This is a genomic window from Kitasatospora sp. NPDC090308, assembly GCF_044769485.1.
GTDB lineage: Bacteria > Actinomycetota > Actinomycetes > Streptomycetales > Streptomycetaceae > Kitasatospora > Kitasatospora fiedleri.
Window position 1 is genome coordinate 1 of the sequence record NZ_JBIVXY010000027.1, and the last position, 56,983, is coordinate 56,983.

The 56,983-nt window shown below is 75.9% G+C and carries 47 protein-coding genes (1 of these 47 cut by a window edge); 30 read left to right on the forward strand and 17 right to left on the reverse strand.

Features of this window, described 5'->3' with window-relative positions; translation table 11 throughout:
- Positions 1-96 precede the first annotated feature (96 nt).
- On the reverse strand, positions 97-2,139 hold the full coding sequence (locus ACIQVD_RS33140; protein WP_402292605.1) for an acetoacetate--CoA ligase: 2,043 nt from the start codon (positions 2,137-2,139) through the stop codon (positions 97-99).
- Between the two features lie 155 nt (positions 2,140-2,294).
- Here ACIQVD_RS33140 and ACIQVD_RS33145 point away from each other — a divergent pair, with 155 nt between their 5' ends.
- Complete coding sequence (locus ACIQVD_RS33145) at positions 2,295-3,899, forward strand: phytoene desaturase family protein (RefSeq protein WP_402292606.1); 1,605 nt, start codon at positions 2,295-2,297, stop codon at positions 3,897-3,899.
- A 45-nt stretch (positions 3,900-3,944) separates the two neighbouring features.
- Here ACIQVD_RS33145 and ACIQVD_RS33150 read toward each other — a convergent pair whose 3' ends face one another.
- Positions 3,945-4,496, reverse strand: a complete 552-nt coding sequence (locus ACIQVD_RS33150) for an NUDIX domain-containing protein (RefSeq protein WP_111556742.1) — start codon at positions 4,494-4,496, stop codon at positions 3,945-3,947.
- A gap of 281 nt (positions 4,497-4,777) precedes the next feature.
- Between ACIQVD_RS33150 and ACIQVD_RS33155 the strand changes: the two genes are divergently transcribed.
- The 7 genes from ACIQVD_RS33155 (at position 4,778) to ACIQVD_RS33185 (ending at position 13,691) form a co-directional block, all read left to right on the forward strand.
- Positions 4,778-5,089, forward strand: coding sequence for a hypothetical protein (locus tag ACIQVD_RS33155; protein ID WP_402292607.1), 312 nt, complete (start codon positions 4,778-4,780; stop codon positions 5,087-5,089).
- A 305-nt stretch (positions 5,090-5,394) separates the two neighbouring features.
- Positions 5,395-6,366, forward strand: a complete 972-nt coding sequence (locus ACIQVD_RS33160) for a UbiA family prenyltransferase (protein ID WP_400693651.1) — start codon at positions 5,395-5,397, stop codon at positions 6,364-6,366.
- Complete coding sequence (locus ACIQVD_RS33165; protein WP_402292608.1) at positions 6,363-8,036, forward strand: class I adenylate-forming enzyme family protein; 1,674 nt, start codon at positions 6,363-6,365, stop codon at positions 8,034-8,036. The genes ACIQVD_RS33160 and ACIQVD_RS33165 overlap by 4 nt, the downstream gene beginning before the upstream one ends.
- Positions 8,037-8,084: 48 nt before the next feature.
- On the forward strand, positions 8,085-9,521 hold the full coding sequence (locus ACIQVD_RS33170) for a protoporphyrinogen/coproporphyrinogen oxidase (RefSeq protein WP_402292609.1): 1,437 nt from the start codon (positions 8,085-8,087) through the stop codon (positions 9,519-9,521).
- Positions 9,521-10,366, forward strand: coding sequence for a class I SAM-dependent methyltransferase (locus ACIQVD_RS33175; RefSeq protein ID WP_402292610.1), 846 nt, complete (start codon positions 9,521-9,523; stop codon positions 10,364-10,366). Before ACIQVD_RS33170 ends, ACIQVD_RS33175 begins: the two co-directional genes overlap by 1 nt.
- Entirely contained in the window at positions 10,363-11,958 is a 1,596-nt protein-coding gene (locus ACIQVD_RS33180) for a CoA transferase (RefSeq protein WP_402292611.1), read from the forward strand. The genes ACIQVD_RS33175 and ACIQVD_RS33180 overlap by 4 nt, the downstream gene beginning before the upstream one ends.
- Positions 11,959-12,050: 92 nt before the next feature.
- Positions 12,051-13,691 carry a class I adenylate-forming enzyme family protein gene (locus ACIQVD_RS33185; RefSeq protein WP_402292612.1) on the forward strand — a complete coding sequence of 547 codons (1,641 nt, stop codon included), beginning with the start codon at positions 12,051-12,053 and terminating at the stop codon, positions 13,689-13,691.
- A 72-nt stretch (positions 13,692-13,763) separates the two neighbouring features.
- Here ACIQVD_RS33185 and ACIQVD_RS33190 read toward each other — a convergent pair whose 3' ends face one another.
- The gene (locus ACIQVD_RS33190) at positions 13,764-14,975 is read right to left on the reverse strand and encodes a DegT/DnrJ/EryC1/StrS family aminotransferase (RefSeq protein WP_402292613.1); all 1,212 of its coding nucleotides are present in this window, start codon (positions 14,973-14,975) and stop codon (positions 13,764-13,766) included.
- Positions 14,976-14,982: 7 nt separating this feature from the next.
- Entirely contained in the window at positions 14,983-16,152 is a 1,170-nt protein-coding gene (locus tag ACIQVD_RS33195; protein ID WP_400693668.1) for a DegT/DnrJ/EryC1/StrS family aminotransferase, read from the reverse strand.
- 267 nt (positions 16,153-16,419) lie between these two features.
- Between ACIQVD_RS33195 and ACIQVD_RS33200 the strand changes: the two genes are divergently transcribed.
- From ACIQVD_RS33200 to ACIQVD_RS33225, 6 genes are all read left to right on the forward strand, one after another.
- Entirely contained in the window at positions 16,420-17,472 is a 1,053-nt protein-coding gene (locus ACIQVD_RS33200) for a hypothetical protein (protein ID WP_400693671.1), read from the forward strand.
- Positions 17,473-17,543: 71 nt separating this feature from the next.
- Positions 17,544-18,566 carry a sugar phosphate isomerase/epimerase family protein gene (locus tag ACIQVD_RS33205; RefSeq protein ID WP_402292614.1) on the forward strand — a complete coding sequence of 341 codons (1,023 nt, stop codon included), beginning with the start codon at positions 17,544-17,546 and terminating at the stop codon, positions 18,564-18,566.
- Positions 18,556-19,905, forward strand: a complete 1,350-nt coding sequence (locus ACIQVD_RS33210) for a M20/M25/M40 family metallo-hydrolase (protein ID WP_402292615.1) — start codon at positions 18,556-18,558, stop codon at positions 19,903-19,905. Before ACIQVD_RS33205 ends, ACIQVD_RS33210 begins: the two co-directional genes overlap by 11 nt.
- A 101-nt stretch (positions 19,906-20,006) precedes the next feature.
- Entirely contained in the window at positions 20,007-21,182 is a 1,176-nt protein-coding gene (locus tag ACIQVD_RS33215; protein ID WP_400693680.1) for an Ldh family oxidoreductase, read from the forward strand.
- The gene (locus ACIQVD_RS33220) at positions 21,179-22,153 is read left to right on the forward strand and encodes a Gfo/Idh/MocA family protein (protein WP_402292616.1); all 975 of its coding nucleotides are present in this window, start codon (positions 21,179-21,181) and stop codon (positions 22,151-22,153) included. Before ACIQVD_RS33215 ends, ACIQVD_RS33220 begins: the two co-directional genes overlap by 4 nt.
- Positions 22,150-22,596 (forward strand): DUF6917 domain-containing protein, encoded by a 447-nt coding sequence (locus tag ACIQVD_RS33225; protein WP_100835382.1) that lies wholly within the window; start codon positions 22,150-22,152, stop codon positions 22,594-22,596. Before ACIQVD_RS33220 ends, ACIQVD_RS33225 begins: the two co-directional genes overlap by 4 nt.
- A gap of 203 nt (positions 22,597-22,799) precedes the next feature.
- Here ACIQVD_RS33225 and ACIQVD_RS33230 read toward each other — a convergent pair whose 3' ends face one another.
- Complete coding sequence (locus tag ACIQVD_RS33230; RefSeq protein ID WP_400693686.1) at positions 22,800-23,339, reverse strand: EF-hand domain-containing protein; 540 nt, start codon at positions 23,337-23,339, stop codon at positions 22,800-22,802.
- Between the two features lie 337 nt (positions 23,340-23,676).
- On the opposite strand from ACIQVD_RS33230, the gene ACIQVD_RS33235 reads away from it, so the two are divergent.
- The 6 genes from ACIQVD_RS33235 (at position 23,677) to ACIQVD_RS33260 (ending at position 31,060) form a co-directional block, all read left to right on the forward strand.
- Positions 23,677-24,162 carry a carboxymuconolactone decarboxylase family protein gene (locus ACIQVD_RS33235; RefSeq protein WP_400693687.1) on the forward strand — a complete coding sequence of 162 codons (486 nt, stop codon included), beginning with the start codon at positions 23,677-23,679 and terminating at the stop codon, positions 24,160-24,162.
- Positions 24,163-24,304: 142 nt separating this feature from the next.
- Complete coding sequence (mmuM, locus tag ACIQVD_RS33240) at positions 24,305-25,276, forward strand: homocysteine S-methyltransferase (RefSeq protein WP_400693690.1); 972 nt, start codon at positions 24,305-24,307, stop codon at positions 25,274-25,276.
- Between the two features lie 165 nt (positions 25,277-25,441).
- Positions 25,442-26,620, forward strand: a complete 1,179-nt coding sequence (locus ACIQVD_RS33245) for a serpin family protein (RefSeq protein WP_402292617.1) — start codon at positions 25,442-25,444, stop codon at positions 26,618-26,620.
- A gap of 269 nt (positions 26,621-26,889) precedes the next feature.
- Entirely contained in the window at positions 26,890-27,657 is a 768-nt protein-coding gene (locus ACIQVD_RS33250) for an IclR family transcriptional regulator (RefSeq protein ID WP_100835387.1), read from the forward strand.
- A 197-nt stretch (positions 27,658-27,854) separates the two neighbouring features.
- Positions 27,855-29,384 carry a glycerol kinase GlpK gene (gene glpK, locus ACIQVD_RS33255; protein WP_400693698.1) on the forward strand — a complete coding sequence of 510 codons (1,530 nt, stop codon included), beginning with the start codon at positions 27,855-27,857 and terminating at the stop codon, positions 29,382-29,384.
- A 92-nt stretch (positions 29,385-29,476) separates the two neighbouring features.
- Positions 29,477-31,060 (forward strand): glycerol-3-phosphate dehydrogenase/oxidase, encoded by a 1,584-nt coding sequence (locus ACIQVD_RS33260; protein ID WP_400693700.1) that lies wholly within the window; start codon positions 29,477-29,479, stop codon positions 31,058-31,060.
- A 120-nt stretch (positions 31,061-31,180) separates the two neighbouring features.
- Here the strand turns inward: ACIQVD_RS33260 and ACIQVD_RS33265 are convergent, their stop codons facing one another.
- Together ACIQVD_RS33265 and ACIQVD_RS33270 are read right to left on the reverse strand one after the other, a co-directional pair.
- A complete protein-coding gene (locus tag ACIQVD_RS33265; RefSeq protein WP_400693703.1) occupies positions 31,181-32,617 on the reverse strand; it encodes a gluconate:H+ symporter in 1,437 nt (478 codons plus the stop codon).
- Between the two features lie 87 nt (positions 32,618-32,704).
- Positions 32,705-33,229, reverse strand: a complete 525-nt coding sequence (locus tag ACIQVD_RS33270; protein ID WP_402292618.1) for a gluconokinase — start codon at positions 33,227-33,229, stop codon at positions 32,705-32,707.
- Between the two features lie 154 nt (positions 33,230-33,383).
- Here ACIQVD_RS33270 and ACIQVD_RS33275 point away from each other — a divergent pair, with 154 nt between their 5' ends.
- On the forward strand, positions 33,384-34,082 hold the full coding sequence (locus tag ACIQVD_RS33275) for a FadR/GntR family transcriptional regulator (protein ID WP_400693709.1): 699 nt from the start codon (positions 33,384-33,386) through the stop codon (positions 34,080-34,082).
- Positions 34,083-34,285: 203 nt separating this feature from the next.
- Positions 34,286-34,585: a hypothetical protein gene (locus ACIQVD_RS33280; RefSeq protein ID WP_402292619.1), complete on the forward strand. Its 300-nt coding sequence runs from the start codon at positions 34,286-34,288 to the stop codon at positions 34,583-34,585.
- A 7-nt stretch (positions 34,586-34,592) separates the two neighbouring features.
- Here the strand turns inward: ACIQVD_RS33280 and ACIQVD_RS33285 are convergent, their stop codons facing one another.
- A complete protein-coding gene (locus ACIQVD_RS33285) occupies positions 34,593-35,372 on the reverse strand; it encodes an AraC family transcriptional regulator (protein WP_402292620.1) in 780 nt (259 codons plus the stop codon).
- 54 nt (positions 35,373-35,426) lie between these two features.
- Between ACIQVD_RS33285 and ACIQVD_RS33290 the strand changes: the two genes are divergently transcribed.
- Positions 35,427-36,659 carry an MFS transporter gene (locus ACIQVD_RS33290; protein ID WP_402292621.1) on the forward strand — a complete coding sequence of 411 codons (1,233 nt, stop codon included), beginning with the start codon at positions 35,427-35,429 and terminating at the stop codon, positions 36,657-36,659.
- 75 nt (positions 36,660-36,734) lie between these two features.
- Here ACIQVD_RS33290 and ACIQVD_RS33295 read toward each other — a convergent pair whose 3' ends face one another.
- Positions 36,735-37,829, reverse strand: coding sequence for an NADH:flavin oxidoreductase/NADH oxidase (locus ACIQVD_RS33295; RefSeq protein ID WP_402292622.1), 1,095 nt, complete (start codon positions 37,827-37,829; stop codon positions 36,735-36,737).
- A gap of 108 nt (positions 37,830-37,937) precedes the next feature.
- On the opposite strand from ACIQVD_RS33295, the gene ACIQVD_RS33300 reads away from it, so the two are divergent.
- From ACIQVD_RS33300 to ACIQVD_RS33310, 3 genes are all read left to right on the forward strand, one after another.
- Positions 37,938-38,282: an ArsR/SmtB family transcription factor gene (locus ACIQVD_RS33300; protein ID WP_402292623.1), complete on the forward strand. Its 345-nt coding sequence runs from the start codon at positions 37,938-37,940 to the stop codon at positions 38,280-38,282.
- 281 nt (positions 38,283-38,563) lie between these two features.
- Complete coding sequence (locus tag ACIQVD_RS33305) at positions 38,564-40,273, forward strand: glycosyltransferase family 2 protein (protein WP_400693726.1); 1,710 nt, start codon at positions 38,564-38,566, stop codon at positions 40,271-40,273.
- Between the two features lie 15 nt (positions 40,274-40,288).
- Entirely contained in the window at positions 40,289-43,141 is a 2,853-nt protein-coding gene (locus tag ACIQVD_RS33310) for an SGNH hydrolase domain-containing protein (RefSeq protein ID WP_402292624.1), read from the forward strand.
- A 119-nt stretch (positions 43,142-43,260) separates the two neighbouring features.
- Here ACIQVD_RS33310 and ACIQVD_RS33315 read toward each other — a convergent pair whose 3' ends face one another.
- The 3 genes from ACIQVD_RS33315 to ACIQVD_RS33325 all read right to left on the reverse strand — a co-directional run bounded on the left by ACIQVD_RS33315 (position 43,261) and on the right by ACIQVD_RS33325 (position 50,429).
- Positions 43,261-47,826, reverse strand: a complete 4,566-nt coding sequence (locus ACIQVD_RS33315; RefSeq protein ID WP_400693732.1) for a hypothetical protein — start codon at positions 47,824-47,826, stop codon at positions 43,261-43,263.
- 82 nt (positions 47,827-47,908) lie between these two features.
- Positions 47,909-48,790, reverse strand: a complete 882-nt coding sequence (locus ACIQVD_RS33320; protein WP_400693735.1) for a hypothetical protein — start codon at positions 48,788-48,790, stop codon at positions 47,909-47,911.
- Between the two features lie 76 nt (positions 48,791-48,866).
- A complete protein-coding gene (locus ACIQVD_RS33325) occupies positions 48,867-50,429 on the reverse strand; it encodes a hypothetical protein (protein ID WP_402292625.1) in 1,563 nt (520 codons plus the stop codon).
- 153 nt (positions 50,430-50,582) lie between these two features.
- On the opposite strand from ACIQVD_RS33325, the gene ACIQVD_RS33330 reads away from it, so the two are divergent.
- Entirely contained in the window at positions 50,583-51,182 is a 600-nt protein-coding gene (locus ACIQVD_RS33330; protein WP_402292626.1) for a hypothetical protein, read from the forward strand.
- A 280-nt stretch (positions 51,183-51,462) separates the two neighbouring features.
- Here ACIQVD_RS33330 and ACIQVD_RS33335 read toward each other — a convergent pair whose 3' ends face one another.
- From ACIQVD_RS33335 to ACIQVD_RS33350, 4 genes are all read right to left on the reverse strand, one after another.
- On the reverse strand, positions 51,463-51,678 hold the full coding sequence (locus ACIQVD_RS33335) for a hypothetical protein (RefSeq protein WP_402292627.1): 216 nt from the start codon (positions 51,676-51,678) through the stop codon (positions 51,463-51,465).
- A gap of 9 nt (positions 51,679-51,687) precedes the next feature.
- Positions 51,688-52,149, reverse strand: coding sequence for a hypothetical protein (locus ACIQVD_RS33340; protein ID WP_402292628.1), 462 nt, complete (start codon positions 52,147-52,149; stop codon positions 51,688-51,690).
- Positions 52,146-53,210, reverse strand: coding sequence for a DUF2804 domain-containing protein (locus ACIQVD_RS33345; RefSeq protein WP_402292629.1), 1,065 nt, complete (start codon positions 53,208-53,210; stop codon positions 52,146-52,148). The genes ACIQVD_RS33340 and ACIQVD_RS33345 overlap by 4 nt, the downstream gene beginning before the upstream one ends.
- 104 nt (positions 53,211-53,314) lie before the next feature.
- The gene (locus ACIQVD_RS33350; protein ID WP_400693750.1) at positions 53,315-54,778 is read right to left on the reverse strand and encodes an MFS transporter; all 1,464 of its coding nucleotides are present in this window, start codon (positions 54,776-54,778) and stop codon (positions 53,315-53,317) included.
- A 111-nt stretch (positions 54,779-54,889) separates the two neighbouring features.
- Here ACIQVD_RS33350 and ACIQVD_RS33355 point away from each other — a divergent pair, with 111 nt between their 5' ends.
- The 3 genes from ACIQVD_RS33355 to ACIQVD_RS33365 all read left to right on the forward strand — a co-directional run bounded on the left by ACIQVD_RS33355 (position 54,890) and on the right by ACIQVD_RS33365 (position 56,785).
- Positions 54,890-55,351: a MarR family winged helix-turn-helix transcriptional regulator gene (locus ACIQVD_RS33355; RefSeq protein WP_400693753.1), complete on the forward strand. Its 462-nt coding sequence runs from the start codon at positions 54,890-54,892 to the stop codon at positions 55,349-55,351.
- A 247-nt stretch (positions 55,352-55,598) separates the two neighbouring features.
- Positions 55,599-56,363: a LamB/YcsF family protein gene (locus tag ACIQVD_RS33360; RefSeq protein WP_402292630.1), complete on the forward strand. Its 765-nt coding sequence runs from the start codon at positions 55,599-55,601 to the stop codon at positions 56,361-56,363.
- A complete protein-coding gene (locus tag ACIQVD_RS33365) occupies positions 56,360-56,785 on the forward strand; it encodes a hypothetical protein (protein ID WP_402292632.1) in 426 nt (141 codons plus the stop codon). Before ACIQVD_RS33360 ends, ACIQVD_RS33365 begins: the two co-directional genes overlap by 4 nt.
- Positions 56,786-56,803: 18 nt before the next feature.
- Here the strand turns inward: ACIQVD_RS33365 and ACIQVD_RS33370 are convergent, their stop codons facing one another.
- A protein-coding gene (locus ACIQVD_RS33370) for an EamA family transporter (RefSeq protein WP_402292631.1) crosses the window boundary here: on the reverse strand, positions 56,804-56,983 show its final stretch. 657 nt of this gene lie beyond the right edge of the window; 180 of the gene's 837 nt are visible here — the last part of the coding sequence; its start codon lies off the right edge, out of view — the gene reads right to left on this strand; the stop codon is at positions 56,804-56,806.

Below are 56,983 nucleotides of genomic sequence, written 5' to 3' on the forward strand. Positions count from 1 at the left end.
CGCCTGGCTCCACACCTACAATCACCACCGCGGACACACCGCACTCGCAGGCCAACCACCCGCCAGCCGCGTTCCCAACCTCACAGGACAGAACAGCTAGGGCTGCTTGCGGGTGGTGGCGAGCTGTTCGAAGAAGCGCAGGTGGTCGAGGTTGTCGACGGAGCCGGGGTTGACGGCCCGGGTGAGGGGGGTGCCGCCGAGCAGGCGTTTGACGGGGACTTCGAGGCGCTTGCCGGTGAGGGTGTGCGGGAGGCCCCGGACGGTGATCACCTCGTCGGGGACGTGGCGCGGGGAGAGTTGGGTGCGCAGTGAGGTGCGGATGCGGGTGGTGAGGTCCTCGTCGAGGACGGCGCCGGGGGTGAGGACGACGAACAGCGGCATCCAGTAGCCGCCGTCGGGTTCTTCGAGGCCGATGACCAGGGATTCGGCGATCTCGGGGAGTCGTTCGACGACCTCGTAGATGTCGGCGGAGCCCATCCGGACTCCCTGGCGGTTGAGGGTGGAGTCGGAGCGGCCGTGGATGACGACGGTGCCGCGGGAGGTGGCGGTGATCCAGTCGCCGTGGCGCCAGGTGCCGGGGTAGGTGTCGAAGTAGCTGTCGTGGTAGCGGCGGCCGTCGGGGTCGTTCCAGAAGCCGGTGGGCATGGACGGGAGCGGCTTGGTGACGACGAGTTCGCCGACGGTGTCGGTGTGCGGGTGGCCGTCCTGGTCCCAGGACTCGACGGCGGCGCCGAGGCAGGGGGCCTGGATCTCGCCGAGGTGGACGGGGAGGGTGGGGACGCCGCCGACGAAGCAGGAGCAGACGTCGGTGCCGCCGCTGACGGAGGCGAGCCAGAGGTCGGACTTGACCTCGTCGTAGATCCACTGGAAGCCGTCGGGCGGGAGCGGGGAGCCGGTGGTGCCGAGGCAGCGGACGGCGGAGAGGTCGAGGTCGCGGCCGGGGTGCAGGTCGGCCTTGCGGCTGGCGATGACGTAGGCGGCGGAGGTGCCGAGGACGGTGGCGCGGGTGCGGGCGGCGACCGACCAGAGGGCGCCGGTGTCGGGGTGCCCGGGGCTGCCGTCGTAGGTGACGATCGTGGTTCCGGTGAGCAGGCCGGCGAGGAGGAAGTTCCACATCATCCAGCCGGTGGAGGTGTACCAGAGGAAGCGGTCGTCGGGGCCGAGGTCGAGGTGGAGGGCGGCCTGCTTGAGGTGTTCGACCAGGATGCCGCCCTGGCTCTGCACGATGGCCTTGGGGAGGCCGGTGGTGCCGGAGGAGTAGAGCACCCAGAGCGGGTGGTCGAAGGGGACGGGTTCGAAGACGGGTTCGGTGTCCGCGGCGACCAGGTCGTCGTAGTGGAGGGTGCCTTCGGGGGCGGGGGTGTCCAGGAGCGGGACGTGGATGACGGTGTTCAGGGTGGGGAGTTCGCGGCGGAGTTCGGCGACGACCCGGGTGCGGTCGTGGTCCTTGCCGCCGTAGTGGTAGCCGTCGACGGCGAACAGGACGGTGGGCTCGATCTGCTGGAGGCGGTCGAGGACGCTGCGGGCGCCGAAGTCGGGGGCGCAGCTGGTCCAGGTGGCGCCGACGGCGGCGGTGGCGAGGAGGGCGACGGCGGCCTGCGGGACGTTGGGCAGGTAGGCGCTGACCCGGTCGCCGGGGCGGACGCCGTTCGCGCGCAGGGCGGCGGCCAGCGAGCCGACCTGGCGGCGGAGTTCGGACCAGGTGGTGGCGACGGGTTCGGCGGTGCGCTCGTCCAGGTGGAGGATCGCGGGGCGGTCGGCGTTGGCCGGGTCCTCGGCGGCGCGCAGGGCGTGTTCGGCGTAGTTGAGGGTGGCGCCGGGGAACCACTTCGCGCCGGGCATGGTGGCGGGTTCGGCGAGGACGGCGGTGGGCGGGGTGTGGAAGCGGACGTCGAAGTACTCGGTGACGGCCGTCCAGAAGCGGGTGAGGTCCTCGGTGGACCAGCGGTGGAGGTCGGCGTAGCGGCTGGCGGCCTCGGCGTCGGTGGTGACCGGTGCGAGGGGGGCGGCGGGGGCGCCGTGGTGGTCGGCGGCCCAGCGCTGGAAGGCGACCAGGCGGCTGGCGGCGGCGCGGGCGGGGTCGGGGCGCCAGAGCGGCTCGGGGTGGTGCTGGTCCTGGGGGGTCGGAGGGGTGCTCACGTGGTGGTCTCCAGGCCGGGGCGGGGACGGCGGGGCTGGTGGCGGCCGTCCGTGCGGTGCTGACGCTGCCGACCCTGCCACGTGATCGTCCGGCGGTCCAGGGTCGCGCGGTCGGGGTGCTGGTGGGGGCGGGCGGGAGGTGGTAGACCGGCGGGATGACGGTGGCGTACGACGTGGTGATCGTGGGCGGCGGGCACAACGGGCTGGTGGCGGCCGGGTACCTGGGGCGGGCCGGGTTGCGGGTGCTGGTGCTGGAGCGGCTGGGGCACGTCGGCGGGGCGGCGGTGTCGGAGCGGGCGTTCGCGGGGGTGGACGCGCGGCTGTCGCGGTACTCGTACCTGGTGAGCCTGCTGCCGCGGCGGATCCTGGCCGAGCTGGGGGTGCGGGTGGAGTTGCGGCGGCGGCGGATCTCCTCGTACACGCCGTGGGAGCGGGACGGGCGGGTCGGGGGGTTGCTGGTGGACGGCGGGGACGAGCGGCGGACGGCCGAGTCGTTCCGTGAACTGACCGGTGAGGAGCGGGAGTTCGCTGCGTGGCGGGAGTTCTACGGGATGACCGGGCGGGTGGCGGAGCGGGTGTTCCCGTCGCTGACGGAGCCGCTGCCGTCGCGGGCGGAGCTGCGGGCGCGGGTGGACGATCCGGTGGCGTGGGCGGAGTTGTTCGAGCGGCCGTTGGGCGAGGCGCTGGAGCGGCGGTTCGCGGACGACGTGGTGCGGGGGGTGGTGCTGACGGACGCGCTGATCGGGACGTTCACGCACGCGCACGATCCCTCGCTGCGGCAGAACCGGTGCTTCCTGTACCACGTGGTGGGGGGCGGGACGGGTGACTGGGACGTGCCGGTGGGCGGGATGGGGGCGGTGACCGGGGCGCTCGCGGGGGCGGCGCTGGCGGGCGGGGCGGAGTTGCGGACCGGGTGCGAGGTGGTGGCGGTGGACCCGGGGGGCGCGGCGGGGCCGGCCGAGGTCGGGTACCTGGACGCGGACGGGGTGGAGCGGCGGGTGGGGGCGCGCTGGGTGCTGTGCAACGCGGCGCCGGCGGAGCTGGCGCGGCTGGTGGGCGAGCGGGCCGGGGAGCCGGCGCCGGAGGGGGCGCAGCTGAAGGTGAACATGCTGCTGAGCCGGCTGCCCCGGCTGCGGGACGGGGCGGTGGACGTGCGTGACGCGTTCGGGGGGACGTTCCACGTCGCGGAGTCCTACCGGGAGCTGGAGGGGGCGTACCGGGAGGCGGCGGCGGGGCGGCTGCCCTCCCCCGCGCCGTCGGAGATCTACTGCCACTCGCTGGCGGACCGGTCGATCCTGGGGCCGGGGGTGCCGGCGGGGGCGCAGACCCTGACGCTGTTCGGGCTGCAGGTGCCGGCGCGGTTGTTCGCCGCGGACCCGGAGGGGGTGCGGCGGGCGGCGCTGGCGGGGGTGCTGGCGGCGTTGGACGGGGTGCTGGCGGAGCCGTTGGCGGACTGCCTGGCGGTGGACGGGGAGGGGCGGCCGTGCCTGGAGGTGCGCGGGCCGCTGGACCTGGCGGCGGACCTGCGGCTGCCGGGCGGGAACATCTTCCACCGGGACCTGGCGTTCCCGTTCCGCACGGAGGACGGGGACGGGGACGGCGGTTCCGGGGGTTCCGGGGGTTCCGGCGGGGACGTGGGCCGGTGGGGGGTGGGGACCGGGCATCCGCGGGTGCTGGTGTGCGGGGCCGGGGCGGTGCGGGGCGGCGGGGTGAGCGGGATTCCGGGGCACAACGCGGCGATGGCGGTGCTGGGGCGCTGACCGGAGCCGGAGCCGGAGCTGGGGCGGTGGCGGGGCCGGCCGGGTTCAGCGGGGGGCGTACTCGCCGTCGAACCAGGAGCGGGCCACCCGGGTGTGGAACGGGAAGGCCAGCGGGGTCTCGACGGTGGCGAGCTCCCAGCCCTCGGTCTCGTCGGTGGGGACGGAGGGCGGCAGGTCGGCCAGGTCGCGGGCCGGGAAGAGGGCGAACAGGCAGAGGAAGCCGCCCCGGGCGTCGGAGTCGGTGGCGACCAGCAGGGCCTCGGCCGGGTCGGCCAGGATGCCGGTCTCCTCGCGCAGTTCGCGGGCGGCGGCCTGCTGCCAGCTCTCGCCGTAGTCGACGTAGCCGCCGGGCAGGGCGAGCAGGCCGTAGCCGGGTTCGATGGTGCGGCGGATGACGGTCAGCCGGGTCTCGCCGTCGGGGAGGTGCACCGGGAGCAGGGCGACCGTGACCGGGAGCGGGTTGCGGTAGCTGATCTCGCCGCAGCCGGGGCAGGTGCGCGGCCAGGCGGTGGTGCCGGCCGGGTAGGGCGTCCCGCACCAGTGGCAGTGGGTGTTGGGGCCGAAGACGGCGGGGCGGGCGGACGGCTGGGTCGTCATGGGGGCGATGGTAGTCCGGCCGGGTGCCGGGCGGGGCGGAGTCGGCGCGGGTCGGTGGCGGGTCGGTGGCGGGCCGGTGGGGGGCCGGTGGGGGGGCGGCTCGGGGCGGTGCGCGCAGGGCGCGGGGCGGGGGCGTGCGGGGGTGCGGTCGGCGCGGGGCGGGCGGGGGTGCGGTCCGGCCGGGCGGGTGAATCCGGTGGGCGCGGTTGGATTCGGAGTGTGTGCGCACGATAGCGATGGGGTGTTCCGTGATGGGCACGGGAGTTGACCGTTCATGAAGGATGATTGTGCGAGCGATTCTGATTTCCCTGCTGGCGGCGGGCTCGGTGTTCGGACTGGCGGCGCCGGCCCCGGCGGCGGTGCGCGCGGCGAGCGGTGACGTGGTGGTGTTCTCGACCGAGGCGCAGCCGCTGGACGTCTACCACGACCCGGCCGGCTGCCAGCAGCTCCCCACGTTGGCGCACGTGTTGACGAACCGGACCGACCGTCCGGTGAAGGTGTACGGCAACCCGTTCTGTCTGGGCCCGTCGGTGGCGGTGCAGCCGGGCTACGGCACGCACGTGCCGGGTGGGGCGGGGAGCTTCTCCGTCTGAGCGGACCGCGCGGGCGGTGCAGACGGTCCGGGCGGTCCGGGCCGTTCGAGCGGGGGCGGAAATGCGGTCGGATGATCGCACGGGCGGTCGGGGAAATAGCCGATCGCCCGCTTTTTCTCTGATCACAGAAATGCGTCCGAACGGTCGCACTATGTCATGATGGCGACCGCCGACTCCTGGCCCGTCGCGGCGAATTGGCGCACCGTCAGCGCGCGCACCGCCAGCGCGGTCGGCCCGTTGTCTCCGGCCCCCCGCGGCAGTTCGCGTCCCGGGTTGCGGCCGCCGTCGAGAGGACTGCGTTTCCCGTGGAGCACGTCGCACTTCCCGCTGCCCCCGAGGCGGCCCCGATCCCCTGGCGGGCGTACGCCCGGCTGGCCAAGCTCGACATCTGGGACTACTACCTGAGCGTCCCGCTGGTGGCCGCGATGGTGCTGGCCGCCGGGTCCGGGGCGGGGGCCGGGACGACCGTGCCGGTGCTGGTGCTGTTCCTGGCGGGCGAGGTCGCGATGAGCGCGGCCATGTGCACCTTCGACGACGTCACCGGGTACCGGGACGGCAGCGACGCGGTGAACTACGGGCCGGACGCGCCCGCCCGGCGGCTGGCCCGCAAGCCGCTGGTGGCGGGCACCTTGACGGAGCGTCAGGCGATCCGCTTCGGGTGGGCGGCGGTCGCGGTCTGCGTGCTGTGCTGGGCGGCGGCCGTCGCGGCGGCGCCCGCCCGGCCCTGGTGGGCGGTGGCCGGGACGGCGGCGCTGGCGGTGTTCGGCTTCCAGTACACCTGGTGGCTGCGGATCAGCTACAACGGCTTCCAGGAGTTCTTCCTGGCCGCGCTGGGCTGGTTCTTCGTGCTGCCGCTGTACGGGCTGCTGACCGGGCGGTCCGACGGCTTCGCGGTGGTGCAGGCGCTGGTGTTCGGGCTGGGGCCGCTGCTGTTCGGCGTGTACTCCAACACCAACGACATCCCCGGCGACCGGGCGGTGGGGCGCCGGACCGCCGCCGTGCTGCTCCCGCCGCGCGGCAACGCGGCGTTCGTGGCCGGGTGTTCGGCGCTGGAGGCGGTGCTGCTGGTGGGCTCGGCGGTGACCGGGTTCGCGCCGTGGTGGTTCCCGCTGGTGATGGCGCCGGTGATCGCGCTGCGGGTCCGGCAGTGGGTGCTCGGGTTCGTCCGGGGCGAGATCCTGCTCGCCCGCCGGCTGGGCATCCGCCTGCACCGGGTGTGCTGCGCGCTGCTGGTCGGCACCGACCTGGCCCTCGCGGTGTTCGGCGGTGGGCTGTGAGCGGCGGAACGGCGAGTGGCGCGGCGGGACGCGGCGGGACCGGGCGCGGCGGGACGGGGACGCTGTTCGGGCGGCTGCCGCTGGACCTGGGGCCGCTGTTCGACACGCTGGCCGACCAACGGCCCTCGGTGGACGTCCGGTTGGGCCGTCCGCTGGACCTGGCGCCGGAGCGGGGCACCGTGTACGACACCGCCCAGGTGGCCGAGCTGGTGCGGGAGACCGCGGCCTGGCTGGTGGCGGCCGGGGCCGGGCCCGGGTCGTCGGTGGCGGTCGTCAAGCGCAACCACTGGGACTACGTGCTGCTGGCCTGCGCGGCGGCCCGGATCGGGGCGGTGCCCGCGCTGCTGTCGGACCGGGTGCCGCCGGACGCCCTGGGCGCGCTGCTGCGGCGGCTGCGGCCGGACGTGCTGGTCACCCAGCGGGACGTGCTGGGCGGGGCGCGGGCGGCCGGGGTGGAGCTGACCGGCCTGGCCGGGCGGACGGTCTGCCTGGACGGGCCGTCGCCGGGCGCGCTGGCGGTGGACGAGCTGCGCGGCGGGCCGGTGCCGGGGGTGCGCACCCGCGGGGAGGACGAGCCGCTGGCGGTGATCCACACCTCGGGCACCACCGGCGTCCCCAAGCTGGTGGTGCACTCGACCCGGACGCTGATCCGGCGGCTGTCGGCGTTCGAGGCGCGGCCCTGGCCGGTGCTGTCGGTGCGCCGCACGGACACCGTGGCCAGCGCCGTCTCGTTCGCCCACGGGCGGGCGCTGACCTGGACGGTCAGCGCGTTCTGGCGGGCGCCGAGGACCGTCGCGCTGCTGCCGGACGCGGACCCGTCGGCCGCCGCCGCGCTGCTGCGCAGCCACCCGCCGACCGTCCTGGAGGCGCTGCCGTCGAGCTACGTGCGCTGGCAGCCGCTGACGGCCGGGGCGGGCAACCCGTTCCGGGACGTGCGGCTGTTCATCTCGACCTTCGACGCGATGCACCCGCCGACGGTGCGGGCGTTCCTGGACGCCACCCGGCGGCGGCGGCCGGTGTGGATGCAGGGGTGGGGGCAGAGCGAGACCGGGCCGCTGAGCTTCCGGTTCCTGACCCGGGGGGCGCTGGCCGGACCCGCCGGGCGGCACCCGACCACCCGCGACCTGGGGCGGCCGGTGCCCGGGTGGGTGGGGGTGAAGGTCGTCGACCCCGCGCGGCCCGGGCGGGCGGTGCGGCCCGGCGAGACCGGGATGCTGTACGCCCGCACCGGGGCGCTCTGCCTGGGCTACCTGGGCGAGCCGGAGCGCTGGGGGCGCAAGCTCGACGGCCGCTGGTTCAACACCGGGGACCTCGGCACCCGGACCCGCGACGGCCGGGTCTTCGTGCTGGACCGGGAGGTCGACATGGTGCCCGGGCTGAGCTGCGTCGAGATCGAGGACGTGCTGCACGAGCGGCTGCCGGACGTCGAGGAGGCCGTCCTGCTGTCGGTGGCCGACGGCCGCCCGCAGCCGGTGCTGGTCACCGCGGACGGCGGGCTCGACCCGGCGCGCTGGCGGGACGCCGTGCGCGACCTGCCGCCGCTGGCCGAACCGCTGGTGGTCGGCTGGGACGCGGTGCCGCGGACGGCCACCGGGAAGGTGCGGCGGCACGAGCTGCGGGCCCGGGTGCTGGCCGGCAGCGCCGGGATCGGGACCGGGCAGTGGACGTGAACCGTACTGGCGAGAGCGGGAGTTGAGACGGTGAGGGAGCGGATCGCAGTGGACGGGGACGACGGCGGGGCCGAGGTGGAGGTCGACGTCGCGGTGGTCGGGGCGGGGATCGCCGGGCTGGCCGCGGCGCACCACCTGGTGGCGGCCGGACGGTCGGTGCGGGTCTTCGAGGGGGCGGACCGGGTGGGCGGGCGGATGGCCTCCGACCGGGTGGACGGGTGGCTGCTGGACGAGGGCGCGGAGACCATCGCGGGGGCCGGGTACGAGGCGACCTGGGAGCTGATCCGGGCGGTCGGCCTGCCGGAGTCCGAGGTGCCCGTGATCGGGCCCGGGTTCGCGCTGTGGCGGCACGGCCGGGCGCACGCCCACCTCGGGCACCCGAAGGGGCTGCTGACCGGCGCCGGGCTGTCCTGGCGGGGACGCTGGGCGTGGCTGCGCTTCACCGCCGAACTCGCCACCGCCTGGCGCGGGTTCGACCCCGACCGGCCGGAGACCGCGCCCAGCGGGGACGCGACGCTCAGCGAGTTCTGCGCCGGTTCGCCCGGACGGGAGGAACTGCTGGCGGCGATGCTGCAACCGCTCTCCGGCCACTGCTTCGGCTGGCGGCCGGAGAGCTCGGCCGTCGCCCCGATGGTGGCCACCCTGCTCTCGGTGGGCGGCGCCGGGGCCCGCTGGATGACCTACCGGGACGGGATGGACACGCTGGCCCGCCGCCTGGCCGAGCGGCTGCCGGTGGAGCTGGGGCGCCGGGTGGTCGCCGTCCGGGAGCGGGCGGCGGGCGAGCCCGGCGGCGTGCTGCTGGAGTTCGCGGACGGGGCCCGGGTCCGCGCCCGGCAGGCGGTGCTGGCGGTGCCCGCGCCGCTGGCCCTGGAACTGCGCGGGGCGGACCTCCCGGACCGGGAGCGGGCGTACCTGGCGGCGAGCACGTACACGCCGATGCTCAAGGTGGCCTGTCTGTTGGACCGGCCGCTGCCGAGCCCGACCGGGGCGCCGAGCTATGCGCTGTCGGTGCCGGAGACGGAGAGCCGGGTGTGCACCGGGCTGATCCTCGACCACCTGAAGGCGGACGGGCGGGCGCCCGCGGGCAAGGGGCTGGTCAGCGTGTTCGCCTCGCCGTGGCTCTCCCCCGCGCTGCTGGACGAGCCGGACGAGCGGGTGGTGGAGACGCTCTGCGCGGAGGCCGAGCGCTTCCTGCCCGGCCTGCGGGCGGCCACCGTCCGGACGCTGGTGCACCGCTTCCCGCTCGGGCTGCCGCAGGGCGCGCCGGCGGCGGTCCGGGAGCGGGCCGCGTTCCTGGACCGGCCGACCCGGGCGGTCGAGTACGCCGGGGACTGGGTGATGCTGCGGCCGAGCAGTGAGGGCGCGGTGCGGTCGGGGCGGCTGGCGGCGCAGCGGGTGCTGGCGCACGCGGGCTCCGGTGCGGGTGGCACGGCGGGCGCGGGTTCCGGTGCGGGCGCGGGTGTCGCCGCGGTGGGGCGGGTGTGATGGGCGGGGCGGTGGCGGAGGCCGGGTCGGTGGCGGAGGCCGGGGCCGGGCTCGGGGATGCGGTCGGGGGGTCGTACCTGTTCGACAACGGGAGCGTGCACGCGGCCGGGCAGCACCGGTGCCTGGCGGCGTGGCTCGATCCGATCAGTGTCGGCGCGCTGCGGGCGGGCGGGGTCGGGCCGGGGATGCGCTGCCTGGACGTGGGCACGGGGGCGGGGAGCGTCGCGGTCTGGCTGGCCGGGCAGGTGGCGCCCGGGGGCTCGGTGCTGGCGACGGACCTGGTGCCGCTGCCGGTGCCCGCCCGGCCCGGGCTGACGGTGCGGCGGCACGACGTGGTGCGGGACCCGCTGCCGGAGGGCGCGTTCGACCTGGTGCACGTCCGGCTGGTGCTCTCCCACCTGCCGGAGCGGGAGGCGGTGCTGGCGAAGCTGTTCGCCGCGCTGCGGCCCGGCGGGGTGCTGCACCTGCTGGAGTTCGACGCCGAGTACGCGCCGGTGCTCACCGTCCCCGACGAGCGGGACCGGGAGCTGTACGAGCGGTACCAGCAGGCGAAGTTGCGGGCCTTCCGGGCGCGCGGTTCGCACCAGGGCTGGGGCCGGGAGTGCGCCGGCGCGCTGGTGCGGGCCGGGTTCACCGGGGTGGAGGCGGAGGCCCGGATCGGCATGCTCGCGCCCGGGACACCGCAGTTGGAGATGCAGCTGCACAACACCTGGCACCTGCGCGGGGCGCTGCTGCGGGAGGGGCTGGCCGAGGACGAACTCGCCCGGCTGCGCGGGATGTTCGGCGACCCGCGGTTCCTGGCCTGCTCGAACGTGGTGTACGCGGTGCACGGACGGCGGCCGTGAGCGGACCGGTGCTCGGCACCCGGCCGCGGCTGGCCCGGGAGGTGGCGGCGGGGCTGCTGCGCGCCTCCGGGGTGCGGGTCGCGGAGGGCGACCTGCCGGACGGCGAACTGCTGGAGGTCGGCGGCGAGGTGGCCTGCCGGATCTCCTGGGCGGGCCCGCTGGGGCTGGCGGTCGGCAGCGAGGCGGACGTCCAGGCGGCCTGCGGGGTGATGCACGTGCACGGCCGGCGGTACGGGGCGCCCACGCCGCTGCGGGTGGACTTCGCGTCGGTGGCCGCCGGGGTGCTGGCCGCGACCGGCGCGCTGGCGGCACTGCGCGCGCGGCGGGCGGGCGCGGCGTACCGCGAGGTGGGCGTCTCGGTGGCGCAGGCCGCGCTGCTCGGGCTGGCGCAGTACCTGGCGGCGGCCACCGCCCCGGACCGGGAGGGCGCGGAGCCGGCCGGGACGGGCGGGCCGCCGTTCCGCGCGGCGGACGGGGCGTGGTTCGAGCTGGAGGCGCTGGCGGCGGACGGCTGGCTGCGGTTCTGGACCGGACTGGGCGTCGAGCGGCGGGTGGTGGGCCGTGCCTGGCTGCCGTTCCAGGCCCGCTACGGGACGGCGGCCTGCCCGCTGCCGGAGGAGCTGTTCGCGGCGGCGCGGGCGGTCGGCCACCGGCGGCTGGCGCGGATCGCCGCCGAGTGCGGGGTGGAGCTGACGGTGGCGGCGGACCGGCCGGCCGTCCTGGGCGGGATGCCGTGGCGGCTGCGGGCGGGCGGGGCGGCGGGGGCCGCCTCGCCGCCGTCCGTGCTGCCGACCCGTGGGCCGCTGGACGGCGTGACGGTGGTGGAGATCGCCCGGCGGGTCCAGGGGCCGCTGGCCGGACGGGTGCTGGCGCTGCTCGGGGCCACCGTGGTGCGGGTCGAACCGCCGGGCGGGGACCCGCTGCGCGGGGTGCCGCCGATGACGGCCGGCGGCGGGGCGGCGGACGGCGGCGGGGCGGTGGTGGACGGCGGGGCGGCGGTGTCGGCGCGGTTCGCGGCGCTCAACCGTGGCAAGGGGGTGCTGGAGGCGGACCTGCGCAGTGCGGAAGGGCGCGCGGCGGTACGGGAGTTGGTGCGGGGCGCGGACGTGCTGCTGCACAGCCTGGCGCCCGCGAAGGTCGCCGGGCTGGGGCTGGACGCCGGGACGGTCGCCGCGCTGCGCCCCGGGCTGGTGTACGCCCAGGCCAGCGGCGGCGGACCCGGGCTGAGCACCGACTACCCCGTCCAGGCGCACTCCGGCCTGGCCGCACTGCTGGCGCCGGACGGGCTGCCGCCGCGCCCCACCCTGCTGACCGTCTGCGACGTGCTGGGCGGCCTGGTCTGCGCGGCGGGGGCGGTGGCGGCGCTGGAGGCCCGCGAACGGACCGGCCGGGCGCAGCACGTCGAGTCCTCGCTGCTGTCGGCGGCCCGGCTGCTGTGCGGCGCGGCGGGCGACCCGGGCGCGCCGGACGGCGGGGTGGAGGTGTGCACGGACCTGGGCGTCCTGGCGCGCGACCCGCGGGTGGCGCCGGCGTTCGAGTTCGGCCCGGACGGGTGCGCGTTCGTCCGCGCGCCCTGGGAGTTCGGGACGTGAGGCAGTGACGGGGGTGGGCCGGGGGGTTCGGTTGTTGGTCGGCGGATCGGTGAACGGGAGTGGTGGCTGTGACGTGGGTTTCGGTGGCTGGCGTGGAGTTCCCCGACCGGGTGGACCGGGAGCTGCGGGAGCGCTGGGTGGAGCGGGGCTGGTGTCCGGGGCGGGGGCTGTACGAGCTGTTCGCGGAGCGGGTGGCGGCGGACGGGGCGCGGGTGGCGGTGGTGGACCGGGGCGGTGAGCTGTCGTACGCGGAACTCGGTCGCCGGGTGCGGGGGTTGGCGGCGGGGCTGGCCGCGCGGGGGGTGCGGCCGGGGTCGGTGGTGGGGGTGAAGGTGCCCGCGGACCGGCGGGCCCTGGTGGTGGATCTGGCGGTGGCGGCGCTGGGCGCGGTGGTGCTGCCGTGCACGCCCGGGCACGGGCGGCGGGACCTGCTGGCGGTGTGGGGGACGGCGCGGGTGGACGCGGTGGTGACGGCGCCGGAGTGGAAGGCGCTGGTGGACGGGCTGCGGCCGGAACTCCCGGACCTGCACGAGGTGGTGGTGCTGGACGAGGACCCGTGGCCGGAGCGGGACGGCTGGCGGCCGGCGGCGGTGGACCCGGAGGCACCGGCCCGGATTCTGCTCTCCTCGGGTTCGGAGGCCGCGCCGAAGCTGGTCGCGTACTCGCACAACGCCCTGGCCGGCGGGCGCGGGCGGTACGTGGAGCGGGTGCTGGAGACGGCGGACGGCGCGCCGCCGCGGGTGCTGCTGCTGGTGAGCCCGGCGACGGCCTACGGCTCGCTGGCGGTGGTGGCGCTGGTGCGGTGCGGGGCGACGGTGCTGCTGCCGCCGGGCGGGGAGCGGTTCGATCCGGCGGGGGCGCTGGCGGCGGTGGGGCGGTGGCGGCCGACCCACCTGGCGGCGGTGCCGACCATGCTGCGCAGGATGGCGGAGCTGCCTCCCGCGCCGGGTGAGGACCTGTCCTCGTTGCAGGCGGTGGTGTCGAGCGCGGCGGCGCTCTCCCCGGCGGTGCTGGGTGCGGCGCTGCGGCGGTTCGGCTGCCCGGTGGTGAACGTGTACGGCGCCAGCGACGGCCTGAACTGCCATGCCCGCTGGGACGATCCGGACGGCGACGTGCTGCGGGTGGGGCGGCCGGACCCGGGGGTCGCGGAGTTCCGGGTGTGCGGGCCGGACGGGCGGCCGGTGCCGGCCGGGGTGCCGGGCGAGTTGCAGGCGCGCGGGCCGATGTCGCCGCTGTGCCACGTCGGGGAGCCGGAGTTGGACGCCCGGCTGCGGGTGGACGGCGGCTGGGTGCGCTCCGGCGACCGGGGGGTGCTGGAGGCGGACGGCTCGCTGCGGGTGCTGGCCCGGATCAGGCAGACGGTGAACCGGGGCGGGGTGTCGATCTCCACCGCCGAGGTCGAACAGCTGCTGGAGGGGCACCCGGAGGTCGCGGAGGCGGTGTGCGTGCCGGTGCCGGACCCGGACCTCGGGGAGCGGATGTGCGTCTGCGCGGTGCCGCGCGGCGCGGGGCTGGAGCTCGCCGAACTGACGCTTTTCCTGGCCGAGTTGTGCGGCCTGGAGCGGTACAAGCTGCCGGAACGGCTGGTGCTGCTGGAGCGGCTGCCGGTGGGCGCGTCCGGGAAGCCGGACCGGCGGGTGATCGCGGAGCTGGCCGCGGCGGCCGTACGCGACGGCGGGGCCGAGGCGGACGGTGCCGCAGCGGGCGGGGCCGTGGGGGTGACGGCGGGCTGAGGAACGCGTCGGTCGGTGGGTGCCGCTGCGCGGTCGGGGCGGCACCCACCGGGGTGCGGGGGACGGCGCCGGTCAGGCCGGGAAGGTGAGGACGGCGGTGGTGATCCGTTCGACCTGGGCGTCCGTGAGGTGCGGGTAGACCGGGAGGGACAGGCACTGCCGGGCGGCGCGTTCGGCGTTCGGCCAGTGGCCGTCGGCGGGGGCGGCGTGGGCGAAGGCGGGCTGGTGGGGCAGCGGCTGCGGGTAGTAGACGTGGCTGTCGACGCCGTGCGCGGCCAGGTGGCGCCGAAGGTCGTCGCGGCGTTCGGCGAGCAGCGTGTAGACGTAGTAGCAGCGGCCGTCGGTGCCGGACGGGGGCGGGAGGACGCCGCGGGCGGCGAGCGGGGTGAAGTGCGCGGTGTAGTGGGCGGCGATCTCGGCGCGGCGGGCCAGCCGGGCGGCCAGGCCGGGGTGTCGGCGCAGTTGGAAGGCGGCGAGGACCTCGTCGAAGCGGCTGTTCAGGCCGATCAGGTGGTGCCGGAAGCGGTGCACGCCGTCCTGGCCGTGGTTGCGCAGCATCCGTACGGTGCGGGCGAGTTCGCGGTCCCCGGTGACCACGACGCCGCCTTCGCCGGGACCGCCGAAGGACTTCACCTGGACGAAGGAGAAGACGCCCGCGTCGCCCCAGGTGCCGGCCGGGCGGCCGTCCAGGACGGCGCCCTGGGCGACCGCGGAGTCCTCGATCAGGCGCAGGCCGTGGCGGGTGGCCAGGGCGCGCAGGCGCGGCATGTCGGCCATCACGGAGAACATGTGGGCGGGCATCAGCGCCCTGGTGCGGGGGGTGATCAGCGCCTCGGCCGCGTCCGGGTCCATGACCAGGGTGTGCGGGTCGATGTCGGCGAACACCGGGGTGGCGCCGACGCCGAGGACGGTGTTGGCGAGCGGGGCGCAGCCGAAGGCGGGGACGACCACCTCGTCGCCGGGGCCGATGCCCAGGGCGCGCAGGATCAGGGTGAGTGCGGTGGTGCCGCTGCCGCAGGCGATGACGTCCTCGGTGCCGAGGTCGGTGCGGAGCAGGTCCTCGAAGCGGGCGGTGCGCTCGCCGAGGATGAAGCGCTGGGCCGGGTCGGTGGCGACCTCGTGGACGGTGTCGAGCAGCAGGCGGCGGTCGTCCTCGAACAGGTCGGGCGGGAAGAACGGGATGGTGGCGGTGGCGGCCTCGGTGGTACCGGCCCGGGCGGTGCCGGTGGTGCTCGTGGTGCTAGTAGTGCTCGTGGTGCCGGTGGCGGCGGTGCTGGTGGTCATCGGCGGGTCAGCGCTGCTTTCCGTGCTGGAAGTCGCGGACCAGGTCGCTGACCAGGTCCAGTTCGTGGTCGGCGAGGTCGGGGTAGAGCGGCAGCGCGAGGGCGCGGTCGCAGGCGGCTTCGGCGTGCGGGAACTCGCCCGGGCGGTGGCCGAGTTCGGCGAAGCAGGGCTGGAGGTGCAGCGGCGTCGGGTAGTACGTCTCGGTCTGGACGCCGTGCCGGGCGAGGTGGGCGGCGAGCGCGTCGCGGTGGTCGGACTCGATCAGGTAGACGTACCAGACCGGGTCGGTGGCGGCGTCCCGGGCCAGGACGGTGGGCAGGGTGAGGCCGGGGGTGCCGGTCAGGCGTTCGGTGTAGCCGGCGGCGAGGGCGGCGCGGCGGGCGATGTCCTGGTCGGCGCGGCCGAGTTTGGCGAGCAGGACGGCGGCCTGGACGTCGTCCATCTTGCTGTTGGTGCCGAGCAGTTCGGTGGGACGGTTGATGGTGCGGAAGTCGTCCAGGGTGCGGCCGGTGCGGCCGTGGTGGCGCATCGCGGAGACGGCTTCGGCGAGGGCGGGGTCGTCGGTGAGGACGGCGCCGGCGTCGCCGATCGCGCCGAGCGTCTTGGTGGGGAAGAAGGAGAGCACGCCGCCGGCGCCGTGCAGTCCGGCGTGCACGCCGTCCCAGCGCATGCCGAACGCCTCGGCGCTGTCCTCGACGACGGTCAGGCCGTGCCGGTCGGCGAGGTCCAGCAGGGCGCGCAGGTCGGCGAGTTGGTGGAACAGGTGGACCGGCATGACCATCCGGGTGCGGTCGGTGCGGACGGCCTCGACGCTCGCCGGGTCGAGGCAGTAGCCGAGCGGGTCGATGTCGGCGAAGACCGGGCGCCCGCCGGCCAGCACCACCGAGCTCGCCGAGGCGACGAAGCTGTAGGCGGGGACGATCACCTCGTCGCCGGGGCGCAGTCCGGCCGCGCGCAGCAGCAGGACCAGGGCGTCGGTGCCGCTGTTGACGCCGACCACGTGCCGGGCGCCGGTCCAGGCGGCGAGGGCGGCCTCGAACTCCTCGACCTTCGGGCCGTGCGAGTACTTGCCGCGGTCCATCAGTTCGTCGAGGTGGCGCCGGGTGGTGGGCCAGAGGGATTCGAAGGTCTCGACCTGGGTGAAGAAGGAGACACCCGGGGAAGTAGTGGCACCCATGAAGCTCTCATCGGATGGTATGGATCGAGCGGATGGAAAGGTCCGTGCCCGAATCTGCCGGGCACCCGAATCTATGCCGCCCGGACCCCGTCCACCCGGCGCGGAGAGCCGGTTCACTCCTTCGAATGGCCTTTCCGGTAAGCGATTTGACGGCGGAACGGATCGCCGCCGAAGTGCTGGTTGAATACCGGGCGAAGCAGCGCCGAAGCGACCCGGAAGGAATGACGCCCCGCCATGCCGAACGGACTCGGGACCTTACTCGTCGGAATGGGACGGGCCGGACACGGACTCCACCTCCCGGTGCTGCGCCGCCTGCGCGCCGAACCCGGCACCGCCCGGCTGTTCGCGGCCGGCCCGGTCCTCGCCGTCGATCCGTACCGGCGCCCCGGGGCCGCCGCCGACCTGCGGCCGACCACCCTCGCCGAGGCGGCCCGGCTGCTCGACCCGGACCGCACCGTCGTCCACCTGTGCACCCCGCCCACCGAGCGGGCCGCCGCGCTGGACACCCTCGGCCGGCTCGGCTACCGCCGGGTGCTGCTGGAGAAGCCGGTGGCCGCCGACAGCCGCGGTCTGGACGAGTTGCTCGCGCTGCGCGACCGGTACGGGCTGGACCTGGTGGTGGTCGCCCAGTGGCTGGGCAGCCGCCTCACCGATCGGCTGCGCGCGCTGCTCGCCCAGGACGCGTACGGGCCGCTGCGGACCATCCACGTCGTCCAGCGCAAGCCGCGGTTCTCCCGCTCGCTGGCCGGGGACGGGCACCCCACCGCGTTCGACGTCGAACTGCCGCACTCGCTCGGCCTCTGCCTCGCGCTCGCCGGGCCCGGCGAGGTGACCGGCGCGGGCGGCACCGACATGGTGGTCGACGGCCGGGTGCTGCCCCGGCTCGGCACCGCCTGGCTCAACCTCCAGCACCACGGCGGGGCGTGGACCCGGATCCGCTCCGACCTCACCTCGCCGGTGCGCGAGCGCCGGGTCACCCTGGAACTCGCCCGCTCCACCCTGATCGGCCACTTCCCCGGCAGCGAGGCCGACGCGTACGCCCGGCTCACCGTCATCGACCACGAGGGCGAGCGCACCGAGCTGCTGCACGACGACGCGCTGGGCGGCTTCCTGGCCCAGACGTACGCCTACTACGCGGCCGACCCCGGCGGGACGGCGACGGGCCCGGGGCGGCGGCGGGCCCACCCCGACCTGGCGGTCAACACCGAGGTGGTGCGGCTGCTCGACCGCGCCAAGGCGATCGCGGCGGGCGGCGGGTCCGGCGGGTCCGGCGGGTCCGGGCCCCGGGGCGGCGGGGGCCGGGCGGTGGCGGTCCGGTGAGCTCCTTCCGCAAGGGCGGCCGGACCGGGCGGCGCCGGACGGCGCGGTGGCGGCGGGCGAACCGGACGCCGATGGACCGGACTCCGGTGGGCCGGCGGCCGACCGTCCGGTTCGGCGGCATCGGCGACGAGGCCGCGCCCGACCTGGCCGGGCAGCTCGACGCCCTGGAGCAACTCGGCTGGAGCGAGCTGGAGTTGCGCACGGTGGACGGGGTCTGGATCGCCGACCTGCCGATCGGGCGGGTCACCGCCCTCGCCCGCACCCTGCGGCGGCGGGGCATCCGGGTCTGCGGCCTCGCCTCCCGGATCGGCAACTGGGCCTCCGACGTCACCGACGGCCACGGGCCCGAGGAGCGGGAGCTCGGCGCCCTCGCCGAGCGCGCCGCCCTGCTCGGCACCGACCGGGTCCGGGTGATGTCCTACCCCAACGGCACCGGCCTGCCGGAGGCCGAGTGGCGTCGGCGGGTGCTGGAGCGGATGCGCCGCGTCGCGGCCGGCGCGGGCCGCGGCGGCCTGGTCGCGCTGCACGAGAACTGCGCGGGCTGGGGCGGGGCCTCGGCCGAGAACGCGCTCGACCTGCTCGCCTCGGTGGACAGCCCCGGGCTGCGGCTGCTGCACGACACCGGCAACGGCGCGGCGTACGGCTACGACGGGTTCGAGCTGCTGCGCCGGACCGTCGGGCACGTCGACCACGTGCACCTCAAGGACGCCGTCGGCCACGGCGAGGACACCCGGTACGTGCTGCCCGGCGCGGGGGACGCCCGACTCGCCGAGTCGCTGCGGCTGTTGACCGCGCGCGGCTGGCGCGGGGTGTGGTCGCTGGAACCGCACCTGGCCACCCGGCCGCACCAGGGCCTGGCGGCGGACGGCGGCACCGACAGCGGATTCGTCGCCGCCGGACGGGCGTTGACCGCCCTGATCGAACGCGAGGTGCTGCCGCACTCCCCCGGCTGGCGGCTCGTCCCGGGCGGCCTGGTCCGGGACGCGCCGGTGCCCCGAGCCACGGACGGGCGGTTCACGGACGAACGGGTCGCGGACGGGCCGGTCGCGGGTGCGTCGGCGGCCCGGGAAGGCGCGGTGTCCGATGCCCACTGAGCCGGTGCCGTCCGGGGCGGGGGTGGTGGAGCGCGCCCCGGCGGCCGACCAGGTCGTAGCGGAACTCTCGCCGGACGAGCGGGAGTTGCTGCTGGAGCTGCTGCGGCTGCCCACCGCCGGGCCGCTGGAGACCGGCCCGGGCGCGCCGCTGCCGCTGCTGCCCGAGGCGCTGGGGGTGTACGCGCGGGCGGCGGCCGGCCTCGGGCTGGTGGAGCTGTACCGCGGTGCGCCCGGCCCGGACGAACTCGACCGCCCCGGCGTGCCGTTGACGGTCGAGCAGGCGGTCGCCGAGGTGCCCGGGTTCCTGGCCTGCCAGCCGAGTCTGGTGCTGCGCCTCGGGCCGGAGCTGCCCCGGGCGGCGACGGTGATGTTCAACGTGCACCTGGACACGGTGGCCGGGTCGGAGCCGGTGGGGTTCGACGGGCGGCGGTTCACCGGGCGGGGCGCGATCGACGCCAAGGGCCCGGCGGTGGCGCTGCTGGCCGGCCTCCGGACGGCGGTGGCGGCGGAGCCCCGGGTCGGGCGCGAGGTCGGGGTGCTGGTGCAGGCGGTGTCCGGCGAGGAGGGCGGCGCGATGGGCGTGTTCGGCACCCGTCCGCTGGTCGGGGCCGGGTACGTGGGCGCGCTGAACGTGTTCTGCGAGCCGACCGGCCTGCGCTACCTGCCGCGCGCCACCGCCGCCACCACCGCCCGGCTGCGGGTGCGCGGCGAGGACGCGATCGACGACTGCCCGGGCGCGGGCCACAACGCGACGGTGCTGCTCGGCTTCCTCGCCCAGCACCTGGCACGGGAGCTGGGCCGCCTGCCCGGCCCGCGCGACCCGGTGTGCGTGGCGGGCCTGGGCACCGGCCCGCTGCACAACCGGGTCTACGGGAGCGGCGAACTGCTGCTCAACCTCCCCTACCGGGACGCGGGTTCGGGCCGCCGGGTGGAGGCCGCGGTCGAGGCGGCGGTCCGCTCCGGGCTGGACGCGTTCCGCCACGGGTTCGCCGGGCTGTCGGAGTTCGCCCGGACGGCCGCCGACTGCGCCCGGATCACCCGGCTGGACTGGCCCAAGCGCGGCCTGCCGGTCCTGGACGGCCGGCACCCGGGGTTCGAGGACCTGCTGACCCGGCGGGCCGGCATCCCCCGGGTGCCGGACGGGGAACCGGCCTTCACCTGCGACGCGATCTGGGCCGCCGACCTGCCGGACGACTCGTTCACCGTGGTGCTCGGCCCCGGCGACCTCGGCGCCAACCGGGCGCACGCGGCGGGCGAGTTCGCCGAGGCGGCGCAGCTCGACGCCTTCGCCTCGGCGGTGGCCCGGCTGCTGGTGGCCTTCGCCCGCCACCGACCCTGAGCCGCCCGCCTGCTCCGGCACCCACCCGAAGTCCCGCCCGAAGTCCTGCTCTACGTCCCGCTCGAAGCCCTGCTCGAAGCCCTGTCTGGAGGCTGTTCCCCGTGACCACCGTGGCGTCCGCGCCCAGTGCCGCCGGTACCGTCCGCGTCCCGTACGCCGATCTGATCCGTTTCACCACCGAGGTGTTCACCGCGCACCGGCTGCCGCCCGAGCGGGCCCGGGCGGCGGCGGAGGCGCTGTGCTACGGCGACGCCGCCGGGATGGACTCGCACGGGCTGGCCAATCTGGGGCGGCTCTACCTGCCGCTGCTGGCGGAGGGCCGGGCCGATCCGCTGGCGGAGCCGGAGGTGGTGGCGGACCGGGGGGCGGCGGTGCTGGTGGACGCGGCGGGGGCGCTCGGGCTGTGGCAGGCCGGGGCGGCGATGGAACTGGCGGCGGAGCGGGCCGAGCGGCACGGGATCGGGCTGGTGTCGGTGCGCCGAGCCACCCACTTCGGCTGTGCGGGCCACCACGCGGCGCGGGTCACCGGGCGCGGGATGATCGGGCTGCTGGCGTCGAACTGCGGTCGGCAGCGGATCGCCCGGCCGCCGGGCGGTGCGGTGGCGCTGCTGGGCACGAACCCGTGGAGCGTGGCCGCGCCGGCGGGTGAACTGCCGCCGTACGTGCTGGACATGAGCACCACGGCGGTGCCGACCGGCCGGGTCCGGGCGGCGGAGCGGGCGGGTCGGCCGATCCCGGAGGGGTGGCTGGCGGGGCCGGACGGGCGGCCGGTGACCGATCCGGGCGCGTTCGACCGGGGCGAGGCGCACCTGCTGTGGCTGGGGTCCGGTGCGGGCGGCGAGTTCAAGGGCTTCGGGCTGGGGCTGATGGTGGAGGTGCTGGCGGCGCTGCTGCCGGGGGCGGGGCTGGGCCCGGAGCCGGCCGCGCTGGACGGGGACGGGCGGCCGTCCGGGCGGGACGACGACATCGGCGTCTTCGCGCTGGCGATCGCCCCGGCGACGCTCCGGGACGCCGGCCAGGTGGCCCTGGACGCCCGGACCCTGTTCGGGACGGTGCTGGACTGCCCTCCGGCGGAAGGGAGTTGCGGCCCGGTGGTGTACCCGGGCTGGCACGAGGCCCGGCGCACCGCCGAGTCGCACCGTGACGGAGTGCCGCTGGCCGCGCCGCTGTTGGCCGAACTCGCCTCCATTGCCGCGGAGTTCGGCATTCGTCCGGTGGCCGGAACGGTCGCCGGAACGGCTGCGGGGGCGGTCACGGGGACGGAGGGCGGGCGGTGAGCGGGCTGCGGTTCGGGGTGGTCGGGCTCGGGGTGATCTCGCGGTTCTACCTGGCCGCGCTGGAGCGGGTGCCGGGGGTGGAGTTGGTGGCGGTGTGCGACCGGGACGCCGCCGTGCTGGAGCCGTTCGGCGGCCGGGTGGCCTGCTTCACGGACCACCGGGAGCTGCTGGCGGCGGGCGGGCTGGACGCCGTCGTGGTGACCGTCCCGAACGACCTGCACCTGGCGATCTGCCGGGACGCGCTGCGGGCGGGCCTGCCGGTGTGCGTGGAGAAGCCGCTGGCGCTGCGGGCCGCGGAGGGCGAGGAGCTGGCGGCGCTGGCGGCCGAACGGCGGGTGCCGCTGTTCACCGCGTTCCACCGGCGGTACAACGCGGCGGTGCGGGAGCTGGGCGCGGCGCTCGCCGAACGGCCGGTGCCGGTGCGCTCGGTGACGGTGCGCTACTTCGAGCGGATCGAGGAGCACGTCGGCCGGGACCGCTGGTACCTGGACCCGGAGCGGTGCGGCGGCGGCTGCGTCGCCGACAACGGCCCGAACGCGTACGACCTGGTGCGGCTGCTGGCGGGCCGGATGGAGCTGTCCGGCGCGCGGGTGGTGCGGGACGGCGGCGGGGTGGACCGGTACGCGGAGCTGGAGCTGGCCGGGGCGGACGGGGTGCGCGGCCGGATCGAGCTGGACTGGTCGTACCCGGGCGAGCTCAAGGACGTCACGGTGGAGTCGGCGGACGGCTCGGTGCTGCGGGCGGACCTGCTGGCCGGGCACGCGGGCTTCAAGCAGTCGCTGTGGCACGAGTACGAGGGCATCGTCGACGCGTTCGCCGGGCTGCTGCGCGGCGGAACGGACGGCTTGACGGACGGTGCGGCGAACGGCGCGACGGACCGGGGCCCGGACGGGGTGGACGCGCTGCGGGTGGTCGAGGCGGCGTACCGGGCCGGGGCCGGGACGGCGGCGCGGGCGGAGGTGCGCGGATGATCCGGGAGCGGGCGGCGCTCTTCCCGCAGCGGCCGCCGGTGCGCGAGAACGGGCCGAAGCGGACGGTGACCGGCACGCTGGTGAAGGTGCTGCTGCACAGCCGGACGGAGCGCGGGATGAGCCTGGAGCCGTTCGCCAGCCGGTGCGTACGGGCGGGCGAGGTGCACGAGTTGGTGACCACCGACCAGCGGGACACCGCGGCGGGGGCCCGGATCGACCGGGTGGGTTTCCTGGGGTTCGCGGAGATCGCGGTGGCCGGGGTGCTGGACCGGGGTGACGAGGTGTTCGTCGGCGAGCACCGGGTGGGCACGGTGCTGGGCTTCGACGCCTGCCACTTCCCCAACCACTACAACGTGCTGATCGCGGCCGACCGCCTGCTGACCGGGGAGTCGCTGGACCTGCGGCCGGAGCTGCCGGTGCGGTTCGTCCCGGCCGGGGGCTGACCGGGCCCGGCGACGGCGGGACGGGTCCGGTCGACGACGGGACGGGTTCGGTCGACGGCGGGACGGCAAAGAGGACGACAGCAGGGCCCGGAGCGGGGGGCGCCATCCCCGTTCCGGGCCCTTCGGGCGTCAGCGGCGACCGTCGGCCGTCAGTGGCCGTCGGCCGGGCCGGTCAGGCCGACCGGTGCTGTCGTACCGGCTGTTCAGCGGCCCAGCAGCGGGACGTCGAGGTCGCCCAGGTGGTAGGCGCGCACGGCCTGGACCAGCTCGTCCACGGAGAGCTGGCCGTCACCGTTGGCGTCGATCTGGCGGAAGGCGTCCGCCGGGTCGATGTTGGAGACGCCGATCGTGTCCAGCCAGGTCTTGAACTCGGCCGGGTTGACCTGGCCGTCGCCGTCCACGTCGACCAGCTCGACGATGGCCTGGATGGTCGGCTTGACGACGCGGCCGAAGCCGGCGCCGCCGTTCTCCAGGATGTGCTCCTCGGCGATGTGGTTGAACTGCTCGGGGGTGAGCGCGCCGGTCTGCTCGTCGATGCCCGCCTTCTCGGCGAAGAAGCTCCACATGCCGAGGTAGGCGTCGGTCAGCGCGCGGCCGGCCGGGGAGACCGGGGCCTCGCCGAAGGCCTGCAGGATGCGCTTGGCCTCGGCGTCCCAGTCGGAGCGGTCGATCTGGCCGTCGCCGTTCACGTCCCAGAGGTCGAAGCGCTTCTGGGTACGGTCGAGCTGCACGGAAGTGGTCATCTCGGAGTTCTCCAGTGTGAGTCCGGTGCGGGCGCCGACCGGCCCAGGGACAGGCCGGCGAACGGCGCCCGGCAGTGCTTTCGGATGAGCCGTCACACAATCGGTGCGGCAACGGAACGTCACACTACCGGCACGGTGAGCGACGGATCGCACACGTGCGGCCAACCGGGTGACTCGGTCGCTTCGTTGACGTCGCATCACCTCTGCGGCCCTTGAACGGGCGCTCCCCCGCCACGATTTGGGGATACCGTCAACTGTTTCGACAGTTGCCTCCCGAGTGGGTGATCAGGCCGTTCTCCGCCCGGCCCGGGGGCCGACCCGCCCCTACGCTCGAAGGATGACCGAAACGCTCCCGCAGCTCCCCGCCCTCCCGCCGCTCCCGATGATCGAGCTGGGCCCGCAGGCGTTCGCCGCCGTGCACGCCCTGCACGGGGCGGTGGAGGAGGCCGCGGCGGCGGCCGGGCTGGAGCCGCTGCTGCTGGAACTGGTGCGGCTGCGCTGCTCGCAGCTGAACGGCTGCGTGTACTGCGTCGACCTGCACACCACGGCCGCCCGGAAGGCGGGCGAGCAGGACGAGCGGCTGGCGCAGCTGGTGGTGTGGCGGGAGTCCGGGCTGTTCACGCCCCGGGAGCGGGCCGCGCTCGCCCTGGCCGAGGCGGTCACCCGGCTGACCGACCGGGCGGAGGGCGTCCGGGCCCGGCGGGCCGCGCTGTCGGTGCTGTCGGAGCCGGAGGCGGCGTTCGTGGCCTGGGCGGCGGCCGTGGTGAACACCTACAACCGGATCGCGGTCACCTCGCGCCCGGTGGCGGCCGGGACGCCCTGACCGCGCCGGGCCCGCAGCGCGGGAGCCCCCGCAGACCCTGGACCGGTCCGATCGGGGTCGATCCGGGCCGGTCCGATCCGGGCCGATCCGGTCCGGGCCGGGCCGGTTCGCCGGAGACCGGCGGCAGGTGCAGGCTGGAGGGATGGCGACGGACTTCGACGGCTCCCCTTCCGACTTCGGCGGCTCCCCGGCCGGTCGGGACCTGGTCTCGGCGCTGGCGGCCGGGCCGGTGCTGCTCGACGGCGGGCTGTCGAACCGACTGGCCGACCAGGGCTGCGACTTGTCGGACGCGCTCTGGTCGGCCCGGCTGCTGCTGGACCAGCCGCGGCAGCTGGTGGCGGCGCACCGGGCGTACTTCGAGGCGGGCGCGCAGGTGGCGACCACGGCGAGCTACCAGGCGAGCCGGCCGGGTTTCGCCTCCCGGGGGGTGGACGCGGGGAAGGCGGACCGGCTGCTGGCGCTGAGCGTGGAGGTGGCCCGGCTGGCGGCCGAGGAGGTGTCGGCGGAGCTGGGTGACGGCCGCCCGCGCTGGGTGGCGGCCTCGGTGGGCCCGTACGGGGCGGTCCTGGCGGACGGCTCCGAGTACCGGGGCCACTACGGCCTGTCGGCCGGGGAGTTGGCGGCGTTCCACCGCCCCCGGCTGGAGGTGCTGGCCGCCGCGGGGCCGGACGTGCTGGCGGTGGAGACCGTGCCCGACCTGCTGGAGGCGGCCGTGCTCGCGGACTGCGTACGGGGGTTGGGCCTGCCGGTGTGGTTCTCGCTCGGCGCGGCGGATGGGTTGACCCGGGGCGGGGAGCCGCTCTCGGAGGCGTTCGCGCTGGTGGCGGAGGTGCCGGAGGTGGTGGCGGTGGGCGTCAACTGCTGCGCCCCGGAGGAGGTGTCGGCGGCGGTGGCGCTGGCCGTGGAGGTGACGGGCCTGCCCGCGGTGGCGTACCCCAACAGCGGGGAGGGCTGGGACCCGGCGGCCCGGGACTGGACGGGCGCGGCGGCCTTCGCCCCCGGGCGGGCGGCGGACTGGGTGGCCGCCGGGGCCCGGCTGGTCGGCGGCTGCTGCCGGGTGGGCCCGGCCGCGATCGCGGAACTCGCGGCCGTGCTGCAACGCCCCGCGCGCTGAACCGGGTCGGCCCGGCCGGGTGTCCGGCGGTGCCCGGCCGCCCGGTCTGGTACTGCTGGTGGTGAGGGCGGTCCGGGTGGCGCCGCCGCCCCTGCGGCGGGAGCAGCGTCGGCGGGGACGGCCGAGGAGGGAACGGGGTTGGTCGTGGCGGGTACGGTCGAGCGGGTGAACGCCCTGGGGGCGTGCTGGGGACGGGAGTTGGAGCCGGGGTCCGGGGCCGGGTCCGGGGCCGGGCAGGTGTGGACGGCGCTCGGGGTGTGGCCGCTGCTGGCGATGCTGGCCTCGGGAGCGGACGGCCCGGCCCGGGCCGAGCTGGAGCGGGCGCTGGGCGTTCCGGCCGGGCAGGCCCCGGCCGCCGCGCGGGAGTTGCTGGCGCGGGTGGAGGAGGTGCCGGGCTGTGCGGCCGCGCTCGGGCTGTGGACGGCGCCCGGGGTCGAGGTGGAGCCGGAGTGGGTGGCGGGGCTGGGCGCCGCGCTGTGGCGGCGGTTGACCGGTGACCCCGCCGTGGACCGGGCCGCGCTGGACGCCTGGGCCGCGGACCGGACCGGCGGCCTGATCCGCCGGATGCCGGTGGAGCCGGCGGACGCGCTGCTGGTGCTGGCCTCGGCGCTGACGGTGCGCACCAGGTGGGCGGAGCCGTTCCGGGAGGATCGCGGCCGGGCCGCCGAAGGGCCGTGGGCCCGGCGGCCGTTCCGGAGGCTCTCGGTGTCGAGCCCCGGGCTGTACGAGCGGATCGCGGTGGCGGAGACCGCGGCGGCGGGGCGGGTGACGGAGGTCCGGGTCGCGGGCGGCGGCGAGGTGGACGTCCACCTGGTGCTCGGTGAACCGCGGGCCGCGCCGGGCGCGGTGGTGTCCGCCGGGTTCGAGCTGGTGGCGGGGGCGGCGCGGCGGACGCCGGTGGCGGGGCTGGCCGACGGGGAGCCGTGGCCCGGGCTGGCGCTGGAGTCGGTGCGGGCGTCGGCGCCGCGCGACGTCGGCGTGCTGGAGACGGTGGCCTTCGAGGTCCGGGCGGAGCTGGACCTGCTGGCGCACGCCGGGCTGTTCGGCCTGCGCACCGCCGCCGGGGACGGCAGCCACTTCCCGGGCATCAGCCGGAGCGTCCCGCTGCGGGTCGGGCAGGCCCGGCAGGCGGCGGTGGCGGAGTTCGGCGCGGCGGGCTTCGAGGCGGGCGCGGTCACGGCGGTGGCGATGACCCGGAGCGGGATCGGCGCCCCGCCCGGCCTCCGCGTCCGCCGGGCCACCGCCCGCTACGACCGCCCGTTCGCCTTCCTCGCCGTGCACCGCCCGACCGGCCTGGTCCTGGTCGCGGGCTGGGTGGCGGAGCCCACCGAGGCGACCGGCTGAGCGAACCCCGGGCGGGGAGCCCCGGCCGGCGCGACCGGCGGCCGGGTGCCGGGTGCCGGGCCGGTGGTGCACCGGAGTCGTGCGCCGACGGCGCGCGGCCCGTCGGGCTTGCCCGCGCAACCCCCAGCGCCCCTGCCGGGGCGGGGAGCGCCCGGGCGGGACGGTACCGCGTGGTGGTGGTGCCGGGTAGTACGGTCTTCGGGGGCGGGTCCGTCCCGTTCTCGGGTGGTGGTCGGCATCGTCGGCCGGTGGTCAGTGGAGGTGGGCGGGTGCCCGGTGCGATCCAGTCGCTGTCGCGGGCGGCCGCGATCCTGCGGCTGCTGGCGGGCGGGGAGCGGCGGCTCGGCCTGTCGGAGGTGGCGACGGGGCTGGGGTTGGCGAAGGGGACCGCGCACGGCATCCTGCGCACGCTCCAGCAGGAGGGCTTCGTCGAGCAGGACCCGGAGAGCGGCAAGTACCAGTTGGGCGCGGAGCTGCTGCGGCTGGGCCAGAGCTACCTGGACGTGCACGAGCTGCGGGCCCGGGCGCTGGTGTGGGCGGACGACCTGGCGCGGGCGGCCGGGGAGACGGTGTACCTGGGGGTGCTGCACCAGCGCGGGGTGCTGGTGGTGCACCACGTGTTCCGGCCGGACGACTCGCGGCAGGTGCTGGAGGTCGGTTCGATGCAGCCGCTGCACGCGACCGCGCTGGGCAAGGTGCTGCTGGCGTACGACCCGGTGGCGCGCGGCGAGTTGGGCGACGGCCCGTGGGAGGCGTTCACGGCCCGGACCGTGACGGAACCGGCGGAGCTGGACGCGCAGTGCGCGCTGGTGCGCGAGCGCGGCTGGGCGGACGCGGTGGAGGAGACCTGGGAGGGCGTGGCCTCGGTGGCGGCGCTGATCCAGGACCGGCGGCGCAACCCGGTGGGCGCGGTGTGCGTGTCGGGCGCGGTGGAGACGGTGTGCGGCCCGGACGGCGCGGTGCGTCCGTCGCTGGTGGCCTCGGTGCGGACGGCGGCCCGGGCGATCTCCCGGGACCTGGGCGCGCACCGGTTCTGAACCCGGGGGCGTGCGTCACACCGCCTTGACGGGGGGCGTCCGGCTGCGGTTGGCTTCCGAAGGTTGTTCGACATTGTCGAACGGCGTCCGGAGGGGCCCGGCGGACCGCCCGCCCGCCTGGTTTGCCGGACCCGCGCGCACGGGGACTGACGAATGGTCACCCCCGCCCCGTTGACGTCCGTGAGCCGAGGAACCGTATGACTGCCAGCCACATCGCCGCGATCGACCAGGGCACCACGTCCAGCCGGTGCATCCTGTTCGACGCGGACGGCCGGATCGTCGCCGTCGAGCAGCAGGAGCACGCGCAGATCTTCCCGCAGCCCGGCTGGGTGGAGCACGACCCGGCCGAGATCTGGACCAGGGTGCGCTCGGTGGTGCGCGGCGCGCTGGGGAAGGCGGGGCTGACCGCGGCGGACGTCCGGGCGGTGGGCATCACCAACCAGCGCGAGACCACGGTGCTGTGGGACCGGCACACCGGCGAGCCGGTGCACAACGCGATCGTCTGGCAGGACACCCGCACCGAGGCGCTCTGCCGCGAGCTGGGGCGCAACGTCGGGCAGGACCGGTTCCGCCGGGAGACCGGCCTGCCGCTGGCCAGCTACTTCGCCGGTCCGAAGATCCGCTGGCTGCTGGACCACGTCGAGGGCCTGCGCGAGCGCGCCGAGGCCGGGGACGTGCTGTTCGGGACGGTCGACAGCTGGCTGATCTGGAACCTGACCGGCGGCGTGGACGGCGGCCGGCACGTCACCGACGTCACCAATGCCTCCCGCACCCTGCTGATGAACCTGCACACCCTCCAGTGGGACGAGCGGATCGCCGAGTCGATGGGCGTCCCGCTGGCGATGCTGCCGGAGATCCGCTCCTCCGCCGAGGTGTACGGCGAGGCGGTCGGCGACCTGGCGGGCGTGCCGGTCGCGGCGGCGCTCGGCGACCAGCAGGCGGCGCTGTTCGGCCAGACCTGCTTCGCCGAGGGCGAGGCCAAGTCGACCTACGGCACCGGCACGTTCCTGCTGCTGAACACCGGCGGACGGATCGTCAACTCGTACCACGGCCTGCTCACCACGGTCGGCTTCCGGATCGGCGACCGGCCCCCGGTGTACGCCCTGGAGGGCTCGATCGCGGTGACCGGCTCGCTGGTGCAGTGGCTGCGCGACCAGCTCGGCATCATCTCCACCGCCGCCGAGATCGAGACCCTGGCGGGCACCGTCGAGGACAACGGCGGCGCGTACGTGGTGCCCGCGTTCTCCGGCCTGTTCGCCCCGTACTGGCGGGCCGACGCGCGCGGCGTGATCACCGGGCTGACCAGGTACGTCACCAAGGGGCACCTGGCCCGGGCGGTGCTGGAGGCGACGGCCTGGCAGACCCGCGAGGTGGTGGACGCGATGCAGAAGGACTCCGGGGTCACGCTGAGTGCGCTGAAGGTCGACGGCGGCATGACCTCCAACAACCTGCTGATGCAGTACATCGCCGACGTGCTGGACGTCCCGGTGGAGCGCCCCTACGTGGCCGAGACCACCGCGCTGGGCGCGGCCTACGCGGCGGGCCTGGCGGTCGGCTTCTGGGACGGCCTGGAGACCCTGCGGGCCAACTGGCACCGGGCCGCCGAGTGGACGCCCCGGATGGCCGCCGACACGCGCGAGCGCGAGCACCGCAACTGGTTGAAGGCCGTGGAGCGCACCATGGGCTGGATCGACCAGGACGAGCCGGACGACCCACCGCAGCTCTGACTCCGCCTGCCGCAAGACCCTGCTCGCCGCAGGACCCCACCGATCGGAAGGAGACGCGGACCGGCCGCACACCGGGCCGCCCACCACACACCATGGCAACCATCCCGACCCTGGGCGCCGAGCGCGCCGCCGGCCGCGTCGTCCCCCGGGCCGCCACCCGCGAACTGCTCGGCCGGGCCCGCTACGACCTGCTGGTGATCGGCGGCGGCATCCTCGGCACCGCCACCGCGTGGACCGCCGCCCAGGCCGGGCTGAAGGTGGCCATGGTGGACGCCGGGGACTTCGCCAACGCCACCTCCTCCGCCTCGTCCAAGCTGGTCCACGGCGGGCTGCGCTACCTGCAGACCGGCGCGGTGCGGCTGGTCGCCGAGAACCACAAGGAGCGCCGGGCGCTGGCCACCCACGTGGCCCCGCACCTGGTCAGCCCGCTGACCTTCTTCGTGCCGGTCTACGAGGGCGGCCCGCACTCGGCGCCCAAGCTCGGCGCGGGCGTGTTCCTGTACTCGGCGCTGTCCGCGTTCCGCGACGGCCTGGGCCGGGTGGCCTCCCCCGCGGCGGCGGCCCGCGCCGTGCCCGGGCTGCGCACCGAGGGGCTGCGGCGGGTCGCGGTGTACGGCGACCACCAGATGAACGACGCCCGGATGGCCGTGATGACGGTGCGGGCGGCGGTGGACGCGGGCGCGGTGGTGCTCAACCACGCCGAGGTGACCGGGCTGCGCTTCACCCGCGGCCGGGTCACCGGCGCCGAGGTGCGCGACGCCCTGGACGGCACCGAGTTCGGCGTGGACGCCCGGCTGGTGCTGAACGCCACCGGCCCGTGGGTGGACCACCTGCGGCGGATGGAGCACGCGGGCGCGGCCCCGTCGATCCGGCTGTCCAAGGGCGCGCACGTGGTGCTGCGCCGGCAGGCGCCGTGGCGGGCCGCGCTGACCATCCCGATCGACCACTACCGGGTGTCGTTCGCCATCCCGTGGGAGGACCACGTCCTGCTGGGCACCACGGACGAGGAGTACACCGGCGACCCGCTGGACGTCCGGGCCACCGGGGCGGACGTCGACCAGATCCTCTCCGAGGCCGGGCACGCGGTGCGCGGCGAGCACCTGCGGCGGGAGGACATCACGTACTCCTTCGCGGGCCTGCGGGTGCTGCCGGGCGGGCCGGGCGGGACGGCGGCGGCGAAGCGGGAGACGGTGGTGACCGAGGGCCGGGCCGGGATGCTGTCGGTGGCGGGCGGCAAGTGGACCACGTACCGGCACATCGGCCGGGTGATCCTGGAGAAGCTCAAGCACGCCCCGGGCGTGGGCCTGGCCGAGGACGTCTCGCCGATCCCGCCGACCGTCCCGCTGCCGGGCATCGGCGCCCCGCAGGCCGTCGCCCGCCGCCTGCTGACCGACCGCGAGCCGGGCAGCCGGATGGACCCGCTGGTGGCCCGGAACCTGGCCACCCACTACGGCACGCTGTCCTTCGAGATCGCCCGCCTGATCGCCGAGCGCCCGGAGCTGGGCGAACGGGTGCACCCCGACGGGCCGGACGTGTGGGCGCAGGTGGTGTACGCGGCCGAGCAGGAGTGGGCGTACACGGTGGACGACGTGCTGCGGCGGCGCACCACGCTGACGGTGCGCGGGTTGGACGGCGCGGAGGTGCGCAAGCGCACGGCGGAGCTGCTGGAGCGGTAGGCCGGGCGCGCGGAGCGGCGCGGGAAGGCACGGCGAGAGGTGGGAAGGGCGCGAAAAAGCGACGCCCTCCGGGAGAAGCGGGAGTTCCGGAGGGCGTCGCGGCAGGGGGACCCGCGCTCGTCAGACGATCAGACTGAGCGGCAGGATCAGGGCGATCGCGACCACCGAGATGATCGTCTCCATCACCGACCAGGACTTCAGCGTCTGGCCGACGCTCATCCCGAAGTACTCCTTCACCAGCCAGAACCCGGCGTCGTTGACGTGCGACAGGAACAGCGACCCGGCGCCGATCGCCAGCACCAGCAGCGCGGCGTGGCTGGTGGACATGTCGGCGGCCAGCGGGCCGACGATGCCGGCAGCGGTGATGGTGGCGACCGTCGCGGAGCCGGTGGCCAGCCGGATCAGCACCGCGATCAGCCAGCCCAGCAGCAGCGCGGAGACGTGCCACTTGCCGGACCACGCGCTGACCGCGTCACCGACGCCGATGTCGATCAGGGTCTGCTTGAAGCCGCCGCCCGCGCCGACGATGAACACGATCCCGGCGATCGGACCGAGCGCCGAGCCGACCGTGTCGGAGATCCGGCCCTTGTCGAAGCCGGCCGCCCGGCCGAGGGTCAGCATGGCGAGCAGGGTCGCGGCGAGCAGCGCGATCAGCGGGGAGCCGATGAAGTCGAAGATCCGCTGGCCGGTGGCCTTCGGGTCGTCGATCACCACGTCGGCCAGCGCCTTGCCGAGCATCAGCACGACCGGCAGCAGGATGGTGGCCAGCACCGCGCCGAACCGCGGCGTCCGCGCGCGCTCGACGCCCTCCGCGGCGTCCGCGGTGTTCGCGCCGTCCGCGGTCTTCGCGGGGGCGGTGTCGGCGGGCAGTTCCAGCGGGCCGACCCAGCGCTGGGCGAGCCGTCCGAACAGCGGGCCGGCCACGATCAGGGTCGGGACCGCGACCAGCAGGCCGAGCGCCAGGGTGACGCCGAGGTCGGCGTGCAGGGCGTCGACGGCGACCAGCGGGCCGGGGTGCGGCGGGACGAGGCCGTGCAGCACCGAGAGGCCGGCCAGCGCGGGGATGCCGATGCCGATCAGCGGGGCGTTGCCGCGCCGGGCCACCAGCAGCACGATCGGCACCAGCAGCACCACGCCGACCTCGAAGAACAGCGGCAGGCCGAGCACCGCGGCGATCAGCGCCATCGCCCAGGGCAGCAGCTTGGGGCCGGTGCGGGCCAGCACGGTGTCCGCGATGGTGTTGGCGCCGCCGGAGTCGGCGAGCAGCTTGCCGAGCATCGCGCCCAGGCCGATCAGCAGGCCGACCGAGGCGACGGTCGCGCCGAAGCCGGTGGAGAAGCTGGTCAGCAGCTTGTCGAAGGGCGCCCCGGCGACGGCGGCGAGCAGCCCGGAACCGAGCGTGAGGGCCAGGAACGGGTGCAGCTTGAACCGGGTGATCAGCAGCACGATCGCGCCGATGCTGAGCAGCACCGCGAGCAGCAGCCGGCCGTCGCTCGCCGTGTGCGGCAGCGCCGGTGCGCCGGCCGCCAGCAGGGTGGGGGTCACGGGGGTCTCCATTGACGGGCCGCCACCGTCCGGCTCTCGGGCGGCCGGTGGCGGGGGTGTGACGTGGTGGTGGTGCGTGCGGGGGTCGGGCCGCGGGGGTCAGCGGGCCAGGGCGGCGACGGCGCGGTCGACGAGCGTGTCGGGGGCGGCGCCGACGTCCAGCACGGTGCCGCGCTCGTCCGGCTGGAGCGGTTCGAGGGCGGCGTACTGGGAGTCCAGCAGCGCGGGCGGCATGAAGTGGCCGGTGCGGTGCGCCAGCCGGTCGCCGACCAGGTCGTGGCTGCCGCTCAGGTGCAGGAAGAACGCGTCCGGGCAGGCGGCCCGCAGCAGGTCGCGGTAGTCGCGCTTGAGCGCGGAGCAGGTGACCACTCCCCCGCTGCCGGCCGCGGCCCGCTCGCCCAGCCAGCCGCCGAGCGCGCGCAGCCAGGGCTGCCGGTCGCGGTCGTCCAGCGGGGTGCCGGCGCTCATCTTGGCGATGTTGGCGGCGGGGTGGAAGTCGTCGGCCTCCGCGTACGGGAGGTCGAGGCGGTCGGCGAGCAGTCGGGCGACGGTGGTCTTCCCGACTCCGGAGACGCCCATCACCACGATGACGGGCGGCTGCTGGTTCTCGGCGCTGAGAGCCATGGTGGTGCTCCTGTCCTTGCCTGCTTGCGTGGGCAACCTTGGCGCAAAGGTATGACTTATTCAAGCGACCGAAACCTAATCGTCATACTTTTCGGTTTCCGCGCCGGTGGGACGGGGGCCGCCTTCCCCCCGGCCGCGCCGATAAGCTGGCCGGATGGAGATCCAGGGCCTGCCCGGCCGCCTGCTCGCTGCCCTCGGCCCGGCGATCGCCTCCGGGGAGCTGCCGGCGGGGACGGTGCTGCGCGCGGAGGAGCTGGAGCAGCGGCACGGGGTGTCCCGGACGGTGGTGCGGGAGGCGGTGCGCATCCTGGAGTCGATGCGGCTGGTCGAGCCGCGGCGGCGGGTCGGGATCACCGTCCGGCCGAAGGCCGACTGGGACGTGTTCGACCCGCTGGTGATCCGCTGGCGGCTGGCCGGCGCGGACCGCTCCGCGCAGCTGCGCTCGCTGGGCTCGCTGCGGGTCGCGGTGGAGCCGGCCGCGGCGGCGCTGGCGGCCCGGTGCGCGGGCGACGACGACCGCCGCGAGCTGAGCGCGCTGGCCGTCGAACTGACCGTCACCGCCCGGGCGGCCGACCTGGACGCCTTCCTCGCGCACGACATCGCCTTCCACGCGGCGGTGCTGCGGGCCTCCGGCAACGAGATGTTCGCGCACCTGAAGGACACCGTGGGCGCGGTCCTCACCGGCCGCACCGAGCACCGGCTGATGCCGCACCGGCCGCGCGAGTACGCGGTGCAGCTGCACCGGGACGTCGCGCAGGCGATCTGCGCGGGCGACCCGGAGCTGGCGGAACGGGCCATGCGGACCATCGTGGTCGGCGCGCTGGAGGAGCTGGACGCCACCCTGCCGGACTGACCGCCCGCCGACCGCCGCCCCGTCGGCCGGGGAGGCGCTCTTGCGGCCCCGGTTACGATCCTGACGGGGAGCCGGGGGGAGCCGGGGGCGCGACACGCCCACGGTCGGCTGGATCGGCCCTCCCCACGGAATAGCCTCCCCCGGACGGGGCAGGGCTGGTCCTGGTGCGCCCGCCGGGGCGCACGACCGACAGGGGGTTGGCGATGGCCGTTCGTCGGCGCGGGCGGCTGCCGGACGAGGTCCGGGCGGCCGCCGTCCGGGCGGGCATGGCATTCGCCTTCACGGTGTTCACCTTCGTGGTGGCGCTGTTCGCCTCCTGGGCGCACACCGGCCTGCTGACACCGGCGTTGGCGCTGATGGCGCTGGGGGTCTTCCTGCTCGCCTGGTGCCTGATCGACGTGGCGGTCTCCCGGCAGGTCGCCGCCTCCCGGCACCCCGTCCCCAACTCGGCGGCTCCGCTGGAGGGTTCACGCGAGTACCGGAACGGCCGGCGGCACCGCTGACGGCCGGTCAGGTCTGCTGGTGGCGGCCCGGGGTGGTGCCGAAGGCGTGCCGGAACGCCTCGATGAACGCGCTCGGCGAGCGGAAGCCGCAGGCGGCGGCGGTGGCGGTGACCGAGCGGCCCCCGGCGAGCAGCACCAGGGCGTGCTGGAGGCGCAGTTGGGTGCGCCACTGCGGGAAGCCCAGGCCGAGTTCGCGGCGGAACAGCCGGCTGAGGGTGCGTTCGGCCGCTCCGACGGCGCGGCCGAGTTCGGCGAGCGAGCGGTCGTCGGCGGGGTCGGCGGTGAGCAGCGCGGCCAGGTCGCGCAGCCGGGGGTCGGTGGGGCGGGGCAGGCCGACCGGGAGTTCGGGGGCGCGGACGAGCTGGTCCAGGGCGGCCTGTTCGAGGGTGCGGGCCGGGCGTCCGGCGGGGGCGTCGGGGCCGGTCAGGTGGGCGATGATCTCGCGCAGCAGCGGGGTGACGGCGAGCACGGCGGGCGCGGTGAGCCGCAGCGGGTCGGTGCCGTCCGGGTAGACCAGGCAGCGCAACTCGCTGGGCCCGTGCGCCCGGTGGGTGTGCGGCACCCCGGCGGGCAGCCACACCGCGCGGTGCGGCGGGACGACCCACTGCCCGTACGGGGTGCGCACCTCCAGCACGCCGAGGCCGGGGGTGATCAGCTGGTTGACGTCGTGCCAGTGCCAGTCGATCCGCTCCCGGTGGGCCAGCGGGTGGCGGCTGGGGCCGGTCTCCTTCTGGTGCTGCGCGGCGCTCGGCGGGCCGTCCTCGGCAGGTTGGCGGGTTGGCGACACGGGTTGGCAGAGTACCGGAAGCCCGCACGGCGGTGCGGCGGCCAGGCTGGACGCATGACGAGCGAACTGCCCGGCGTGTGGCGCCGGATGCGGATGTGGGGCGCGGCGCACGCCGTGGACGACCTGTACCAGGGCCTGGTGCCCGCGGTGGTGCCGTACTTCGTCCTGGAGCGCGGCTACGGGTACGTGGCGGCGGGCGGGTTGACGCTGGCGGCGACGCTGGGCAGCGCGGTCCCGCAGCCGCTGGTCGGCCTGCTGGTGGACCGGCGTCCGCTGCCCTGGCTGTCGGCGGCGGGGCTGGCGCTGGCCGGGCTGGGCGTGGGGCTGAGCGGGCTGGCCGACGGGTACGCGCTGGTGTGGCTGCTGGTGCTGCTCTCCGGCCTGGGGGTGGCGGCGTTCCACCCGGCGGCGGGGCGGGCGGCCCGGGAGGCGGCGGGCGACTCGACCGGCGCGATGAGCGTCTTCGCGGCGGGCGGCAGCGTCGGGTTCTTCCTGGCGCCGGTGCTGGCCACGCCGCTGCTGTCCGCGTGGGGCCTGCGGGCGACGGCGGTGTTCGTGCTGCCGGCGCTGCTGATGGCGGCGGTGCTGTTCCGGGCCCGGCACCGGACGTACCCGCACGCCGGGGGCGGGGCGAAGCGCGCCGGGAAGGACCGCTGGCGGCCGTTCCTGGTGCTCACCGGGGTCGAGGTGATCCGCTCGGTGGTGTTCTTCGGCGTCAGCACCTTCATCGAGCTGTACTGGCTGCGGCAGTTGGGCGCCTCGCACCTGCTGGCCGGCGCGGCGCTGACCTGCTTCCTGCTGGGCGGCGTCGCGGGCACCCTGGGCGGCGGGCGGCTCGCGGACCGGATCGGCATGGTCCGCACCGCGCAGTGGGGCACCGCGCTCACCGTCCCCGCGCTGGTCCTGCTGCGGGTGACGCCCGGCCCGTGGGCGCCGCTGCTGTTCGCCGTGCTGGCGGGCGCGGCGCTGAACCTGCCGTTCGCCGTCCTGGTCAAGCTCGGCCAGGACTACCTGCCCACTCGCCCCGGCACCGCCGCCGGCGTCACCCTGGGCCTGGCCGTCAGCGTCGGCGGCCTGATCGCCCCGCTCTTCGGCCTGCTCGCCCAGCACCACGGCCCCCAGGGCGTGCTGACCCTGCTGCCCGCCGTCCCGCTGCTGGGCGTCGCGCTCGGCGCGTTCATGGTCGAACCGGGCCGCTGGAAGGACGAGGCCGACGAGGACGACGGGGACGCCCCGGGCGACACGGACGGCGCGGGACCGGCCCCGGAGGCCGAACTGGTCTCCTAGTGACGCGAGTTGACGGGAGGCGGGCGCACTCCCCCGTGGGTGCGCCCGCCTCCCGCGTTCCGCCTCCGGCGGGTGTCAGCCGCGCGGGCCGACCGCGTAGCCGTACTGGACGGGCCAGTCGCGGGGGACGTCGAGGGCGCGGGCGGCGTGCAGCGGCCAGTAGGGGTCGCGGAGCAGTTCGCGGCCGAGCATGACGGCGTCGGCGCGGCCCTCGGCGACGATCTCCTCGGCCTGGGCGGCGTCGGTGATCAGGCCGACGGCGTTGACCGGGAGGCCGGACTCGCGGCGGACGGTCTCGGCGAACGGGACCTGGTAGCCGGGCCCGACGGGGATCTCCGCGCGCGGGACGTTGCCGCCGCTGGAGACGTCGATCAGGTCGACGCCGATGGCCTGGAGCTCCTTGGCGAGCAGCACCGACTCCTCCAGCGTCCAACTGGGCTCCTCCGGGCGCCAGTCGGTGGCGGAGACCCGGAACAGCACCGGGAGCTCGGCGGGCCAGACGGCCCGGACCGCGGTGGCGATCTCGCGGGCCAGCCGGCTGCGTCCGGCGAAGTCGCCGCCGTAGCCGTCGGTGCGGTGGTTGGAGACCGGGGAGAGGAACTGGTGCACCAGGTAGCCGTGCGCGCCGTGCACCTCGACCACCTGGAAGCCGGCGGCCAGGGCGCGGCGGGCGGAGGCGGCGAAGTCCTCGACCAGCTCGGCGATCTGCGCCTCCGTCAGCTCGACCGGCACCGGGTAGGGCGCGTCGAAGGGCACCGGGGAGGGGCCGACGACCTGCCAGCCGCCCCGCTCGACGGGGAGCGGTCCGCCGCCGTCCTGCGGCCTGCCGGTGGACGCCTTGCGGCCGGCGTGGGCCAGCTGGATCGCGGGGACGGAGCCGTGCCGGGCGATCAGCGCGGCGACCCGGGCCAGTCGCTCCTGCTGGCGGTCGTTCCACAGGCCGAGGTCCCACGGGGAGATCCGGCCGTCGGGGCGGACGCCGGTGGCCTCGACCATCACGAGCCCGGCGCCGCCGGCGGCGCGGGAGCCGAGGTGGGCGAGGTGGAAGTCGGTGGCGGCGCCGGTGTCGGGCCCCTCGGAGGCGGCGGAGTACATGCACATCGGGCTGAGCCAGATCCGGTTGGGGATGGTCAGCGAGCGGAGGGTGAGGGGTTCGAACAGGGCGCTCACGGCTGCCTGTCCTTCCTGTGGGCCGGACACGGGGGTGCTTTCGCTTCGTACGATACTCACCGTACTACGACAGCTGTCAAACTACGAGAGTTGTCGTACTATGAGCCCGTGACCGTCGACCACGACCGGGACTGCCCCGGCCTGCTGCCCGAGCCCGCCACCGCGGAGCTCCAGCTGGTCTGCGTGCTGCACGCGCTGGCGGACCCGATCCGGCTGCGGATCGTCGCCGAGCTCGCGGGCGCGGGCGGCAGCGAGCTGAACTGCCTGGCGTTCGAACTCCCGGTCACCAAGTCGACGATGACGCACCACTTCCGGGTGCTGCGGGAGGCCGGGCTGATCCGCCAGCACCGGCGCGGCACCTCGAAGATGAACAGCCTGCGCGAGTCCGACCTGGCCGCCCGCTTCCCCGGCCTGCTGGACGCGGTCCTGGCCGCCGCGCCCGCCGCGCGCTGACCGCCACCACCCGCCACCACCCGCCGCACACCGGCCCCCACCCGTCGCACACCGGCCGCAGCGCGCCGACCGCCGTCCGCCGTCCGTCGCGCCACTGTGCGCGCCGCCCGCCCCGGGGGCCCCGCGCGCACCACCGCAGCGATCTTCCCTGACACGGTCATGCCTGGTCACGCGCCCTTCACCCGAGTTGCTCCACTGTTCATCCCGCGTGGTCATTTGGTCTATACCAATCGGGTAATCTGACCGGCGACAGGTGTCAATGTCTGGCCGTGGGGGGCCCAATGACTGTCAATCACCTTCCGTCACCACCTTCCGACCAGGAGCTCTATTGGTATTTCGGGCCTCAGCGCCGCTGGGTCCCGCTGCTCTCCGCGCTCGCCTTCACGGTCAGCGCGGGCACCATGTTCAGCTTCTCGCTGCGCACCCCGGCCCTGTGGCCGTTCCTCGCCGTGCTGAGCATCAACGCCGTCGCACTCGCCCTGACCTGCCTGAACGGCCTGCGCCGCCGCCGCTTCACCCGGGGCGGCCACGAACTGCTGGTCGCCGCCTGGCAGCCGGCCGCACCGCCGTCCGTCGATCTGTACCTGCCGACCTGCGGCGAACCGCTCGACATCCTGGCCAACGCCTACCGCGCCGTCGCCCGCAGCTCCTACCCGGGGCGGCTCGACGTGTGGGTGCTCGACGACGCCGACCGGCCCGAAGTCGCCCGGCTGGCCGAGGAGTTCGGCTACCACTACGTGGTCCGCCCGAACCGCGGCGAGTTCAAGAAGGCCGGCAACCTCAACCACGCGCTGACCCTGAGCAGCGGCGAGTTCGTCGCCATCCTGGACGCCGACTTCGCGCCGCGCGCCGACCTGCTCCAGCACCTCCTGCCGTACTTCGGCGATCCGGCGGTCGGCATCGTGCAGAGCCCGCAGTGCTTCGACACCGACGCCTCGATGGGCTGGGTGCAACGCGCCGCCGGGTCCGCCCAGGAGTGGTTCTTCCGCTGGGTGCAGCCCAGCCGGGACGCCTCCGACGCCGCCATCTGCTGCGGCTCCAACGCCGTCTACCGGCGCGCCGCGATCGACGCCGCCGGCGGCTTCGCCCGGCTCGACCACAGCGAGGACATGTACACCGGCCTGGCCCTGCACCAGCGGGGCTACACCACCCGCTACGTGCCGGTGCTGGTCGCCAAGGGCACCTCGCCCGACTCCACCACCAGCTTCGTCAACCAGCAGTACCGCTGGACGATGGGCAACCTGCACCTGATCGGCGACCGGGCCGCCCGCCGGGCGATGACCTGGCGGATGCGCCGCTGCTTCGACGAGGGCATCGTCGGCTACCTGGCCGCCGCCGTCAACGTGCTCACCGCGCCGCTGCCGCCGCTGGTGATGCTGTTCGCCTTCCCCGGCGAGGTCCGGGCCTGGTACGTGCTGCCGCTGATCTCGCTGCTGTGGCTGTGGCACGTGCTGCTGCCCCGGGTCAGCCGCACCCGCTGGCGCTCCGAAGTGCTGCGCGCCAACGTGCTGATGAGCTTCGCCGCCGCCACCGCGTACTGGCACACCCTGCGCGGCCGCAGCGCCGCCTGGGTGCCCACCGGCGTCGCCGGACCCGGCCGCTCCGGCGGGATGGCCCGCAAGGTGCTGCTGGTCTCGCTGCTGTGGACGGCCGGCACGCTGGCCGCCACCGCCGCCGGCGTGGCCGTCGCCACCGCCCTGCACGGCTGGCACACCACCTGGGGGCTGGCCCTGTACCTGGCCGTGCAACTGCACCTCGGGGTGCCGCTGATCCGCGACCTGTACACCGAACTCCGGCCGCGCGCGGCCGAGTCCGCCGGAACCGCGGAGTCCGCCGGAACCGCCGGAACCGCCGAACCGACCGAATCCGGGGCCCGCCCGGCGATGCGTCCGCGGCGCTGGCCCGAGGCCCTCGCCGTCACGAGCACGCTCGCCCTGGTCGCCCTGCTCGCCTCCGGCTGGGCGGCTCCGATGCTGCCCTGGCTGGGCTGAAAGGTCCACGCTCCCGTGTCCACCAGTACCGCCCCGAGTACCGCCCCGCTCACCGTCGTGCTGCACCGCCCGCCGGTCGAGCGGCCGAAGTTCCGACCCGACATCGAGGGCCTGCGGGCCGTCGCCGTCCTCGCCGTGCTCGCCTTCCACGCCGCCGTACCCGGTCTCGCCGGCGGCTTCGTCGGCGTCGACGTCTTCTTCGTCGTCTCCGGCTACCTGATCACCGGCCTGCTGCGCACCGAGACCGGGCGGCACGGACGCGTCCGGCTGGCCGAGTTCTACTCCCGCCGGGCCCGCCGCCTGCTGCCCTCCGCCGCCGTCGTGCTGGCCGCCACCGCCGTCCTCGGCGCCCTGCTCACCGCGCCGCTGCGCCGGGCCGACCTGGAGCGCGACGTCCTCGCCTCCGCGCTGTCCGTCGCCAACTGGCGCTTCATCGCCGAACAGACCGACTACCTGGCCGCCGGCCGCGACCCGAGCGCACTGCTGCACTTCTGGTCGCTCGCCGTCGAGGAGCAGTTCTACCTGCTGTGGGCCCCGCTGCTGGCGCTCGCCGCCCGCTGGGCCTGGCGGCGGCGCACCCTGCTCGGCCTGACCCTGCTGCTCGGCGCCGGCTCGTTCTGGCTCTCCCTGCACTGGAGCGCCGGCGCCTACCTCTCCACCCCGACCCGGGCCTGGCAGTTCGCCGCCGGCGCCGCCGTCGCCCTACTGCCGGTCCGCGAACTTCCCAGGCTGGTACGGGAGTTGCTCGGCCTGGGCGGCCTGGCCGGGGTGCTCGTCGCGGTGCTGCTGTTCGACGGGCACACCCGCTACCCCGGGTACGCCGCGCTGCTGCCGACCGCCGCCACCGCCGCGATCGTCCTGGCCGGCTCGGCCGGACCCCACCTGGTGGGGCGGGCGCTCTCGCTCGGCGCGCCCCGGGCGGTCGGCCGGCTCTCCTACAACCTGTACCTGTGGCACTGGCCGGTGCTGGTGCTCGCCGAGGCGCACTGGGGCGCCCTGCCCTGGGGCGCCAAGGCCGCGCTCACCGCCGCCGCCGCGCTGCCCGCGTACGCCGCGCTGCGCTGGCTGGAGCAGCCGCTGCGCCGCAGCCTGGTGCTGGGCGAGATCCCGCGCCGCGGGCTGTCGCTGGGCCTGGCCGCGGTGGTCTTCCCGGTGCTGCTGGCGCTGGTCGTCGGCTCCGGCACCATCCGCAACCTGGGCCCGGCCACTCCCCCGGACCCGTCCGGCCTGCCGCCCGGCGCCCGCACCGGCAGCAGCCTGCTGGCCGCCGCGCCGCCCCCGCACGCGCCGACCGTGCCCAACCCCGTCCAGGCCCGGCAGGACTTCCCGCCGGACGGCGGCTGCGAGGTCGACCCGGCCGACACCACCAGCCCGCCCTGCCGCTTCGGCACCGGCGAGGACCGGATCGTGCTGCTCGGCGACTCGCACGCCGGCCAGTGGTTCTCCGCGCTGCTCGGCATCGCCGCCCAGCACCGGCTGTCCGTCGAGGAACTCGTCAAGCAGGGCTGCCCGCCGGCCGAGATCACCGTCACCAACCCGCAGTTGGGCCGGACCTACCACGAGTGCGACACCTGGCGGGCGAACGTGCTGGCCCGGCTGAAGGACGGCCCGAAGCCGAAGCTGGTCGTGGTCTCCGCGCTCAACCGCTACACCGCCGACCGGGCCGCGCTGCTGCGCGGCTGGGAGCGGACCCTCGCCCCGCTGCGGGAGCTGGGCGTGCCGGTCGTCTACCTCCAGGACACCCCGGTCCCCGGCCGGGACGTCCCGGCCTGCGTCTCCGGCCACCCCGACACCACCTCCGCCTGCGACTTCCCGCGCGCCGAGGGCCTGTACGCCGACCCGCTGGCCGAACAGATCGCCGCCGGGGCGTTCCCCGGCGTCCGGACGGTCGAGGTCAACTCGGTGCTCTGCCCGGCCGACGGGCGCAGCTGCCCGGCCGTCCTGGAGCACGTGCTGCTGTACCGCGACGACTCCCACCTGACCAACGCCGCGGCCGTGGTGCTCACCCCGCGGCTGGACCGACTGCTGATCGAGGCGGGCGCGTTCGGCGCCGACGGCGACTGGACGACGCTGCTCCGGGACGAGTTCGACGGCCCGGCCGGGAGCCGGCCGGACGCCGCCACCTGGCAGTACGACCTGGGCACCTGCTACCCCGGCTGCCCGGCCGTCCAGTGGGGCACCGGCGAGATCGAGACCATGACCGACGCGGCCGAGAACGTCCGCCTGGACGGCGCGGGCGCGCTGGAGATCACCCCGACCCGGGACGCGGCCGGCCGCTGGTCCTCCGGGCGGATCGAGTCCCGGCGGGCCGACCTGGCCGCCCCGGCGGGCGGAGTCCTGCGGGTGGAGGCCGAGGTGGCGCTGCCCGACGTGCACGGCCCGGCCGCCGCCGGGTACTGGCCCGCGTTCTGGGCGCTCGGCGGCCGGCTCCGCGACGGGTACACCGGCTGGCCCGGCGTCGGCGAGCTGGACGTGCTCGAATCCGTCGGCGGCCGGGGCGGGTTCGGCACCCTGCACTGCGGCACCACGCCGGGCGGCCCCTGCCAGGAGCCGAACGGCCTGGGCTCCGGCGAACAGCCCTGCGCCGACTGCTGGGGCGCCTTCCACACCTACACCGTCGAGATCGACCGCTCCACCAGCCCCGAGCGGGTCCGCTGGCTGCGCGACGGCCGGGAGTACTTCCGGGTCACCGCCGACCAGGTCGACCCGGCCGCCTGGGACCAGGCCGTCCACCACGGGATCTTCCTGATCCTGAACGTCGCCGTCGGCGGCAACCTCCCCGCCGCGTACGGCAGTTCGCCCACGGCCGCGACCGAACCGGGCCACCCGATGAAGGTCGCCTCGGTCACCGTCTCGACGAAGGGATGACGACGGGATGACGACGGGGTGAGGACGGCGGGGGCGCGGGGAGCCGCGCGGCCCGCCACCCCCCACGGGATCGCGGCACGGTGCTCACCCGCACCGTGCCGCGATCTCCGCGTGGCGGCTCACTCCGGCTTGCGGAACATCCGGGTCGCGGTGATCTCGCCGTGGACGGCCGGCCCGTCCGGGTCCTGCGGGGCCGGGAGGCCGGGGCGCAGGTGCTCCTCCACCGAGATGTACTTGAGGCCGGCCCGCAGGTCGGCGTCGTTGCGCAGCCGGATGACCAGCGGGAACTCGGCCAGCGCGGTGGTGTCGAACAGGCCGGTGGTGTAGATGAGCTGGACGCCGAGCGCGTCGGCGACGGCGCGCTGGAGCTCCAGCAGGTAGGTCGCGTTGGCGCGGCCGATCGGGTTGTCGAGGAACAGCGTGCCGGCGTGCCTCAGCCGGGACTGGCCGCGGTCGTTGGCGCGCAGCGCGGCCATCGTGCAGTACAGGGCGATGGCGGCGGTGAGCAGCTGGCCGCCGGAGAAGACGTCCGACATCTGGCCGACCGAGACGCGTTCGGCGCGCAGCACCGCGTCCGGCTTGAGGATCTCGACCGAGACGCCCTTGGGGCCGATCGCGGCGGCGACGCCGCGCAGCAGCAGGGACATGCCGTCGCGGCGCAGGTCGGAGTTCTTCCGGACGGCGGAGCGGGTGGCCTCGTCGATGACCTCGCCGAGCCGTTCGACCAGGACGGCGTGGTCCGGGTCCTCGAAGCGGATCCGCAGGAACTCCTGGCCCGACCACTCGCCCAGGCCCTCGGGGAGGCGGGAGAGCCGCTGGGCGGCGCGCAGGGTGCCGAGCGAGGTCTCGACCAGGCCGCGCAGGCGGTCGACGATGGAGGAGCGGTTGCGTTCCAGCTGGGCGAGTTCGTCGGTGAGCACCCGCAGCCGGGGGGCGAACGCGGCGGCCCAGGCCGCGGCGTGGTCGGGCAGGGCGGCGGCGGGCAGCTCGCGGATCTGCTGGCGGGCGGGGGTGCGGACGGCCTCGTAGCGGGCGGCGTTGGCGTGCCGGACCAGGGCGTCGGCGGCGTCGCGGACGGCGAGTTCGGCGCCGGTGAGCTCGGTGGCGGCGGTGCGCATGGCGCGCCGGGTGTCGGTGACGGCGGCGCGGGCGGCGGCCAGCGAGCCGAGGTAGGCGTCGGCCTCGGCGTCGCCCTCCTCGCCGTTGTCGCGCAGCGCGTCGCGGAGCTGTCCGGCGAGTTCCTCGAAGTCGCTCGCGGCGGCCTGCGCCTGGTCCAGCGTCCGTTGCAGGTCGGCGTGGTCGGTGCGGGCGGAGTCGACCCGCTCGCGGCGGTCGGCGAGCAGCGCGGTGGCGGTGCGCAGCAGGACCTGGGCGTGCTCGGGGTCGGCGGGGAGCAGGTCCTCGGGCAGTTCGGTGTGGGCTCCGCCGTTCGCCGGGGCGGAGCGTTCGGCGTCGCCGCGCAGCCGGCCGACCTCCTCGGAGGCGGCGTCGGAGCGGGCCTCGATGAGGGCGACGAGTTCCTCGGCGCGGGCGGCGGCGGCCTGCCGGGCGGGGCCGTCGGCGCCGTCGGGGCTGGCGAGCAGTTCCTCGGCGCGGGACTTGACCTTGTTGCTGAGGCGCTGGAGTTCGGTGGCGGCGGCGGTCTCGTCGCTCTCGGCGCGGGCCTGTTCGGCGCGCAGGTCGGCGCCGACGCCGACCTTCTCGTAGAGCTGGGCGGCGGCCCGGTACGCCTCGCGCAGGGCGGGCAGCGAGGCGGGGGTGGCGGCGGGGTCGGGTTCGGCGTCGGCGCCGACGGCGGCGATCTCGGCGCGTTCGCCGCGCAGGGTGCGGGCGGTGCGGCGGGCGTCGTCGGCGGCGCGCTGGGCGGCGCGGCGGTCCTCGTCGCAGGTGCGGGCGCGTTCGGCGCACTGGGTCTGGCGGCGTTCGCACTCGGCGACGTCGTCGGCGAGTTCGCGCAGCCGGCGGGTCCAGTTGGGGCGTTCGCGCAGCCGGAAGGCGAGTCCCTCGAGGACGTCGGCGCGGCGGCGGGCGCGCTGGGCGGCCTCCCGGCACTCCTCGTGGCGGGCGGCGGCGGCCTGGTGCTCGGTGTCGGCGTCGGCGCGGTCGGCGCGCAGGGTGGCGAGTTCGGCGGCGGTGGTCTCGGCGCGGTGGGCGGCCGCGGCGGCGGTCTCGGCGAGTTCGGCGAGGGTGCCGGGCGGGCAGCTGGCGTGCCAGGAGGCGAGCCGGGCGGCGAGGGCGCGGTCGCCGCCGAGCCGGGCGGCGAGTTCGCGGATGTGCTCCTCGCGGGCGGTGGCCCGGGCGCGCAGTTCGCGGCGTTCGTCGTCGGCGGCGGTCTCGTTGTGCATGGCCGGGTTGGGCGGCACGATGAAGAAGGGGTGGTGCGCGGAATCCGACGCTGCCTCGATCGGGGCGATCAGCGCGGCGGCGGTGCCGACGGCGACGGTGGAGCGCGGCAGCAGGGCGGCGGCGGCCAGCGCCTCGCGGGCCCGGTCGAGCGAGGCGGGGTCGGTGACGACGACGCCGTCGACGAGTTCGGGGCGGGCGGCCAGGATGGCGTCGTGGTCGGCGGGGTCGACGGACTGGGCGAGGTAGCGCCAGCCGGGCAGGGCGGGGATGCCCTGCTCGCCGAGGTGTTCGACGGTGGCGAGGACGTCGGGGCCGGGCGGCAGCAGTCCGCCGTCGCCGAGCGCGGCGAGGATGCGGGAGTCGTCGGCGGCGGCGGTGCGCAGGTCGAACAGGGTGCGTTCGGCGGTGGCCACCGACTGGTCGAGCAGTTCGCGCAGGTCCTCGGCGGAGGCGTCGAGCCGGCGGGGCGTCAGGAAGCCGTCGGCCGCCTCGGCGCCGTCCTGGTAGGGCGTCAGGGAGAGCAGTTCGGCGAGCCGGGGTTCGGCGGCGAGCCGGGCGGCGGTGCGCTGTTCGGCGGCGAGCGCGCGCTCGGCGGCGGCGCGGGCGTCGTTGGCGCGGGCGGCGGCGAGGTCGGCGCGGGCTTCGGCGGCGGCGGCCTCGCGGGCCCGGGCGGCGGCGTGCTCGGCGGCGGTGCGGGCCCGGTCGAGCGCCTCGGCGGCGGCGGCCCCGGCGTCGGCGGCCTGGAGGGCGGCGCGGGCCGGGTCGGGTTCGGCGCCGGAGCCGTCGATCCAGCCGGCCTCGACGGCGGCGGCGGTCTCCTGCTCGACCTCGGCGAGGCGCTGGCGCAGGTGGTCGGCCTCGGAGCGGGCCTTCTGGGCGGCGGTGGCGGCGGCGGTGGCCTCGGACTGGGCGGTGGCGCCGTCCTGCTGGAGTTCCTCGGCGCGCAGTTCCTCCTGGTCGGCGCGGGTCTCGGCGGAGGCGGCGGCGGCTTCCAGGGCGCGGGCGAGGGCGGTGGCGGCGCGGTCGCGGGCGGCGAGGGCGGGGGCGGCGTCGAGTTCGGCCTCCCGGATGGCGGCGGCGACCCGGCCCGCCCGGTCGGCGGCGGCGCGGTGGCGCAGGACGGCCTCGGCGGCCTGCCAGGCGGCGGCCTGGGAGCGGGCGTCGGTGAGTTCGCGGCGCAGCCGGGCGGCTCCGGCGGTGGCCGCCTCCAGGCCCAGCGTGGCGTGCCGGTAGGTGAGTTCGGAGACGATCAGCGAGTGCCGGGTGCGGTCGGTCTCGGCGGCGGTGACGGCGCTCGCGGCGGCGGCGACCTCGACGGCCAGGTCGTGCACCCGGTCGCGTTCGACGGCGGAGCGGGCGGCGAGCGACAGCGCCAGCTTGCGGGTGCGGCGCTCGGCGGCCCGGTGGCCCTCGCGGACGGTCTCCCGGGCGGCGGTGGCGTCGACGATGCGCTGGAGCAGGTCGACCGAGCCGGCCGTGAAGTCGCGTTCGGCGGTGAGTTCGGCGCGGCGGCCCAGCTTGGCGGCGAAGCCGTGGACGAGGTCGGCGAGGCCGTCGGTGTCGCGGGTGTCGGTGACGGCGCGCAGCAGCAGGTCGGTGAAGTCGGCGTCGTTGCGGACCGCGAACAGGCCGGCCGCCTCGCCCTCGTCGGCGTTCATCTCGCGCTGGTAGCGGAAGAGTTCGGGGTCGAGGCCGAGGGCGCCGAGGTGCTCGATCCAGCGGTCGTGGATCTCCTCGAAGGTGACGTCGAGGTGGGGGTGGGCCTTGGCGGCCTCGGTGAGCGCGTCCCGGAAGCCCTTCATGGTGCGGCGGCGGCCGCGGGCCTGCTGGTCGCCGGTCAGGGCGGGGCGTTCGGCGACCGGCAGGCCGTCCAGGGTGAGGCCGGGGCCGGGCCGGAAGGAGTACCAGAGTTCGGCGAACTTCCGCGGGTCGGAGGAGACCTGGCGGCCGCGCCACTCGCTGACCTTGCCGACCACGATGAGTTCGCCGGTGACGGTGTGCTGCCACTCCAGGGCGACGTGGCCGCAGTCGTCGGCGAGCAGGAACTTGCGCAGCACGCCGGAGGAGGCGCCGCCCAGGGTGTTGCGGTGGCCGGGCAGCATCACCGAGAAGATCAGCTTGAGCAGCACGGACTTGCCGCCGCCGTTCTCCAGGAACAGCACGCCGGCCGGCGCGGGGCGGCGCTGCGGGCCCTCGGGCTCCTCGCCGAACAGGCCGATCTGCTGCGGCTGCGGCTCGGGCACCGGCTCGCCGACTCCGCGCAGGTCGAGCACCGTGTCGGCGTAGCGGGCGCCCGCCGGTCCGATCGAGTACAGGCGGACCCGGTTCAGCTCGTACATGTGCGGTGGTTCTCCTGGAGCGGTGGCAGCGGGGGCGGCGGTGGCAGCAGTGGTAGCGGTGGCGGCGGGGGACGACGGGAGGTCAGAGGGCGTGGAAGGGCAGGCCGGCGTCGGCGACCAGCTCGTCGCTCTCGTCGGGCGGGGCCAGGGTGGGGGTGCCGTCGCTGACCGGGACGACGCCCAGGTCGAGGAGTTCGGCCATCGCGGCGCTGCCGGCCAGGTCGCGGACCTGCAACTGGTAGCGGGCGGTGGTGCGGTAGGTGCCGCCGGAGTCGTCGGAGGTCTTCTGCAGGAAACCGGAGTCGACCAGGAAGGACACCGCCTTGGAGACGATGCCGGTGGTGGAGCCGGACAGCCGGCGGGCGTCCTTGGTGGCGCCGGTCGCGGAGCGGCGGGCCCAGACCCGCCAGGCGGCCTCCAGGCCGGGGGCGTCGCTGGCCGGGTCGGTGTTGGCGCCCTCGGCCTCGGCGCGCTCCTCCAGTCGGCGGCACGCCTGCCGGACGAAGGCGTCCACGCCGTTGACGGTGACCCGGCCGAGGTAGCCGTCGTCGGCGAGGTCCTCGGGGCGGGGGAAGGCCAGCGCGGCCACCGCGAGGTGCGCGAGGCCGTGCAGGAAGCGGTCGGTGGACTCGGTGGCGGCCCGCCGCGCGTAGTCGCCCATCCGGACGGCGAACACCGAGTCCTCGGCGGCGGCCACCGCCATCCCGGCCCGGGCCGAGACCTCCAGCACCACCAGGCCCATGCCGGTGGCGACGGCGTCGGCGAGCCGCCCGAACGGCGGGTCCTCCCGGTAGCGGCGCACCAGTTCGCCGTACTCGGCGTCCCGGGCGGGCAGCAGCTTGGCCTGGAGGCCGAAGGAGACCAGCCGGGCGGCCTCGGTGACGTCCGCCGGGCTGATCGGCGCGGGGGCGGCGGCGGCCGGTTCGGCCTCGGGCGGTGTCCACGCCTCGCTGGTGGTGGTCATCCGAGGGCTCCTTCGATCCGGGCGGTGCGGGCGGTACGGGCAGTGCAGGTGGTGCAGGCGGTACGGGCGTCGCCGGTCACCCGGCGTCCCGGGCGTCCCGGGCGGCCTTGGCGGCCTTCGCGTCCTTGCGGTCGGCGGCCATGCCCACCGCGTCCAGCAGCGCGCTGCCGACGATCAGGTCGGCGCCGCCGAAGCCGGGGTCGTCCAGCCGGGTGCCGTCGTCCACGGCGAACAGCAGCCGCTCCTCGCCCTGCCGGTAGGCGGTGCCGACCGGCGGGCTGGCCGCGTGCACGGCCAGCAGGGCGACCAGGTAGGCGAGTTCGTCGCCGGTGCCGTCGCCGTCGAGTCCGGCGCCGCGGCGGCGGGCGTCGGCGAGCAGGCCGGAGAGCCGGCGCGGGGCGTCGGCGGGCAGGTCGAGCAGGTCGAGGGCGGCTTCCAGCTGGGCCTCGGAGAAGCGGCTGTCGTCGGGGGTGGCGACCAGGTCGGGCTCGGGGAGTTCGGCGCCGAGGTGCTCGCGCTCGACGGGCGGGGTGAGCAGCAGGTCGACCAGGTCGGTGACCCGGACCGCGACGGGGGTGCGCAGGCCGACGGCGCGGGCGAAGAACGCGTCGGTGGGGCGGGTGGCGTCGCCGAGCGGCAGGGTGAGGACGGGGGCCAGCAGCTGGCCGTACAGGTCGATGCCGCTGCGGGCGGTGGGCGCGGCGAACGCCTGCCGGTCCTGCTCGGCGCGGAACAGCGGGCCGGCTTCCAGCAGCCGGGTCTGGAGCTGGGTGTGGCGGCGGATGCAGTCCTTGACGATGTCGACCAGTTCGGCGGCGCGGCGCTTGTGCTCGCCGTCGACGCTCTCGTCGCGGGCCTTGCGGATGTTGGTGAGGATCGCGTTCTCGTGCCGGTAGCGGTCGGCGATGTGGTCGAGCGCCTCGTCGATCAGGTCCGGGACGGTCTCCATCCAGTCGACCGCGCGGACGTTGCGCCGGGTGGCCTCCAGGGCGCGGCGCAGCGTCTCGGCGTACTGGACGGTGCGGTAGCGGGCCTGTTCGGCGGCGAGCTGGGCGTCGGCGAGGCGGCCGCGGCGGATCAGCACCTCCAGCTTGACCTCGGCGGCGATCTGGGCCGAGGTCACGTCGGTGTCGAGCGCGCCGACCAGCACGTTGACGGCCTCGTCGGTGGTGCGCAGGTACACCCCGCCGTCCTGGCCGGGGACCTCCTCGATCAGCTTGAAGTCGTAGTCGCGCCGGGTGTACTCGCCGTCCGGGCCGAAGGTGCCGTAGACGGCGCGGAAGCCGCGGTCCACGCTGCCGACGTTGATCAGCGACTCCAGCACCCAGCGGGCGACCCGCTCGTGCTCGGCGGCGGCCCGCTGCGGGTTCTGGGCGGCGATCCGGGGGAGCAGGCGGCTGAGCACTATGTCCCGGTCGGCGCCGGTGTCGAAGTCCATGTTGAGCGTGACCAGGTCGATCGCGGCGAGGCCGACCTCGGCCATCGCGTACGAGGCGTACTCGCCGGCCAGGTTGACCTTCCGGCCGTCCAGGTCGTGCAGCGGGGCGGTGCAGGCCAGCGCCTTGAGGCGGCGGGCGAGCCCCTCGTCGGCGGCCGGGCCGGGGGCGGGCCGGGTGGGTTGGTCTGCGATGGCGGTCACGGTGGACAAGATTAGGGCTTTCCGCGGACAGGTCCGAAAAGTCCCTTTCGGGCGGGCTGTCCCGGCATGTTGAACACGTTCAAATTCAGGTCTAGAGTCCAAGGCGCGACACCGTGTGCCGTCTCCGGCACCCGCGCCATGAGGGGGGTCCCCATGTCCGACATCGCCACCGTCCCCGCCGGTTCCACCACGGCGGGACCGGATTCCGCGTCCACCACCGACACCGCGCTCGTCCGCCGCCGCATCCGGCGCTGGCTCTGGCTGTTCATCGCCTGCCTGGTGCTCAGCGGCCTGACCGCCTTCCCGCTCCGGTCCGAGACCTCGCTGCTGGCCCGCCTGGTCGACGCCACCGGCCTGGACTCCGCCTTCCCCGCCCTCGACGCCCGGGTCCACCGCGTCAGCGAGGGCGTCGCCGACGGCTACGGCCGCCACCCCTTCCTCGCCTACGGCACCGACTGGCTGGCCTTCGCCCACCTGGTGATCGCCGCCGCCTTCTGGGGCCCGCTGCGCGACCCGGTCCGCAACGTCTGGGTGATCCGCTGGGCGATGCTCGCCTGCGGCGGCGTCGTCCCGCTCGCCCTGATCTGCGGCCCGCTGCGCGGCATCCCGCTGTTCTGGCAGTGCGTCGACATGTCGTTCGGCCTCGTCGGCATCGTCCCCCTGCTGGTCGTCCACCGCCTGATCCGCGCCCTGGAGTGGCAGCAGGCCGTCAGCGCCCACCACGACTTCGCCCGGGCCGTCCCCAGCCCCTGAGCGCCCCCGCTCCACCGGCACGGAGTGCCGAGCCTTCGGGGGGAGGCTCGGCACTCCGTGCCGTACCCCGACTCCGCGGCGGCGATGCACCGGTACGCGTTCTCGTCCGCCACCGCCGCCCGGTCCACCGCCGCGAACCGAGCCAGCAGCGCGTCCGCCGCCCGCGACTCCGCCAGCTCCGCCGCCGCCTCCGCCGCCTCGCCCGCCCCGTACCGCTCGGCCTGCTCGGCGGCCTCCCGGGACGGCCCGACGCACGCGAGTGGCTCCGCCGCCCCGGAGTTCAGCAGCCGGGTTCCTCCCCGGTCTCCGGCAGCAGCCGCACCGACCCGCCGTCCGCCCGCATCCCGATCGCACCGATCCCCGCGTCCACGGCGAGCACCCGGCACCGCGCCCCGCCCACCTCCCGCTCCCCGTACGGCGCCCGCCGCCACGCCCCGGGACAGGGCGGCACGTCGGCGCGGGCGGCGGTCAACGCGTCCGGCTCGGCGTCGCCCATCCGGCGACGTCAGCTCCGGCCGCCGACGGCCCGCGGCCGGTGCGGCACCGCCGTCAGCCGCAGGTCGCCGTCCCAGGACTCGCAGCGGACGGTGCCGGTGGGGAAGTCGAGTTCGAGGGCGGTGCGGCCGGTGTGCGGGGTGAACTCCTGGCGGGTGGCGAGGACGGGGTGGCCGAGGTGCGGGGTGAAGGGGGTGCCGGTGGGGGCGTCGCGGACGTCGAGGCGGCCCCACTCCCCCAGGTCGAGGTCGGCGTGCGGCCGTTCGTCGGCGACGATCAGGCACCAGTCGCTGCCGGTGGCGACGAAGGTGCAGCCGCCGCGGTCGTCGCGCAGCCAGACCACCACGGGCTCGGCCGCCCGCTCGCCCCGGTGGGAGTACCAGGACGCGACCACGCCGGTCAGCCGGCGGCCGACCAGGGCGGCGAGGTCGGGGCCGGGGCCGTGCGCGGGGCACATGGCGGGCGCGGTCACCAGCGCATCCGGACGTCCTCGGCCCAGCCCAGCAGTCCGTCCACCGCGACCCGCAGGCCGTCGTCGGTGCGGACGGTGCCCGAGTAGTGGCCGAAGCACTGGTCGGTGCGGTTGGCGACGAACCCCGCCTCGGTGCGGGTGCGGCGGTCGTGGAAGGGGGTGAAGGTGAGGTCGACCCGGTCGCTGTCGGGGGTGGTGATCCGCCAGGGGGCGAGCGGGTCGGCGGGGTCGTGGTGCCAGGCCAGCTCGGTGCCGATCTTGCTGAGGCGGCCGTCCACGCAGAGCGCGTTCTCGGTGCTGCCGGTGCCGGCCGTCCACTGCCCGCCGAACTGGAGGCCCACGGTGTGCCCGTCGGTGCGGCCGGACGCCGCGCCCCAGTTCCAGCCGAGCGAGCGCGGCCAGCGCCCCCGGCCGTGGTCGAGCACGCCCCAGGAGTCGTCCCCGAAGTCGTACGTGCGGTCGCCGAGCCGGACGGTGCCGGTGGCGGGGCGGGCGGTGTGCTTGGAGGTGTACTGGAAGCGCCGCTCGTCCCAGGGGACGACCACCGACAGGGTCTCGTGGCCGTCGGGCAGCGCGACCAGCAGGTCGGCCTCCAGCGGGCGCAGGTCGGCGGTGAGGGCGCGGGCGCGCAGCCGGGTGCCGCCGGGTTCGTGGGTGACCGAGATCCGGACCCGGCGGCGGCCGGGCCGCTCCGGGCCGACGGTGAGGTCCGCGCCGTGCGGGCCGCCGGAGCCGGCGACGCCCTCGGGGAAGGCGGTGCGGCGGGTCGGCAGGCCGGGGGCGATCGCGGTGCGCTCGTGCTCCTCCAGGACGCCGTGCCCGTCCCAGGCGAGGAAGTACGCGGTGTCGAGGGTGAGGAAGTCCAGGTCGCTGACGGTGAGCGCGAGCAGGTGGGTGGGCGTGGTGACGCACCAGTACTCCCAGCGCTTGGTGCGCCCCCAGCCGCGCAGGTTGGCGCGGTGCAGCGGGGTGCGCGACCAGCCGACGGCCCCGCGGTCGAGCCGCCCGTCGGGGCGGCACAGGTCGACGGGGGCGGTGATCTCTCGCTCGTGGGTCGCCATCCGCGCACCCTACTGCCGCGACCCGCGCGAGAGCCACGGACGGACGCGCGCGGGCCGGTCCTCCCCCGGGGAGGACCGGCCCGCCGCAGAGGCCCTGCGCGGCGCTACTTGGTGGTTGCGCCCTCGGGGACGTCGGGGACGGCGGACAGCGGCGTGCCGTCCGCCGGCCCGGCCGCGCCGCCCGCCACCGCGCGGCGGACGCCGGGGATGGCGAGGGTGACCAGGGCGGCCGCCACGGCCGCGCCCGCGCCGATCAGGAAGGCGGTGCGGAAGCCGCTCTCCGACGGCAGCACGTGGCCGTGGAAGTCGGTGGTCAGGTGGGCCAGCACCACGCCGATGACGGCGGAGGAGCTGGAGGTGCCGATGGAGCGCATCAGGGTGTTGAGGCCGTTGGCGGCGGCGGTCTCGGAGACCGGGACGGCGCCCATGATCAGGGCGGGCATGGCCGCGTAGGCGAACGCGATGCCGCCGCTGATCAGGCAGGAGAAGACCAGCACGCCCCAGGCGTGGCCCATCAGGGCCAGCGCGGAGAGGTAGCCGCAGGTGATGACGACGGCGCCGACCAGCAGCGAGACCTTGGGGCCCTTGGCCTTGGAGAGCTTGGCGGAGATCGGCGAGAGCAGCATCATGACCAGGCCGGCGGGGGCCATCCAGAGGCCGGCGGCGACCATCGACTGGCCCAGGCCGTAGCCGGTGGCGGTGGGCATCTGGAGCAGCTGCGGGGAGACCAGGCTCATCGCGTACATCGCGAAGCCGATCACCACGGAGGCGAGGTTGGTCATCAGCACCTGGCGGCGGGCGCTGGTGCGCAGGTCGACCAGCGGCTGTTCGGTGCGCAGCTCCCACCAGCCCCAGACCGGGAGCACCACGACGGTGGCGGCGAGCATGCCCAGGGTGGTGCCGGAGCCCCAGCCCCAGTCGCTGCCCTTGGAGATGGCGAGCAGCAGGGCGACCAGTCCGATGGTGAGCCCGATCGCGCCGACCACGTCGAAGCGTCCGCCGGAGCGCACCGGGGACTCGGGGACGAGGAGGAACACGGCGGCGGCGACCACCGCGCCGAGCGCGGCGGAGATCCAGAACAGCGCGTGCCAGCTGGTGTTCTGGGCGATGACGGCGGACAGCGGCAGGCCGAACGCGCCGCCGATGCCGAGCGAGGAGCTCATCAGCGCCATCGAGGAGCCGAGCTTCTGCGGCGGCAGTTCGTCGCGCATGATGCTGATGCCGAGCGGGATGACGCCGGCGCCGATGCCCTGGAGCGCGCGGCCGACCACCATCGGGGCGAGCGAGCTGCTGAAGCCGCAGACCAGCGAGCCGATGACGAGCATGGTGAGGCTGGCGAGCAGGATCCGGCGCTTGCCGTACATGTCGCCGAGTCGGCCGAGCACCGGGGTGGCCACGGCACCGGCCAGCAGGGTGGCGGTGATCGCCCAGGAGGCGTTGGCGGCCGTGGTGTGGAGCAGGTTCGGCAGGTCCGGGATCAGCGGGACGACCAGGGTCTGCATCAGCGAGACCACGATGCCCGCGCCGGCGAGCACTCCGACGATGGGGCCGGTGCGTGCCTGACTCATGGGGTACTTCCATCTCTTCGGCTAGATATGCATGATGCACACAATGTGTACCATACATATGTCCTGCTCGCGGGATATGCTGCCGAAAAGTGACGCACGGGACGGAGGAGCATGCGGCGCGACAAGGAACTCGCCCTGATCGAAAGGGAAATGATGCTGCTCGCCCGCCACCAGGTGCTCGCCACCGCCCGGACCGACGGCGGCCCCGACGCCCTGGAGCGCAGCGCCTACACCCTGCTCAGCCGGATCGAGACCGAGGGCCCGCTGACCATCGGTCAGCTCGCCGAGGCGTTCGGGCTGGACACCTCCACCGTCAACCGGCAGAGCGCCGCGATGCTGCGGGCCGGGCTGGTCGACCGCATCCCCGACCCGGACGGCGGGGTGGCCCGCAAGCTGCGGATCACCGAGGAGGGCCTGCGCCGCCTGCGCCAGGACCGCGACTGGTCGATCGAGGGCCTGTCCCGGGTGGTCACCGGCTGGACGGCCGAGGACCTGGCCGCCTTCGCCGAGGTGCTGGAGCGCTTCAACCGCGACATCGAACAGCTCCAGGGCCGCCCCTGGCCGCGCCACTGACCCTCCCCCTCGCCCGCTCCCCGACGCCGCGTCAACCCGGAGCGACGGCCGCTCCCCCCGACGGGGGTTGCGCCGAGCGGGTGGCCGTCGCGACGCCCGTCCGCGACCCGGCGGGTAAAACCTGTCACCCGGGCCGCGACCACCGCCCCGGCCGAAACGATCAGGCCCTACGATCAGCCCCAGGAGCGGAGCCCGGGCCCGGATCGGCCCGCGCGGAAGGGCGGACGGGGAGAGAGTGGCCGACGCGGTGATCGACCTCAATGCGGACCTCGGCGAGGGCTTCGGACGCTGGAGCCTGACCGACGACGACGCCCTGCTCTCGGTGGTCACCAGCGCCAACGTCGCCTGCGGCTTCCACGCCGGCGACCCGTCCACGATGCGCCGGGTCTGCTCGCTGGCCGCCGAGCGCGGGGTGCGGATCGGCGCCCAGGTCTCCTACCGCGACCTGGCCGGGTTCGGCCGCCGCGCCATGGACGTCCCGCCGGACGAACTGGCCGACGAGATCGCCTACCAGATCGGCGCGCTCCAGGTGTTCGCCCGCGCGGCCGGCTCCCGGGTCTCCTACGTCAAACCGCACGGCGCGCTCTACAACCGGGTGGTGCAGGACAACGAGCAGGCGGAGGCGGTGGTCTCCGGCGTCCTGCGGGCCGGTGCGGTCTGCGACGGGCCGCTGCCGCTGCTCGGCCTGCCCGGCTCCCGGCTGCTGGCGGTGGCCGAGGGCGTCGGACTGCCCGTGGTCACCGAGGCGTTCGCCGACCGCGCCTACACCTGGGCCGGCACCCTCGTCCCGCGCCGCGAACCGGACGCCGTCGTGCACGACCCCGAGGCCGTCATCGCGCGCGCCGTCGGCATCGCCCGGGACGGCACCGCCACCGCCGTCAGCGGCGAACCCATCACCGTCCGGGCCCGCTCGCTCTGCGTCCACGGCGACACCCCCGGCGCGGCCCAACTCGCCTGGCGCATCCGCGGCGCACTCGCCTCCGCGGGCGTCCGCGTCGAAGCCTTCACCTGACCGGCGCCCGGGAAAATTCCTCGAATTCCCCCTCCCCCACCCACCCCGGAAAGGCCCTTCCCCGGTCCTCCACCCCACCCCCGCACGCCTGCGCCCCCACCACCGTCGACCTCGCCCTCAGCTGGACCGGCCGCGGCGGCATCCGCTGCTACGCCAACAGCCGCCGCACCGGCAGCGGCACCCATCTCACGGGCTTTCACGACGGCCTCCGGGCCGCGCTGCTCCCGCACATGGGCGAGCACGCCCTGCGCGCGGTGCTCGCCGAACTGACGGCGGTCGTCTCGGTGAAGCTCGACGACCCCCACTACGAAGGCTCCACCCGCGAGGTGCTCGGCAACCACCCGGTCCGCGCCCGCGTCGCCGAGACCGTCCGGCGCGCGGTGGAAGCCTGGCTGGTCGAGCACCCCCGCACCTTCGGGTGATCCCCCGGAGCGCGGACGTCAGGTCAGGGCGAGCAGGCCGACCGCGAGGGCGGCGGTGCCGAGGCCGGCGAGCTGGCCGCGGTGGATGCGTTCGGCGAGGACGGCGCGGGCCAGCAGCACCGTGCCGGCGGGGTAGAGCGCGGTGATCACCGCGACCACCGCGAGGTCACCGCTGCGGGCGGCCAGCAGGAAGAGCAC

Coding starts and splice junctions, on each gene's coding strand:
- ACIQVD_RS33235 (WP_400693687.1), top strand. CDS start 23,677: ATGACCGAAACGCTCCCGCAGCTCCCCGCCCTCCCGCCGCTCCCGATG.
- ACIQVD_RS33330 (WP_402292626.1), top strand. CDS start 50,583: ATGTCCGACATCGCCACCGTCCCCGCCGGTTCCACCACGGCGGGACCG.
- ACIQVD_RS33290 (WP_402292621.1), top strand. CDS start 35,427: ATGACGAGCGAACTGCCCGGCGTGTGGCGCCGGATGCGGATGTGGGGC.
- ACIQVD_RS33225 (WP_100835382.1), top strand. CDS start 22,150: ATGATCCGGGAGCGGGCGGCGCTCTTCCCGCAGCGGCCGCCGGTGCGC.
- ACIQVD_RS33315 (WP_400693732.1), bottom strand. CDS start 47,826: ATGTACGAGCTGAACCGGGTCCGCCTGTACTCGATCGGACCGGCGGGC.
- ACIQVD_RS33175 (WP_402292610.1), top strand. CDS start 9,521: ATGGGCGGGGCGGTGGCGGAGGCCGGGTCGGTGGCGGAGGCCGGGGCC.
- ACIQVD_RS33195 (WP_400693668.1), bottom strand. CDS start 16,152: ATGGGTGCCACTACTTCCCCGGGTGTCTCCTTCTTCACCCAGGTCGAG.
- ACIQVD_RS33265 (WP_400693703.1), bottom strand. CDS start 32,617: ATGGAGACCCCCGTGACCCCCACCCTGCTGGCGGCCGGCGCACCGGCG.
- ACIQVD_RS33210 (WP_402292615.1), top strand. CDS start 18,556: ATGCCCACTGAGCCGGTGCCGTCCGGGGCGGGGGTGGTGGAGCGCGCC.
- ACIQVD_RS33150 (WP_111556742.1), bottom strand. CDS start 4,496: ATGACGACCCAGCCGTCCGCCCGCCCCGCCGTCTTCGGCCCCAACACC.
- ACIQVD_RS33190 (WP_402292613.1), bottom strand. CDS start 14,975: ATGACCACCAGCACCGCCGCCACCGGCACCACGAGCACTACTAGCACC.
- ACIQVD_RS33345 (WP_402292629.1), bottom strand. CDS start 53,210: ATGGCGACCCACGAGCGAGAGATCACCGCCCCCGTCGACCTGTGCCGC.
- ACIQVD_RS33230 (WP_400693686.1), bottom strand. CDS start 23,339: ATGACCACTTCCGTGCAGCTCGACCGTACCCAGAAGCGCTTCGACCTC.
- ACIQVD_RS33320 (WP_400693735.1), bottom strand. CDS start 48,790: ATGACCACCACCAGCGAGGCGTGGACACCGCCCGAGGCCGAACCGGCC.
- glpK (WP_400693698.1), top strand. CDS start 27,855: ATGACTGCCAGCCACATCGCCGCGATCGACCAGGGCACCACGTCCAGC.
- ACIQVD_RS33355 (WP_400693753.1), top strand. CDS start 54,890: ATGCGGCGCGACAAGGAACTCGCCCTGATCGAAAGGGAAATGATGCTG.
- ACIQVD_RS33335 (WP_402292627.1), bottom strand. CDS start 51,678: ATGGGCGACGCCGAGCCGGACGCGTTGACCGCCGCCCGCGCCGACGTG.
- ACIQVD_RS33305 (WP_400693726.1), top strand. CDS start 38,564: ATGACTGTCAATCACCTTCCGTCACCACCTTCCGACCAGGAGCTCTAT.
- ACIQVD_RS33155 (WP_402292607.1), top strand. CDS start 4,778: ATGATTGTGCGAGCGATTCTGATTTCCCTGCTGGCGGCGGGCTCGGTG.
- ACIQVD_RS33145 (WP_402292606.1), top strand. CDS start 2,295: ATGACGGTGGCGTACGACGTGGTGATCGTGGGCGGCGGGCACAACGGG.
- ACIQVD_RS33280 (WP_402292619.1), top strand. CDS start 34,286: ATGGCCGTTCGTCGGCGCGGGCGGCTGCCGGACGAGGTCCGGGCGGCC.
- ACIQVD_RS33270 (WP_402292618.1), bottom strand. CDS start 33,229: ATGGCTCTCAGCGCCGAGAACCAGCAGCCGCCCGTCATCGTGGTGATG.
- ACIQVD_RS33350 (WP_400693750.1), bottom strand. CDS start 54,778: ATGAGTCAGGCACGCACCGGCCCCATCGTCGGAGTGCTCGCCGGCGCG.
- ACIQVD_RS33200 (WP_400693671.1), top strand. CDS start 16,420: ATGGGACGGGCCGGACACGGACTCCACCTCCCGGTGCTGCGCCGCCTG.
- ACIQVD_RS33275 (WP_400693709.1), top strand. CDS start 33,384: ATGGAGATCCAGGGCCTGCCCGGCCGCCTGCTCGCTGCCCTCGGCCCG.
- ACIQVD_RS33260 (WP_400693700.1), top strand. CDS start 29,477: ATGGCAACCATCCCGACCCTGGGCGCCGAGCGCGCCGCCGGCCGCGTC.
- ACIQVD_RS33205 (WP_402292614.1), top strand. CDS start 17,544: ATGGACCGGACTCCGGTGGGCCGGCGGCCGACCGTCCGGTTCGGCGGC.
- mmuM (WP_400693690.1), top strand. CDS start 24,305: ATGGCGACGGACTTCGACGGCTCCCCTTCCGACTTCGGCGGCTCCCCG.